This window comes from Paenibacillus sp. FSL P4-0176 (genome assembly GCF_037975265.1).
GTDB classification, from domain to species: domain Bacteria; phylum Bacillota; class Bacilli; order Paenibacillales; family Paenibacillaceae; genus Paenibacillus; species Paenibacillus amylolyticus.
Map to the genome: position 1 here is coordinate 4,902,077 of NZ_CP150242.1, position 57,671 is coordinate 4,959,747.

A 57,671-nucleotide genomic window follows, 5' to 3' on the forward strand; every position below is an offset into this window, starting at 1 on the left:
TGCGGATTTTTACGCATGGATTTTAAGATGACATTTTCCACACTTTGCGGAATCAATGGATTGAATTTGCGTGGTTCATCGAACTCTTCCTGCAAATGCTTCAATGCCACACTGATTGGACTTTCACCCAGAAACGGAAGTTGCCCGGTAAGCATTTGGTAAAGTACGATCCCAAGAGAATATAAGTCCGATTTTTCACCAGTAACGATGCCTTTGGCATGCTCTGGTGAGAAGTAATGTACAGAACCAACTACGGAACCGGTCTGCGTAATCGTTGTAGATGTAACCGCACGGGCAATCCCGAAATCCGTTACTTTCACACGGCCATTCCGGCCAATTAATATATTGTGGGGTTTGATATCCCGATGAATGATTTGATTATGATGTGCATGATCAAGAGCATCTGCAATCTGGGAAGCGATTCGCACCGATTCGTCCACCTGCAGAGGGGCGCGTTCTTTAATAATTTCATTCAGGTTTTTGCCTTCCACATACTCCATGACAATATAATGAACGTCATCTTCCTGCCCCACGTCATAAATGCTGACTACATTCGGATGAGACAGCGATGCTGCCGACTGTGCTTCCCTGCGGAAACGGCGAATAAACTCTTCGTCATGCACAAACTGTTGTCTAAGAACTTTGATCGCTACATTCCGGTTCAACAGAAGATCCTGGGCTTTGTACACAAGAGCCATGCCGCCACCACCGACACGCTCAATCACTTCATAGCGTCCGCCTAGCTGGTGCCCAATCATGACTCACACCCCGTTTCCGTATCCACGGAACCTTCCCTCTGCAACTCGAACAAAGCAAGCGTGATGTTGTCGTCTCCCCCAGCAAGTAAAGCCAACTGAAGCAGTCGGTCTGCACGATCTTCCAATGCCAGTTCCAGATTGCCGGCAACCTGAATAATCTGCTCATTGCTGACCAGGTTACTGAGACCATCACTGCACAGGAGAAGAACTTCGCCTTCCTCCAGCTTGACGGTATCCAGATCTACCTTCACCTCGGCATCTGTTCCAAGCGCACGAGTTAGTACGTTGCGACGTGGATGATGGGACACATCCTCTTTGCTAATCTGACCATTTTTGAACAATTCATTCACCAGTGTATGGTCCTCGGTTAGCTGGATCACAGCTTTGTTCGCAATTTTGTAGGCTCTGCTATCACCGATGTGTCCAATAACACCTTCCGTATCGTTCAATAAAGCCGCAACCACCGTTGTTCCCATGTTGTGATACTTGTCATCTGTTGATGCCGTGCGGAAGATAACTTCGTTGGCATGCAAAATAGCATCGCTGAGAGCCGCAGACAGAGACGCATGTGACAGACCTGGTTCCAGTGTTCCCAGATCTTTCACCAACGTCTCTACTGCCAAGCGGCTTGCCGTATCCCCTGCAAGATGTCCACCCATGCCATCGGCAACAATACCCAGAATATATCCTGTATCGAGATTACGAATCCAGGCTGAATCTTCATTCACCGAACGCACTCGTCCGATATGGCTCACATGAACTGTTTTGATCAAAACGTTCTCACCTCAACTCCATATGCTTTGCACGAAGCTGACCGCAAGCGGCAGCAATATCATGTCCCTGTTCACGACGAATGGTTACATTAACACCCTGTTCCGAGAGAATCTTCTGAAAATTGAAAATGTCGCTTCTCGATGTTCTTACGTATTTGCGTTCAGGTACATGGTTAACCGGAATCAGATTCACGTGGCACAACATGTTCTTAAGCACACTTGCCAGTTCTGCAGCATGCTCTGGCTGATCGTTTACCCCACCAATAAGTGCATACTCGAACGTAATTCTCCGACCTGTTTTGGCCAGATAATAACGAAGGGACTCCATCACGTCTTCAAAAGGAAAACGACGGTTAACCGGCATCAATTTCGAACGCAGTGCATCATTTGGTGCATGGATCGAAATGGCAAGGTTAATCTGTGTATCTTCATCTGCAAACTTGTAGATGTTCGGAACGATTCCGCTCGTGGATACCGTGATGTGACGCTGACCGATGTTCAGCCCTTTTTCATGAATCATAATGCGCAGGAAAGTCATCGTAGCTTCATAGTTTTCGAAAGGTTCACCCGAACCCATGATTACAATGCTGCTGACACGCTCGTTGCGTTCATCCAGAATTTTCTGAGCTTGCACAACCTGGGCAACAATCTCACCAGCCGTAAGGTTACGCTTGAGACCACCCAATGTGGATGCACAGAACGTACAACCAATACGACAACCAACCTGTGTGGTTACACAGATGCTGTTCCCGTAGTTATGCTTCATAATTACTGTCTCAATGGCATGATCATCATGAAGACCAAAGAGGAATTTAACCGTTCCATCCTTGGATTCAAACTTGGTAATTTCCTTAAGCGTTACGAATTCAAATTGCTCTGTCAGTTTTTCACGCAATGGCTTGGACAGATTGGTCATTTCACTGAAATCATTCACGCGTTTTACATAAATCCAGTCAAAGATTTGGCCACCGCGAAACGCCGGCTCCCCATTCTCCACAGCCCATTGCTGCAGTTGTTCCAGAGAATAATCATATATAAAAGGTTTCATTTTGTTGTCAACACCTATTCCTTCTTTTCTTTTCGTTGGCTTCCTTCTTTTCGTTCCATTCGTCCTATTCTATCACAAAGACCACGTTACATCCATGTATACCCTTGATATCTGTACTTCATGCATTATAACATCTCAATGCCGCCATCGCACCCTGTCATCACATTCTCTGACAATTATATCGAAGTCCCATCACAAAGAAATCCGCCGAAGTTCCCCTCGGCGGTCATACTTCCGTGCTCTATTAAACTGTTATTCCACTGTTTTTGTCAACCGTGCGATGAAAAATCCGTCACTGTGAGCGTATTGTGGCAAAATCTGAATACCACCGTTCACAACCTTCAAGTTCGCTGTCTCCGATTCAGACCAGACGGATGCTTCTGCTGGGCTGTATTCCGGATGTCGATTCAAGAAGTCTGCAACCATATCCTCATTCTCAGCAGGCTCAATCGTACACGTGCTATACACCAGAATACCACCTGCTTTTAACAACGGCGCAACATGATCAAGCAATTCACGCTGCAAGCCTGCGATATCTTCGATATCTTTTACGGTTTTGGTCCATTTCACATCAGGCTTGCGGCGAATAACACCCAGACCTGAACATGGTGCATCCAGCAAAATGCGGTCAAACGACGCTTCCGGGTACCGTTCATTCAGGTCTAGCGCATCTCCAGTTACAGCATCGATACAAGTCAGACCGAGACGCTCTGCCTGATCCAGGATCAGCTGGCGCTTGTGAGCATGTACATCATTCGCGACAATACGACCGCGATCCTGCATTTTCTCAGCCATGTGAGCTGTTTTACCACCTGGAGCTGCGCAGCAATCCAATACAAGTTGGTCTACTTCTGGCGCAACTGCTTCAGCGACAAGCATGGAACTTTCGTCCTGTACAGAGAACAACCCGTCCCGATACCAGGACGTTAGAGCCATGTTTCCGCCACTACGTACAAGAATTCCATCGGAACTCAGCTGAGAAGCTTCAACGGCTGCACCTGTACTGGTCATCTCATGCATCAGTTTCTCCCGTGTGGTCATTGTTGTGTTGACCCGGACACTCACCGCTGGCGGCTCATTATTCGCACGACAGATCGCTTCCGCTGTCTCTTCGCCGTACTGGGCAATCCAGCGTTCAACCATCCATAACGGGTGGGAATGCTCCAGTGAAATACGTTCGGCAACGGGCAGATGTTCTGGAATACGAAGTTCATCCCGATTACGGATCATATTGCGGAGCACTCCATTCACCATACCCGAGACTCCCTGATGGCCCAGTTTCTTCGCCAGATTAACCGCTTCGCTCACCACGGCATGCTCAGGAATACGATCCAAGTATATCATCTGATATACGCTAATTCGCAGCAGGCTGCGAACCCATGGTTGCAGTTTGGATACTCCTTTGGCGACGTAACGTTCCAGAAAATAATCAAGTGTATTCAATCTGGCGATTGTTCCATACACCAATTCGGTAGCTAGTCCAGCATCTGCGGGGCTTAGATCCGCCTCTTTCAGACGGCGGTTCAACTCCAGATTACTGTATGCTCCATCTTGCTCAACAGCACTCAGAACCTTGACTGCCAATGTACGAGCAGATGTTTTGGGTTGCTGGGAGCGCGATGCACCACCCGATTTACCCGAATTCGGACGACGGTTTCCTTCACGTCCGGATGAATTTCCATTAGCTTTCTGGCCTTTTCCTGACAAACGACCTGGTATGTTACCGCTCATCGCAGCACCGTTCCAGTTTTCAGTGTACCACCGCGAGCAAAGTCAGCGGCCTGCATCACCTTTTTACCTGCTGGCTGCACTTCAGTCAACCAGAGAGACCCATTGCCTGTGCGGACTTCAATCCCTGCCTTGTTCAATTGCAGCACCGTTCCCGGCTCTGCTTGTCCAGCATCCGAAGAAGTTGCCAGGTCCACCTCATCGGGATTAGCCGCAGCCCAGACTTTGAAGACCTGATCATCCCACATCGTAAATGCACCGGAGAACGGCACAAGACCACGAATCTGATTGAACAGTTCACGTGAAGTACGACTCCAGTCCATTTTCTCGTCATCCCGAGTCAGATTGCGAGCATATGAAGCCTCGGCATCATCCTGAGGGACCGCTGTTGTCTCGCCTGCAATCAATCGTGGCATTTCTGCCTGAAGCAGTTTGGAACCAGCCTCACTTAATTTATCAAACATCGATCCTGATGTATCTTCATCCGTAATTGGCAGTTCCACACGCGAGATCATATCTCCGGTGTCCAAGCCTTCAGCCATATACATCAATGTGACTCCTGTCACGGATTCCCCGTTAATAATGGAACGTTGAATCGGTGCTCCTCCCCGATATTTCGGTAAAAGAGAGCCATGCACGTTCACACAACCGCGAACAGGCATATCCAGCACGGCTTTGGGCAGAATCTGTCCAAAGGCCGCGGTTACGATCAGATCCGGCTTCCATTCAGCCAAGCGGGCTACCGCTTCCGGATCACGCAATTTAACAGGTTGAAACACCGGCAGACCGTGGCGTTCTGCCGCGGCCTTAACCGGTGTTGGCGTAAGTACTTTTTTGCGTCCCTGTGGTTTATCAGGCTGAGTCACCACACCCACCACATTGTATCCCTCTGCCATCAGCATATCGAGAGAAGGAACTGCAAATTCAGGTGTTCCCATAAAAACAATATTCAAATCGATCACTCCTTAATTACGACGCGGTCCCGTTTGATCGGCTGCAATTTCATACACTTTCTCGGCGACATCCGTAAAGAGTACGCCATCCAGATGATCAATCTCATGCTGGAATGCACGGGACAGCAAGCCACTACCCGTAATAATCAGCTCTTTACCTTCACGATCCAGACCTTTAACTGTAACGGTCTCGAAACGGCGAACATCACCATTAATTCCAGGGATACTCAGACAACCTTCAGGTCCAAATTGTTCTCCCTCACTTGCAATGATCTCCGGGTTAATCATCTTGATCAGCCCTTGCTCATCACCTGCGTCGATAACAATCAGACGTTTCAAAATACCAACCTGTGGCGCAGCAAGACCCACACCTTCCGCATCGTACATGGTATCAGCCATATCATCCAGCAATTTTTGTACATTTGGTGTAATTTTGGTTACTTCTTTGGCTCTCTTGTGGAGCACCTCATCTGGTTCTTGCACGATAATGCGAATCGACATGTTGTAAGCACCTTCCTAATCCTCATCATAATTTCAGGACGATATCTGTATTTTTGGGGTATTCATTTTAATCTATGTTTATACCGCTTGTTTACATCCGCATTGCTGCAAAATGCTTACATTAACATTTGCGGGTCTACATCCAGACTAATAAGTAATTTTTGCGCCTGAACATCATCGTCCATGCGCCGGGCCGTAGCCAGAGCGAGTCCTATGGCGTCTACATCCCCCCGCCATTTTATCATACATTGGAATCTGTATCTATTCTTGATCCGAGGAATCGGGGACGCTACCGGCCCCAGTACATCAAAGGCATCATTGCTGAAACGATCCAGACTGCCGAGCCATCCGGCCGCATTAGCCTTCTCTTTCAGTATTCGCGTATAGTTCTCAGCAAGACGAATCAATACCGGAAGTTGCTCATGCGAAAAGGTCACCAGAATCAGGCGACAGTATGGCGGATATTGCAAATTGCGACGATGCAGCAATTCCTCACGTACAAACGACACATAGTCATGCTGACTCGCATGCCCGATTGAGTAGTGTTCCGGCGTATAGGACTGAACAAACACTTCACCAGGCAATTGGTGCCGACCCGCTCGGCCAGCTACCTGTGTTAATAACTGAAACGTTTTTTCCGCAGCACGGAAATCAGGTAAATTCAACGCTGAATCCGCTGTTATCACGCCAACCAGGGTTACATCCGGGAAATCAAGTCCCTTCGCAACCATCTGGGTGCCCAGCAATACATCCGCCTTTTTCTCACGAAACTGTTTCAGTAGCTTCTCGTGAGCCCCTTTTTCCGTTGTTGTATCCACATCCATCCGAATGACCCGAATACCCGGGAAGAGCTTGGCAAGCTCTTCCTCGACTCGCTGTGTACCTGTACCAAAGTATCGAATATGCTCACTTCCACAGTCCGGACACACTTCCGGAGCCGCTTCCGCATACCCGCAGTAATGACAACGAAGATTATTCGAGCGCTGATGATACGTCAATGAAATATCACATTCAGGACAACCTGCCACATATCCACAACTTCGGCACATAACAAAGGTCGAATATCCACGGCGATTCAGCAGAAGCACCGTCTGTTCACCACGTTCCAAGCGTTCCTCCAGCCCTTTGTGCAAAGCCCTGCTGAACATGGAGCGGTTGCCATCCTTCAACTCTTCACGCATATCAACGATACGCACTTCAGGCAGCTTGTTACCCAGTGCCCGCGTTGGCATCTCCAGTAAGAGTGGTGCAAAATCATCATTACTCTGCGAGCGTGCAGCGTAATAACTTTCCAGCGAAGGTGTCGCTGAACCCAGAACAACCACCGCCTGATGCTGCTGTGCTCTTTTTACCGCTACATCACGAGCATGATATTTCGGAGTTTCCTCCTGTTTGTAGGAAGTCTCGTGTTCTTCATCCATAATGATCAACCCAAGCCGACTGAATGGAGCAAATACAGCTGAACGTGCCCCAATTGCAACCTTCACCTGACCCTCACGAATCTTGCGCCATTCATCATAACGTTCACCGCCAGACAGACGACTGTGCATAACAGCAACTTGGTCCCCAAAGCGCCCTTTAAAACGTTCTACCATCTGTGGTGTGAGCGCAATCTCGGGCACCAGTACGATAGCCTGCCGATCCTGTTCGATGCATTGTTGAATGGTTTGAAGATAGACTTCCGTCTTGCCACTTCCCGTAACACCATGTAACAAAAACACCCCATGGCGTTGTTCCTGCAATCGGCCATTGATACTGTCGTAGACAAGTTTTTGCTCATCGGTCAGAACCAGCGGTTCAGTCGCTTTAAACGTCCTGCCCTGGTAAGGGTCACGAAAGACCTCAACGTCCTCGGTGACGATCAGTCCCTTTTCCTCAAGCCCTTTAATCGTTGCAGCCGATACCTGTAGTGTAGATAACACTTCTTTCATCGGCATAGGCAGCAGTTCTTTCATTTCCAGCAAAAAAGCCAGAATCTCCTTCTGCCGCTGTGCTTTCGCCGGGAATGAAGCAAGTGCTTCCTGAGCAGCAGCAATATCTACAGCCAGATCAACGGACTTCATCGTTTTTTTATTTAACTTGTCCTTGATGGCCTGACTTTCCAGCAGCACGCCACCAAGCAATAATTTCTTAATTAGTGCAGCATGATTGGGATATTTTCGACTCAGTTGTTGCAGCGGTACCTGACCCCGACTTTTGACAAAACGGATGATATCCTGCTGTACTTTCTCAGTCGTAGACTCTTCTCCCCAAACAAATAACACCTCATCATCCGGTTGTGCACCCGCCATCTGTCCATCAAGTGCATCTCCCAGCGAGATGTATCGCTCTGCTTTCCCTTTCAATGCCGTCGGCACCATGACCTGCAATGACAAAATCCGGTTGCTGGCATAACGTCCACTCATCCATTCGGCCAACTCAACCAAATCCTTTGACAACGGGGGAACAATGTCCAGTAACTCCTGAATCTGCTTAAGCTTGAATGTTTCCTCTCCGGTACGCGGCACAAGATCAATCACGAATCCCTGCACCGTCCGATGACCAAAAGGTACACCCACCCGGCTGCCAATCTCGATCCATTCCCTCATCGATTCAGGTACCAGGTAATCAAACGGCCGGTCTGTTTCCTTCACGGGAACATCGACTATGACCTTGGCAATCTCCATATCCTAATTCCTCCCGGCAATGCGCTCCGCCGCAATCCGGAGCAACCGATGAGCCACATCGTCCTTGGCCATCACTGGAAGCTCCTCCACCAAACCTTCCCGGTCATAGATATGTACCGCGTTGGTGTCTGTTCCAAATCCTGCACCCGTGCGGGTTACATCATTGGCTACGATCAGATCACAGTTTTTCCGTTCCAATTTCTCACGTGCATACATCTCAACTGACTGAGTCTCCGCAGCAAAACCAATCAAAAACTGATGGGTTTTCTGTTTGCCCAGTGTTTCAAGAATATCTATATTTTTAATAAGTTCGAGCGACAGCGTGTCGCCTTTCTTCTTGATCTTCTCGGTATAAACTTCCTTTGGACGATAATCGGCAACTGCCGCCGCCTTAACCACGATATCAGCATCGTCCCATTCGCGTGTTACCGCTTCATACATATCCTGTGCAGACTGTACAGGGATCAACTCAACATTCTCCGGTGGCTTGGCTTGGGTACTGCCCATAACCAATTTCACATCTGCCCCCAGATCACGCGCAGCTGCGGCTATGGCAAATCCCATTTTGCCAGATGAATCGTTCGTAATGTATCGTACTGGATCAATGCGCTCAATCGTACCTCCAGCCGTAACGACAACCTTCTTGCCTTGTAACAATGAAGCTTGTCCCTGCCGACTAATGTCTGCAGATTCTTGCTGTTCAAAGAAACGTTCTACCACATCCACAATGCTCTCCGGTTCTTCCAGACGTCCCTTGCCCACATATCCACACGCAAGCAAACCTTCACCCGGTTCAATCATCATGGCGCCCCGTTCAACAAGCAGGTTCATATTATGCTTTACAGCTGGATGATCATACATATGTACATTCATCGCTGGTGCAATCATGACAGGGGCTGTCGTGGCAAGCAACGTCGTTGAGAGCATATCATCTGCCATGCCATGCGCCATCTTGGCAATCACATTCGCTGTAGCCGGAGCAACCAGAACAAGATCAGCCAGATCGGCCAGATGAATATGAGATACGACTGCTGGCTCACGCTCATCAAATGTATCGGTATATACGGTGTTTCGGGTCAACGTTTGCAGCGTCAATTCGGTAATAAACTGTGTAGCGGAAGCTGTCATAATCACATGAACATCCGCTCCCTTTTGCACCAGTCTGCTGCATAATGTTGCCGCTTTGTAAGCGGCTATGCCGCCAGTCACACCAAGCACGATTTTTTTACCGTTCAACATGTTTATTTCCCCCGATATTTATACGACGTCTAAGTAAGATTCCGTTAAAATATGCTTATTCGTAAAAAAATAACAACCTCGCGGTTGTCAATTAATCCGGCTTACGCCGTATGCAGTTGAAGAGCAGCCGCAGGCGGCTTACTCTTCTTCTTCGTCCTGTCCTTTGATGACAACGAGCAGGTCTCCATAGATTTCTTCCAGTGCAACGCCAACTTGTTTATGGGATCTCGCACCTCTTAAATCCGTTTTTTCACCTTCACGTAGCTGTCTAGCCCGGCGGGAAGCAGCAACAACAAGGGAATACTTGCTGTCGACTTTGTTCATCATTTCATCAATAGAAGGATACAGCATATTAACAAACACCTCTTCGCATTAGTATAATCGCAAGTTGCCGCCTGACAGAACTGATGTGGCATGTCTTCACACCCGGGCATTCCGAGAAGGAGTGCTTCAGTATATGATATGACAACTGCCCCACTTATATCGCATTCTGCAGCGGCAAAAGGGATTATTTATTGATCTTACAATGTTCGGCGATTATGATGCTTTCTATTCTCTTGCACGCCAAATCAATTTCATCATTAACAACAGCGTAATCATACTGCTCCAGCAGACTGATCTCATCAACCGCCACGGACATCCGGTGATCAATGGTCGCTTGGCTTTCGGTACCACGGCCCTGAATGCGATCTTTCAGCTCGTCCAATGAAGGAGGAAGCAGGAAAACAAAGATGCCTTCCGGGAATTTCTCTTTCACTTTTAACGCGCCTTGAACCTCAATCTCCAGAATGATGTCGCGGCCTTCGTTAATCGTTTTCTCCACAAAATCACGCGGTGTTCCGTAATAATTACCAACATACTCCGCATGTTCCAACAATTGATCTTCAGCAATCATGTTCTGGAACTCTTCATGACTTCTGAAGAAATAGTTCACACCATGTTCTTCACCAAGACGAGGCTGACGGGTTGTTGCCGATACGGAATAGATCAATTCCGGCACCCGTTTGCGCAAAGCGCTGCATACAGTACCCTTCCCGACCCCAGATGGGCCGGACAACACTACCAGTAATCCCTTAGACATATTACACTCCATTTTATTCGTCGTTATCATCATCTTTCGAAGAAAGACGATGGGCGACCGTCTCAGGCTGAACTGCAGACAAAATGACATGATCGCTATCCGTAATAATTACGGCACGAGTACGTCTTCCGTACGTTGCATCAATCAGCATGTGACGATCTCTTGCCTCTTGTATAATTCTCTTGATCGGCGCCGATTCCGGACTCACGATGGATATAATCCGGTTCGCCGATACGATGTTACCGAATCCAATGTTAATGAGTTTGATTGCCATAATCAGGTTCTTCCCCCTATACATGCGACTCTTTTGCCGAAATGTGGCCGTTCATTCGATATTCGCAGCTTGCTCACGAATCTTCTCCAGCTCCGCCTTCATCTCGACAACACGATTCACCAGAGCCAAATGGTTGGCTTTTGATCCAATCGTATTGACTTCCCGATTCATCTCTTGAATTAGAAAGTCCAACTTACGACCTACGGGCTCATCACTCTTCAGCAGTTCCCTGCTCTGTCCAAAGTGACTCTGTAGACGCGTAAGCTCCTCTTCTATGTTAGAACGATCGGCAAACATTGCAATTTCCATACCCAATTTATGCTCATCAAAAGGGAAAGAGCCTTCTTCCTGCATTTCCGTAAGCCTTTGTCTTAGCTTGTTGCGATAATCACTTACCACAGTCGGTGCAAGATCAAGCATTTCGGTATGCAGTGACTCCAGACGGGTAATCCGCCGTTCCAGATCACTGGCCAGATGAAGACCCTCGCGAGCGCGCATCTGTTCAAGGCTGGACAGAGCCTCTTTCAATCCTTCCTGCAGAACTCGCTCCCATTCGTCCTTCTGCTCTTCGGGAATGGAACTTGTCCCATCCGAATGAACCATGACGTCCGGCAGCCCAAGCATATCCACAATACTTGGTTTGCCCTGCAATCCATATTGGGTCTCCAGTTGCTCTGCAGCCTGCAGATAGGCCCTGACCGTCTGTTCATTCAGAACAGCGGGAAGAGCCTGGTCTTCCTCTTTTTCTTTCATTACATAAACATCAATCCGCCCACGTTTCAAACGACTCTGTACGATCTTCCTCAAACCGTCTTCATAATACGTCCACTCTCTTGGCAGACGCATCATCACTTCGCAATAACGATGATTAACAGATTTGATCTCTAATTGTACCTTATAGCCGCCAAAATGAAAGGCGGATTGACCGTATCCGGTCATACTGAATGACATCGGCATCACATCCGTTTTACTATTGTAATTGATTATTAGGGTTGAAACAAGTAGGACATTGATGCTCCGACTTCTCCCATACGTATTGAGTCAGTTCGGCCGTCATGCCGTAGAACATAAACGGTGTCATGAGATAGATGCCTTTGAAATGCGCTGTTGCTACGTCCAGCAGTTCTTTGGCAATTTTTACTCCCATCGCACGGCCTTCTTCGCCTTCCAGACCGGCCATACGGGAACGCACTTCATCCGAGAGCTGAATTCCGGGAACCTCGTTGTGCAGATACTCTGCATTCCGTCCACTCGCCAGCGGCATTACACCTACAAAAATGGGCACATCCAGATGTTTGGTCGCTTCGTGCATCGCTACAATCAACTCAGGATCATAGATCGGTTGTGTCATGATGTAATCAGCGCCAGAGGCAATTTTCTTCTCCAGACGTTGTACAGCTTTCTCCAAATATTTCACATTAGGATTAAATGCCGCTCCAATTACAAAACCAGCTCTTTGCTTCAGCGGTTTACCTGAGAAAGCCACTCCATCGTTCAACTGTTTGATCATGCGTATGATTTCAAAAGAAGTCAGATCGTATACCGAGCTTGAACCCGGCAGATCACCAAATCTTGCAGGATCTCCTGTAACAGCCAATACATGATTAATGCCCAGAGCATCAAAACCCATCATGTGGGACTGTGTTCCAATTAGGTTCCGGTCACGGCAGGCAATGTGCACAAGTGGACGAAGGCCCGTGCGATCCTGAACGAGGTGACCCAGCGCCATGTTGCTCATGCGTGTAACCGCGAGTGAATTATCGGCCAGTGTCAGGGCATCGGCTCCGGCTGCTTTTAATGTCTCGGCACCTTTCATGAACTTGGCAATGTCCAAGTCCCGCGGCGGGTCAAGTTCAACAATAACGGTGTGACGATGCTTGACCAGGTCAACGATCGTAGGCTGTCCGCCACGTCCGGAACGCTCATCCACATTTTCATGCAACACAATACGCGGTTTGGATTCTGACGGATCAGGCTCCAGAATAGGCGAAGGCACATAGTCAGCAAGCGCCTCTTTCATAGCGGTGATATGATCAGGTGTCGTACCACAGCAACCACCGATAATACGAGCGCCCAGTTCAGCAAATTGCACTGCCGTCTGACCAAAGTACTCCGGAGTCGCACCATAACGGAACTCACCATCTACATAATCTGCTGCACCCGCGTTCGGGTAGACGGACATTGGAATACCAATTCGTCCCGAGACGGTTTCCATGGCACGCATAATCCCGTTTGGACCTGAGCGACAGTTAAAACCAATGACATCCGCGCCCTGCTCCCGCATAATCCGGAAGGCTTCAGGCATTGTATATCCGTCCAGTGTGTGTCCTACATCCTCTACCGCGAACTGTCCAATTACGGGCAGATCACTTAGCTTGCGCGCTTGCAAAAGGGCAATATCCATTTCCTCGATATCATAGAAGGTCTCAAGCAAAATGCCATCCACGCCTTCATCTAGCAGTGCAGAGATCTGTTGTTGATAAAAGCGTTTCAGTTCACTCGTTGACACGTTCGTCCGCTTGCCACCTCGAATGGAACCAACTGCACCAAGCACATAACCGGTATCTCCAGCTACCTCTTTGGCGATGCGTACGCCGGCACGGTTCACGTCCTCCACCTTGGACTCCAGACCGAACTTGGACAACTTGTCGTAATTGGCAGAATACGTATTTGTTTCAAATATTTCTGTACCTGCATCCCGATAACGGCGATGTACATCCGCCACTACTTCAGGTGAAATCAAGTTTAATTCTTCATATGAAATCCCCACCGGGAACCCCATTTGGTACAGAAATGTTCCCATGGCCCCATCTCCAACGAGAACCCGTTCCTGCATAACTTTGCGCAAATCCGCCTTCATCCCATTTCCCCCCGCCTAGCTGTGATCATTTACATACTAATGTAACACAAAAAACGCTAAAAAACGAAGAAAAACACAGGTTTTTGATGAGTATCCAGCTCATATGGACTTTCTTGCCATACAGCCCCCAATATGTCTCTGTACAGGAGACACGACCTATCCTTTTTGACAAAAAAAGAGGCCCGCAGGCCCCTTTGGTTAAACCTTTCACTTTTTATGAAGTGATTCCTTTAAAAACAACTTCAGCAGGTCCAGTCATGTACACATGATTGTCAGCTTCATTCCACTCAATGTGGAGATCCCCACCCTTGAGGCTGATGACTGCTGTACGATCTGTATGTCCATTCAGGACAGAGGATACCAGTGTCGCACAAGCTCCGGTTCCACAAGCTAGTGTTGGACCCGCTCCGCGTTCCCATACACGCATGTCCACATATCCACGGTCACGAACTGTGGCGAATTCCACATTGATTTTTTTTGGGAACATCGGATGCACTTCAAGAAGTGGTCCCCAAGTCGTGAGGTCAAAATTCACAGCGTCATCTACATAGATAACCGCATGCGGGTTACCCATGGATACGGCAGTGAATTTGAACGCATGTCCATTCGCTTCAATGTAGTGATCAACCACTGGGTTGGCATCCACCGTTGTAGGCACTTGAAGACCGTTCAGGATCGGCTCACCCATGTCGACACGTACCGTTTCCACTTTACCATCACGAATGTTGAGACTCACAGGTTGTACCCCTGCACCAATCGTTTCAATGGTGATCTGCTCCTGGCTCACGTGACCATGATCGTATACGTATTTGGATACACAGCGAATGGCATTACCGCACTGTTCTGCTTCCGAACCGTCCGAATTCATGATACGCATCTGAAAGTCCGCCTTCTCCGAAGGCAGTATATAAACCAGACCGTCCGCACCGATGCCAAAGAAACGGTTGCACCATTTCACAGCCAACTCTGCCGCATCTGCCGGAAGCTCCTTTTCACCAAATACAACGATAAAATCGTTACCAAGTCCATGCATTTTCGTAAATTCCATAATCTTGCCCACTCCTTTTGGCAGTCTGCTGCCAAAGCTATATTCTTGCTCTTCTACAGGATTACCATAGAAATTCATATTCAACATTTACAGAAAAAAGCTATCCTGCAAAATGCCAAAGCTTCCGCTTTGAATCATTTTGAGGATAGCATACCGAAATAGGTAAGAAAAAGGTATTGATTTTATGCTGAAAACTTTGTACTTTTCGGTACGAAGCGGCCAGTACCACCCATACGGCGGCGGTTACGACGACCACCCCAGACGCTGCCTGCGCCCATAAGGAACGTTGGAATGCCTGCAGCAACGATACAGAGCGCCCATTCACGCAATCCCAGAGGTACGGTTTTGAAGATCGGCTGCAATGGTTCAACGTACATGACAACCAGCATCAGTACAACCGATGAAATCACCGCAAGAACCAGATATTTGTTCTGTAAAGGATTCCGATGGAAGATGGACCGCGAACTACGGCAATCAAAGACATGAATAAGCTGCGCCAAAACGAGTGTAGCAAAAGCCACAGACTGTGCCTTGATCAGTTGACCCGGATTATCCGGCGCAGCCTGAAGGGTAAGCCAGAACGCTCCGAGTGTGCATAATCCAATCAAAACACCACGACTGACGATTTTCCAACCCAGTCTGCGGGCAAAAATGTTTTCCTTGGCGCCACGGGGTTTGTGTTCCATCAAATCTTTCTCAGGCTGATCTACCCCCAGTGCCATTGCAGGCAAACCATCCGTAACGAGGTTAACCCACAGAATCTGAATAGGCACGAGTGGCAGCGGCAGGCCCATCATCATTGCAAAGAACATTGTCAATATTTCGCCCACGTTTGATGCCAGCAAATAACGGATAAACTTGCGAATGTTCTCATAAATATTACGGCCTTCTTCAATGGCAGCCACAATGGTTGAAAAGTTATCATCACTCAGAATCAGCGCCGAAGCTTCCTTCGTGACATCTGTACCCGTAATGCCCATCGCGATCCCGATGTCTGCCGCTTTAATAGCTGGAGCATCATTGACTCCATCACCCGTCATGGCGACGACATGCCCTTTGCGCTGTAACGATTTTACGATCCGAAGCTTGTGTTCAGGACTTACCCTTGAGAAAACATATATGCCCTCTACCTGTTTATCCAGTTGATCGTCTGTCATGCCTGCCAGCTGCTGACCACTTAAGGAGGCACCTCCACGAGGAAGAATCCCGAGTTGATGAGCAATGGCTTCTGCCGTTGTTCCATGATCACCTGTGATCATGACAGTTCGTATCCCCGCCTTGCGGCATGTGGCAATCGCATCTCGCACTTCACGACGCGGCGGATCAATCATACCTGCAAGTCCTACGAAAACTAGCTGACTTTCGGCGGCGTGTTCGTCAGCCACTTTTTCTTCCGGCCGCACTTCACGGTAGGCCATTCCGAGGACACGTAGTGCTGCTCCGGCCATGCTCTCATTTGCTGCCATTACTTTCTGTCGCAGTGTTCCAGTGAAAGGTACAACCTTGCCTTCCCACAAAATATAACTACAGTGTCCGATCAACACATCCGGTGCACCTTTGGTATAGATCATTCGGCCCCCCTGATGATGAACCAGGACCGACATGCGTTTTCGCTCCGAATCAAACGGGAATTCCTGCTGGCGGGCATACAACTCTTTGAGTCCGGCAGGAGTAAGCCCCATTTTGGAGGCCAGTGTGACGAGTGCCCCTTCCGTCGGATCGCCTTTCAGCTCCCAGAATACATTATCTCGTTGAACGGTTTCTTCTTGGAGGTCACCTTTTTTTGTGTTTTTCTTGCTTTCCTTTTTGGTATCCTTGCCCTTTTTCTTGCTCCCCACCTCGCTTGCAGCACTTTCCACAATACTCGCATTGTTGCAAAGCGCGCTGATCTGAAGCATTCTGCGCAGGGACTGGTCGCTCTTCAGTTCCACCGTACGACCGTTCTCCAGCATCTGCCCTTCAGGTGCATAACCATCCCCGGTAACCTTGATGTTACGTCCCTCCAACCACACATCCGTTACCGTCATCTTGTTCTGGGTGAGCGTGCCAGTCTTATCCGAACAGATTACGGATGCACAGCCCAGAGTTTCGACAGAAGGCAGTTTGCGTACAATGGCTTTACGTTTGATCATACGCTGCACGCCTAGTGCGAGTGCAATGGTTACAATGGCCGGCAGGCCCTCCGGTATGGCAGCCACCGCGAGGCTGACCCCTGCCAGAAACATGCCAACGGCTGGTTGTCCGTGCAATATACCTGCGACGACAACCATAACAGTTAATCCCAATGCGACAAAAATCAGAATTTTGCCCAGTTGTTCCAGCCTGTGCTGTAACGGTGTTTCCTGCTCCTCCGTATTCTGGATCAGATCGGCGATTTTGCCCATCTCCGTCTCCATCCCCGTACGGATAACCACACCTTTGGCTGTACCACGAGTGACCATGGTACCCATAAAACCAATATTCTTCTGATCACCCAGCGGAACGTCCTCGTCCGCAATCGGAAGGCAATGTTTGCTTACAGGAACCGATTCCCCGGTAAGTGCCGACTCCTCGACATCCAGACTGTTCGTTTGCAGCCAGCGCACATCAGCGGGTATGCGGTCCCCACTCTCCACCATAATAATATCCCCGGGGACAAGTTGTTTGGCGGCAAGGTGTACTTCCTGGCCTGAACGAAGCACTTTGGCAAGAGGTGCAGACAACTGTTTCAATGCACGAAGAGATCGTTCAGCCCGGAATTCCTGTACAAACCCCAGAATTGCATTCAGTACGATAATAGCCACAATCGTTACCGCATCCAGATACTCACCCAGTAATCCGGATACCAACGTTGCTCCCATCAACACCAGCACCATAAAATCCTTGAACTGATTCAAGAGCAATGTAATTGGAGAAATGCGTTTCCCCTCGCTCAGCTCATTCGAACCGACCACTTTCCTCTTCTCTGCTACAGCTTCATCCGTCAATCCTTCCTGCGGGCTGACGCCAAGAGTGTTACGAAGCTCTTCATCACTAAGTTGATGCCACTTGGTATGTTCCATGCTTCAAGTTTCCCTCCCAGTCTGTATTTCATCTGCAAAATAAGCTCACATGACTCACCGGCGCGCTGGTCGACAGGCTGTACACTATGCCGGACAAACTACCTGCTCTATATGTATTCGGACAGGTCTGTGATTAGCACCCGGAAGGTGAATCCTTTCCCTGATGGACAGAATAGGCTAAAATAAAAGTCTGCGATGTTCTGCGCAGTACCAATTCCAGCGTTAAACAGGCAAGCAACGAAGAATCTGTAGCCAGTCCTTGTTTTTTTACATACCTGGTTGCACGTTTCAGTTATATAGATGAAGCATTTGGCATGATAAATGCAGATGCTCGATAGAGAGAGGAAGTGGAAAAAATGGCATTGGACGGCATCGTAACACGGGCCATTGTTCATGAAATGCAAGGCTGCATTGGTGGACGTATCAGCAAAATCCATCAGCCGAATGGCCATGACGTAGTTCTCACCCTGCGTGCTCAGCGCGGAAATAGTAAATTGCTTGTTTCGGCAAGCCCAACCTATCCTCGTGTGCATTATACGGAAAAGACATTTCTTAACCCTACGGAAGCACCCATGTTCTGCATGTTGCTCCGTAAGCACTGTGAAGGTGCAATCATTGAGGAGATCCGTCAGATTGGCATGGAGCGTATTATCCACATCAATGTGCGCCAGCGCGACGAACTGGGGGATGTTTCGGTTAAACGGATCATCATTGAATTGATGGGGCGTCACAGTAATATTATTTTGCTTGATCCCGTTACAGGAACGATTCTGGATGGCATTCATCATGTGACTCCGTCCATCAGTAGCTACCGGGTAATCATGCCTGGATTCGCGTATACTGCCCCACCCGAGCAACATAAAAGTAATCCGCTCGAAGTGAGTCGTACAGCATTCGAGGACAGCTATCATGCCGCTGAAGAAGAGGCATCACGCTGGCTTGTGAACTCCTTTAGCGGTCTTAGCCCGTTAATTGCGGGAGAGATTGCTACCCGTGGGATTGCTGCTGAAGGCACCGTGAGCACTCAGACTGTGGTGGAGGGTGAGAGCCGAGTTGAGGCTGGTGCACTCTGGAACGCTTTTGAAGCCGTGATGGGACCTGTCAGAGATCATATCTACACACCTGTAACCGGAATGAACTCCAAAGGCAAAATGATTTTCTCAGCCGTTCATCTTCAGAGCATTCAGGATTTGGAGAAAACCTATGACACGATGAGCAAGTGCATGGAAGATTATTACGGAGATAAGGCTGAACGAGACACGGTTAAACAGAGAGTAAGTGATCTGCTCCGTTTTCTGCAGAATGAGCGAAGCAAAAACATCAAAAAGCTGGACAACCTGAACAAGGATCTACTGGAAGCGGATGATGCGGACAAGTTCAGACTATGGGGTGAGTTGCTGTTTGCCTCCCTGCATCTGGTTCACAAAGGGGACAAGAGCGTGGAGCTTGTGAACTTCTACGATGAAGACCAAGCCAACATTACCATTCAGCTTGATCCACTGCTTACACCATCTGACAACGCACAACGTTATTTCAAGCGGTATAACAAATACAAGAACAGTCTGGCTGTCATTCATGAGCAACTTGGCAAAACTAAAGACGAGATCGACTATCTCGATAACCTGTTACAGCAGCTCTCCATTGCATCGATGAACGATATTGAGGAAATACGGGACGAGCTTGTACAGCAAGGATACCTTCGTGACCGTAATAAAAAGGGTAAAAAGAAGAAGAAAAGTGACCGTCCAACCGTACACCAGTTCACCTCCTCGGAGGGAATTGATATTCTTGTGGGCAAAAACAACCTGCAGAATGAGTACGTGACCAACCGTCTCGCTTCTTCCAACGACACCTGGTTGCATACCAAAGACATTCCAGGTTCACATGTCGTTATTCGCAGTACGGACTTTGGTGAAGCTACATTGGAAGAAGCAGCACAGCTTGCTGCCTACTTCAGCCAAGCCAAGGAGTCCAGCAGTGTACCTGTGGATTACACGTTTATCCGTCATGTGCGCAAACCAAGTGGTGCGAAGCCTGGTTTTGTGATCTATGATCATCAGAAGACGTTGTTTGTCACGCCAAATGATGAATTGATCAAAAGTCTGCCATCCACCATTAAAAATGGATAGTAAGTTGAACTAAAGATTATTTACACTGACACTACGATGACAGAACAACCTTCCAATCGCTGTTATCCCCAGATTTTTTCGATCCCTTTTCTCAAGGGAAAATCCGGTGATAAAGGCGCACGCTTCGCTTTTTCAGGTTTTTTCTGTCCTCTCCGTTATCGTGTAAATGATTAGTTCAACTTATATAGATGTAACAGTAACATTAGAAAAATCCCCTGACCATTATCGGTTCAGGGGATTTTTCTTTGAATATTAATTCACTTATAAGTATAATAATTCAATTGTGATTAATAAAATTTGTAGTTAAAGGAAGTGTACCGTGACCATACATATCAGAGAAACTCAACCTGATGATCTGAAACCCCTGATGGCATTAATGCATGACTATGTGGTGGGATTCTACAACAACCCCTGGCCTGGTGATCAATCCATCCAGCTTTTGATCAACAACCTGCTTAATCAGAAGATCGGTGCTCAATTTGTGGCAGTAGAGGACGGGAAGCTTATCGGATTTTCCACCCTGTTCTTTACCTACAGCACGATGAAAGCAGAGCGTGTCGCCATTATGAACGACCTATTTGTTACGGAAACATTTAGAGAGGGCGAAGCAGAAGCTAAATTATTCGCACACTGTCAGCAATATACGCGTGACCATGGATGTGCATATATGTCTTGGATCACAGCAGTGACCAATGAGCGAGCCCAGCAATTATTCGAACGTCTCGGGGCTACACGTGGCGCTTGGGTAAACTATTCCATTACATAGACTCTTTTTAACACAAAAAAGGACATGGAAACATGAAGGTTCAGCCCTATCATGCTTGCATGTCCTTTACTCCTTCGATCTTAAATGTATCCAGTAATACAGAATTTATTATAGTCAGATAGAGCGTTGCGACGTCTCGCTTACTCTCCCTTTTGCTGTGAAGCAGCTGCCTTCAGCCTTTCCAACACATCAACCGTTACGGTCTTGCTACCAAGATCCCCGTGGAAAACAACACCTTGCCGTTTGCCATGATAATCCGATCCACCAGTCTCAATAAGATCATACTCCCTGGCCATCTCAGCATACCTGCGTTCCTCTTCCGGGCCATGGTCCGAATGAAACACCTCAATGCCATCTGGATGAGAGTCTTCGATGATACGTCGCACCAATTCATCATCGTTATAGAGACCCGGATGGGCAATCACAGCGGCTCCACCTGCGGCTCTGATCCACTCGCAAGCATCCTCTGGTGCAACGCGGGGTACAGACACGAAGCCAGGCTTGCCTTCAGCAAGATATCGATCGAATGCATCCCGCATGTCGACAGCATATCCCTTCTTCACCAGCACATCGGCCATATGAGGTCTTCCAATACTCTCATCCGGCTCTAACGGTCGTCCTAGCTCATCCAGTACCTCCTGCCAGCTTATATCAAGCCCGAGTTCTTGCAGCTTGGCGATAATCAGAAGATTCCGCTCATCTCGCGCTTCTCGTAATCCGCGCAACCGTTGCAGGAACTGCTCATCCTCTGTATTCACATAATACCCAAGCACATGAATATCTTTCCCACCAGCCCGGGTGCTGATCTCCACTCCGGCAACAACATCAATATCGTACTCTTTTCCCGCTTGCTGTGCTTCCGCTACACCAGCTACTGTATCATGGTCCGTCAGGGCAACCGCAGATAGCCCTTTTTGTTTGGCAAGCTTCACATTATCAGCAGGTGGCTGCATTCCATCGGAAGCCTGACTATGCGTATGAAGATCACAGCGTCCTTGGCGCTGATCCATGATCAACAGCTCCTTTGTTTAAAATTGATTATGATTCAATCTTATCTACCATTGATGTTGCCAACGATTATGCCTTCCCCGTCTTATGTACCGACTTAGGCTGCTCCTGCTGACGCAGATAATTCAGGAAAGCGACTGCTGACAGGGGCAACAAGGACGATTTTAGATGGATGGCATAGAACTGCCTTTTGAATTCGAGTCCGCGGATATCCACAATATGAACAAGTCCCAGAGCCAGTTCATGCTGCACCGAAGAAGGAGATAACATCGTAATACCTACCCCTGCCTCCACGGCCGATTTTACCGCTCCTGTACTGCCAAGTTCCATCACTACATTCATATCCTGTGGATCAATCTTTTTCTTTTGCAATTGGTCTTCCATCACCTGACGAGTACCCGAGCCCTTCTCACGCAGCACAAAAGGATAATTCATTACATCCTCAATATTCACTTTGCTACGCTTAGCCAAATCATGTCCGGCAGGTACAATCAGTTTCAGCTCGTCCTGCATGACAGGCTCCACAATCATGTCCGGGTGGTGCACTGGCGCTTCAATCAGACCAAAATTAAGCTGGTGCTTCAATATATCATCCATAATTTGCGTTGTATTCATCACTTTCATGACAATTGAAATATCCGGATATTGAAGTGCAAATGGTCCGAGCATGCGTGGAAGCACATATTCCCCGATCGTTAAGCTGGCTCCCAGCTGGAGTCTGCCCTGTAACATCTGAGTAAACGCCGACATCGCTTCGTCCGTCTGTCTGACCAACTCTACACTCCGTTTTGCATGAGGTAATAAAGTTCGGCCAGCCTCGGATAATTCTATTTTTTTGGTGGAACGATGCAATAACTTGGTGCCAAAATAGTCCTCCAATGATTGAATCTGCATCGTTACTGCCGGTTGAGTCATATGTAATGCTTGTGCAGCCGCCGAGAAACTCCCCTTCTCTGCTACCGTATAAAAAATATGCAATTGGTGAAAATTCATATCTTCGCCCCTCTTCGATTACACTCTCTACATTGTAGCCGATTTCCCGCTTGGCAACAAAAAAAGCATGCAGCTTGTCTGCATGCGATAATCTTTGAATCTATGATTTCAACATATTGAATCTACTCAACCTACTTATGCTTGCGGCTATTTTTGACCAGCGTCATTCTTCTTGAATGTCTTAACCATGAATAATATGACTTCAGGTCCCTTAATTCAATGGTCTCCGACATACGTCCCAGAAACGTAACTACAATCATTTTGTGCAGCGGGTTGCCCGCAATATCATATTCTCCTTCAAGTTCGGAAAATTCGGCGACCACCACCAGATCCTCATCAATCAGGTAGACGTCCTGTTCATTACGGTAGTATGGTGTTATACGGTCCTGCTTCAGACACTCCCATAACCACGCCGCAATATGGTCATCATCACTACGTGCAGGCTCAATACGGTCTGCATACCGCATCTTGGCATGATGGGTAATGACGATGTCGGCCACTTTCTTGTCTCCAAGAGCCACGAAAAACGGCTCGTAGGTGCTCCAACGTTGCATCACCTTATCACGCATGGGAATCACTCTCCACCAGATAGGACTTTCTATCTATTTATTACCAAATATATTACAACATTAGTCCCGCAACCTCAAGGCGTAAGTTTAACTTTTTTTCACAATAGCCAATTTGTGTATAATTCAAGAAAAGAGCGACCCCAAAGGGTCCCTCCAGTTTCTCGTCTATATTCCGTAAAAGCTCGTTTTGTCCATCGTTTTGCTGGCATACTCGGTTTTGATCTCATTACGATACGAGCGTTCGATCTTGCGCACATAGGAAAGTCGCTTCACATTTTTCATCGTATCATCTGCCCGTTCTGCATTAACATACATGACTACATAATGCATACGGCGGGAGATATAATGCACGGTGCCATATTTTTCGAGATTACGGGCAGCTTTCAAATCACTGACCCAAATAATGAATCCTGTCCTTTCCGCAAACATCATCGTTCCCCGCCCTTCTATAATGATTACTTAACTGCAACCACACTTGCCGCCACTACCGCAGCCGCCCTTCGGATTCGGATCATTGCTCGGTACCTTAATGGTCGTTGACACTGCAAATGCAATGGTCTCTGACATCTGGAATAACATATCATCCAGGGACTTCTCTGCCTGTTTGAAGCGGATTACCGCCTCGAAATTTTCCAACTCCTGTTCCAGAGCCTTCACCTGGTCTTTTGCTGCATGATAATCCGGGTGAAAATGACCGAAACGCTGTGTTTCTTCAAACAATTCCTTCTTGGCATTCAGCTTCCGAATCCCCATCTGAATCTCAGGGGTAGTCTCGACTTGCTGCTTCCAATATAAATAATCCGATACTTCGGCAGATTGGTTAATCATGTCGCCCAGTTCATATGCGCCCGTTAACACTTGGGCCATATCGACCGTGTTCATTTCCGCTACGCTCATGAAATATTCATCCTATCTATATATAAAGTTCTACTTAACGTAGACTACCTCATCATAGCATATCCATGAATAGTTAAGAAGAGTTTTTCCTGCAATTAGAAATAGGGGGAACTCGAAAATTCGCCTTTCAACCTGATATTCACGTGAAATAGTCAGGTTATGACATCATCTGGCAGGATAAGACGCATTGTATCCCACTCTGACGGGGAGAATGTACGCCATTCCGTCTCTGATGTATTTTCACTTGAATCCAACATGCACCAACCGCTTAAAGTCCATTGTTCATGACCCTCTACCTGATGTGGAATGAGGTATTGCGTACGATTTTCCTGTTGTATCCCCAGCTTGGTCTGCCACTCAATGGCTTTGGCAGCAATCTGTCGGGCGGTTGAACTATGATATCGACGCCACTCCTTGTACCAGGTCTCCGGTATCTCCTCAAATCCCAACAGAGAGAACTTCTTCTCAATGACAGAATGATCACGCTCCAACCCATGCAGAGATGCAGGGACATCAACCAGACCTTGATTATCGGGTGTGTAGAAAGAAGAATATACACCGCTCAACACATCTTTTTCTAATAACTTCGGATCATCTGCGGAGCCTGTACTTTCCTCCATTACCTCCATACTTCTATCTACAGTCAATGGTGCAACATCCGTCTCCTTGCCCCAATCTGCTAACGCAATACGTACATTCTCTGGTATGCCTGTCAGCGCATATTGATCCAGAAGCTCTATCACTTCATGTAATGCATACCCTCTGGCTATGGCCGAAATGAATCGTTCTCTTGTCAAACGGTAGATGGACATTCGATCACGCGTCACCCGTTCTGCGTATTGCTCCAGCATCCAGATTACATCAGGCCCTGCTTCCGGCGGTACCAACACTTCGAAATCAGGCTGCATGTAAAATCCACACGGCTCCGCCTCACTTACCATCTCTTGTTCTCGATATAACAGGCTATGCGGTTCGATCAGCCAACGGAATGCCAGCGCTCCCGACTGATCTTCTCCTACTTCACCATAACCCCAGCCAGCCAGTGCGTATAGCCAGCCCCTGATCCGTGGTTTCAATTCCGAATTCTCTATATGGCACCATATGTTTTTTTCTGGAGCAAACAATGCCAATTGATAACGGAAATGCTGCAACGCGGGTTCAGCTTCTCCGTATCTTTCCATACACGCTTGATATATTTCCCGATGCATCTGTCTCCACGAGAGCTTCAACCATGTTTGTAATCGATGATCTACAATCTGAATTCGTCCATCTGACTTCTGAGCCAGATTCAGACTGAGCAGTAGATCGAGAAGGATCGCTACGTGGGTCGGATACAAATCCGAATGTTCATATCGGATACCCAGACCTTCAAAGTCTGTCGAAGATAATACCGTGATCGCACTTAATTTTTGAACACTTTTCTTATGTATAGTGCCCTTCCCTGTCAAAGGAAGTCCTTCTCTTTCGATCCACGCGATCAGATGAAGCAGCTCTGCAGCAATATCCGGCTTTCCCTCCTGTAGTACTTGAGCATGCTGTGCCATCTGTTCAACGGTTATGCCCACTCTTTGTGCGTAAGCAATCGTCAATGTCTCCATCAGCGAAGCAGGAATATAGAATAATCGCTCCCCCCAACTCTTATATACAGATTCAATCCATTTTTGCTGCCTAAGGCTGGCGAATGAAGAATTGGCTTCTGCGACACTTAGTCCTTCGATGGCCCACTGTTCTCGCGGCAGGAGGGAGGAAAAAGGCTGACCGGCATGTTTGTGAAAAATTGCACCAAGCACTTTTTGTTCCACCAAAGCAAGCTTTGACCATGAATTAAGGTTCAGTACCACAGGCTCATCTATTGGTTCAAATGAAGACATATCCCAATCCCTCCTCTTTTCGCGAGTATAAATGGACTATTCGTTCTCGTGCACAATGGCATATTCATATCCCTGCTCCACCAAGAACATCTGACGGTTTAATGCAAACTCCTGTTCCTTACTATCCTCTGATACCAACGCATAGAAATATGCTTTGTTTTCTCCAGCTTTTGGTCTCAGAATTCTCCCCAAACGCTGTGCCTCTTCCTGCCTTGACCCGAAGCTCCCCGATATCTCAAGCGCAACAGCAGCATCAGGCAAATCCACAGCAAAATTGGCAACCTTGGATACCACAATTGTTTTAATATCTCCACGTCGAAAAGCGGCAAACCACTTGATTCGCTCTTGTTGTGACATGGTACCCGAGATCAAAGGTGCTTCAATTTCCCGGGCAATCAACTCAAGTTGATCCAGATATTGTCCAATCACTAGCGCAGGCAAATCCCGATGACGTTCCAGCAAACGCTTAACTACATGTACCTTCGCCGGATTCTCGGCAGCCAATCGAAATTGATGTTTAACCTCGGCTTGCAGATAATTTGATCTTAGTTCCGGGGAAAACGGGATACGTATCTCCTGACATTGTACATCAGCAATCCACCCTTGCTGCTCCAGTTGTTTCCACGGCATATCATAGAGCTTTGGACCAATCAACGAAAACACATCCTGTTCACAGCCATCCTCTCGAACCAAGGTGGCCGTCAATCCCAGCCTTCGCGTAGCTTGAATATCCGCAGTTGCACGAAACACTGGTGCTGGCAGCAAATGTACTTCATCATATATGATCAGCCCCCATTGCCGCTCACTGAGCAGTTTGATGTGGGTAAAATCAGCATCCTTTGATTTCCGGTGTGTAAGAATCTGATATGTAGCTACAGTCACAGGCTTCACCTGTTTTTTCTGACCGGAATACTCACCGATCTGTTCGCTGGTAATCGTGGTTTTGTCTTGAATTTCCTGAATCCACTGTCGCACAGACGTTGTATTGGACGTCAAAATAAGGCATTCACATTGAAGCCGCTCCAGCACGGCCATGCCAATGACCGTTTTTCCTGCCCCGCAAGGAAGTACGAGTAAACCGCTTCCTCCCATGCCCTCACTGCCTTCGAATGCATCCACAGCCTCTCTCTGGTAAGAACGCAGCGCAAACCGCTCAGAGTGGTCCCCCGGATCATTAGACCGCCAATCAAATGAAAGCTTGGTTCCCTCCCGATATCCTACGTAATCAAGTACGGGGTAACCCAATCGTGTTAATTCCCTTTTTAATAACCCTCGCTGTTCTCCTGGGAGCAGAAGTTCATGAGCGTCCTTACGTTCCATGCGAAAGGCAGCTATCGATTTCAATCCACTTAATTCATCCAGCAACCGCTCATCCTCACTGTAAAGACGCATTCTAGTGTGATCTGCTTCGGAATGCAGTTTTAATTTGCCATACTGATCCATGATTCTCCGAACATCCTGTATAAGTGCAGCAGGCACGTTCCAGCGGGATACCAGCTCCAAACTTGCGATGACCTGATCTGCATTCCATCCCAGCGCAGCCGCATTCCAGAGCGATAACGGAGTGATTCGGTAAGTATGGAACGCTGCCGGTGTCTTAACTAGTTCTGAATACATCCCAAGCTGCTCTCTTGCTCTTTCGAATCCGGGGTGGCCAACTTCCAGCAAAACTGTAAAATCTCGCTGAACTATACAAGCATCTGTGCTTACCATATGTTCTGTTCCTTCCATTTGGTGCCTTCCTCCTATCACAAAAAAGTCCAGTTCCGGCAGCTTCCGAAAATGAACCACTTTAAGTGCACGTTCCAAAAGTCTAGTTTTCAGTACCGAAAAGTGGACTTTTGGACAACATCTATAAAATCCACAAAAAAACATCCTGCCCATACCTCGGTATGAACAGGATGCCCAACTGCATCTAAAGTCATTCGGCTGTGTAACCCTTAGCCATAGCTATGAACAATCTAACGGCCGTCTGCATTGCGTCTTCATCAAAATCAAACATCGGATGATGATGCGGATAGATCGCATTTTTATCCGGGTTGCCTGCTCCAACAAACATAAAGCACCCTGGAACCTTCTGCAGATAATACGCAAAATCTTCCGCTGGCATCAGCATCGGGGAAGCTTGCACTCGTTCTGCCCCAAATAATTCTGTAGCTTCTCTGAAGAAACGTTCTGTCTCCTGTTCATCGTTCACCACAGGCGGATATCCCATAATATATTTCACTTGCGTCTCTGCGCCATAAGCTGCCCCTGTCTGGGCTACCATGGTAAGCACACGCTCTTTCATCCCGTTTCGGGTCTCTTCATCAAATGTTCTTACCGTACCGCTCATTTTGCATTGCTCTGCAATTACGTTCTGAGCCGAGCCCGCCTGCATTGTACCAATGGTCAGCACTGCGGGTTGCAATGGATCAACCGAACGACTGACAACGGTCTGAAGCTGCATCACAAGCGCAGAACCGGCGATAAGACTATCTATCGTGGATTGTGGCATCCCGCCATGTCCACCTTTGCCTTTGATCTCAATGTAAAAATCGTCCGCCGCCGCCATCATCGGTCCTGCTTTACTGGCAACAATACCTACAGGCAGCGGGGTCCACAGATGAATGCCATATATGACATCCACGCCTTCAAGCGCACCATCCGCAATGACCTGAACTGCACCACCCGGAAGCAGTTCTTCTGCTGGCTGGAACAAAAAGCGAATCTCGCCTTGGATCTCCTGCTTGTGACGGCTGAAATACAATGCCGTACCGAGCAAGATCGAGATATGACCATCGTGGCCGCATGCATGCATCGCTCCTGCTTGTTGTGACGCATACTCGATATTCTTCTCATCCTGAATCGGCAGTGCGTCCATATCAGCTCGCAGCATGACGACAGGACCCGGCTTGTCCCCACGAATGGTACCGATGACCCCGTGACCACCAACATGACGCCTCACGTCCACGCCAAAACTCTCCAACATATCCGCTACAAAAGAGGATGTCTTCTCCTCATGAAAGGAAACCTCTGGATTGCGATGAAGGTGACGCCGCCATTCCACCATGTGGATCTGCAGATCTTCCCACCATATATTATTAGTCATGTCTCTCCACCCTTTCAATCTTAAACGGGACTTATATCAAGCCCGAACCTTCCTCTTCAAACCTATTGCTGTATATTGTAGCAGAATTGGAAGAAAACCGATACGAAACGCCTTTGGAAAGCTTGCACGGGAAGGGGAAACATACTATCATGAACTAGAGAAATACTCGAGAAATTATACTCGGAAGCTTATGAGGAGGATCAAACGCTTATGATTTTTGAGAATACAGGCTTGGATGGCTTGAAGAGCGACTTGGCATACCTGGATGAGAGCGCCGAGAAAGTCGGATTTGTCCGGTGGCAATGGGAATATTACCGTGCTACATATGACTACAAAATTGAAGATGAACAAACCAACTCAGAATACTTTGTACGCATTAATACCCGCGCTGTGGAAGGCAAATTGGAAAAACCGGATACCGTTCTTGCTGTTGAAGCAGTATACCTTGGCAAAGCCACTTTCCCTCACGGCCTGGATTATGACTCTTCCGTTCCGCAACCAGTCGTGAAGCTGGCAGCCCAAAAATTACAGCAGCTTAAAGAACTGCTGGAAGCATAGGCTGGGCCAAACGATGAATCAACAAACGGCCCAAACGAAAACGAAGAGAGGCACGCCGGATTTTCAACTGCTAATCCTCACTTTATTGTTGGTGGGCTTTGGACTGGTGATGGTATTCAGCTCCAGTTCCAGCATTGCAATCGCAAGCGATAAATTTAACAATGATGCCCTTTACTTCACGAAAAAACAACTTATGTGGGCGATTATCGGTCTATTTGGCATGTTTTTTGCCATGAATATCCGCTTCAACAAGTACAAAAAGCTCTATGCACCCTTTTTCCTGCTCACTACGGTCATGCTGGTGATTGTTTTGATCTCAGGTGCAGTATTGAACGGTGCACGAAGCTGGATTCACATTTTTGGTTTCAGTCTTCAGCCTGCAGAGTTCGCGAAAATTGCTATCATTCTCTATCTCTCTGCTCTTATTACCAAAAAAGGTGAGAAATTCAGGGTTTTCAAGACAGGGTACGTTCCCGTCTTGTTCATCGTTGGATTCATCGCAGGGCTGATTATGCTGCAACCAGACTTCGGTACCACCTTCATTCTGGTGTCCACCTGTGGTCTCTTGATCTATGCCGGTGGAGCCAGTATGAAACATATCCTGGGTTCGATTCTCCTGGTTGTACTCGGTGGGGCACTGGCGTTCGGAGCGAATTCCCTGTTTTCTTCCATGTCTCCTTCCGACACAACGACTGCTACAACAGCAGTCACTGCGGAGCAGAACTACAAGATCGGACGTATTCAGGCTTTCCTTGATCCAATGTCCGATATTAATGGCGGAAGTCTTAACCTCTACCGTTCTCTTGTTGCCATTGGTGATGGCGGCATAACAGGTTCCGGGATTGGACAAGGTACGATGAAGTTGCATTATTTGCCAAACGCGTATAATGACTTTATTTTCTCCGTAATTGGGGAAGAACTCGGATTCATCGGAAGTGCATTATTCCTGCTGGTTTACCTGTACTTCATCTGGCGAGGAATTATTGTCTCTCTCCGCTGTCCCGATCCATTCGGAACATTGGTCGGCATAGGTATCATGGGACTAATCGCGATTCAGGCATTTATCAACATCGGTGGTGTAACTCAGACCATTCCGGTGACGGGGGTCACGCTTCCGTTTATCAGTTATGGGGGTACCTCACTCTTTGTGATGATGGTTGCCATGGGCATTCTGCTCAGTATCTCACGCACCAACAATCTGGACGTGATCAAGGAAGAGAAAACGAAGTCCGTAACTGTACAGACACAGACTCGTACCTCTCCTGCTCTTCGTTCACGGGAGTCCATCCGTCGGATTCGATAAAAAACAACACAAAAAAGGCTGTGCACCTAATGGATGCGCAGCCTTTTTCTGTGTACTCGGTACAATTCTGTCTATCAAGATGAAGAACAGGTCAATATCGTTCTGTCCTCCATTGCGGATTGCGATTTCTACAGATCGTCGCCTTTGAAAGATACGCCTTCTACCTTTACATTGACTTCAACCACGCGTAATCCGGTCATGGTCTCTACCGCTTCTCTTACATTCTGCTGAAGCATACGGGAAACTTCATGAATCGGAGTTTCGTACAGGACGATGATGCGCAGGTCAATGGCTGCTTCCAGCTGGCCGACCTCAACGCTCACGCCTTTCTGTACGTTTTTACCGCTGAGTCGCTTCGCCCAGCCCTCTGACAATCCTCCAGACATTGCGGCAATTCCGGGTGTTTCCATTGCAGCCATTCCGGCAATTTTTGCAACCACGTCATCGGCAATCCGGATGTTTCCGCTCTCCAGTTGAAGTTGTTCTGCCATGCCACATCCTCCTTCACTTCGTTACTCGTATTTTAAATCCTTTCCACCCCAAAAAGCAAATTAAACTCAAAAAGATGCGTTTACAACCTACCACCATTTGGTTATATTGAAATATGAAAATAATCTCATAAGCGATTTACAGTGTAATTCAAAAACAAAATAATTTATAACCGAGGTGTTTGTTGTGAGAAACCGGATTTCATCCATTTTGCTGATTGCGTTCTTTGCACTCAGTGCCATCGCCCACTACTTGAAATGGGATTCGATTCTACAGTTCGTGATATCAGCCATTTCGGTTATTTTTGTGGCCGGTTTTTTAGGCAAAGCCACCGAAAATGTAGCCCACTACGCCGGACAGCGACTGGGTGGATTCTTGAATGCCACCTTCGGCAATGCTGCCGAATTGATCATCGCCATTTTCCTCGTCAAAGAGGGACTCTTCGACATGGTCAAAGCTAGTCTGACAGGTTCTATCATCGGAAATCTGCTATTAGTGCTCGGGTTAAGTATTTTTGCCGGAGGACTCAAGTTCAAAATTCAGAATTATAATGTTTCACTTGCAGGTCTGAATGGTTCCCTGATGATTGTTGCCATTATTGCCCTGTTTATTCCGGCAGTCTTTCTCAATACACATTCCATTACACAGAAAGACACCAATACACTTAGTCTCATCGTGGCCGGATTGCTCATCCTCGCGTATATTGCGTGGTTGCTATTCTCCATGGTGACACATAAGAACTACCTCGCAGACGTCACTGAGGATCGCGATGAAGAGCTACCTCATGAGCATGCTCCAGCATGGTCCAAGAAAAAATCTATTCTCTACCTGGTGCTCGCAACAGTCATGGTTGCTTTCGTCAGTGAATGGCTGGTGGGCACGCTTGAAGTCTTCACTTCGGAATTTGGACTTAGCGAACTGTTTGTCGGTGCATTCCTTGTGGCCATCATCGGTAATGCGGCCGAACACAGTGCAGCCATCATGCTTGCCATGAAAAATAAAATTGGAGCCGCCGTTGAAATTGCGGTTGGCAGCAGCTTGCAGATCGCACTCTTCGTTGCTCCTGTACTGATTTTTGTCAGCTACTTCACAGGCAGAACCATGGATATCGTATTTACAACGATTGAACTGGTCGCCATCGGCGTATCCGTATTTATTGCAAAGTCCATTACCCAAGATGGTTCAACGAATTGGTACGAAGGTTTACTCCTGCTCGTGGTATATATCATACTCGGTGTATCCTTCTTCCTGGTGTAACTAGGCCCTCACGTAGCCATGATTAAAATATACAAGCCACAAGAGGCAGCCCGAATTTACATTCGGTGCTGTCTCTTTGTTTGTATACGCCTTCCGGCTGGCTTGCATCCCCACCCCGTTCAGACGCACAAAAAAAGCATGCATAAACGCCTGCATGCCTTCTATTCTGACCCGCGCATTTGCAGGCTATTGCTCATTCTTCTTGTTCAAGGCTTCATATAAAATTGCCAAATTCCGCTCAAGCGCGCTAACCAGCTGCTTACCTGCACCTTCTGGAAGGAGCCCTGCACGAACAGCAAAATCAACTTCTTTGGAGAACCCATACATCTGTGTATCCAATACTTCCTCATAGAGAGGGCAGTAGCGGGTAGCCAGATTCTCCATCTGTACTTCAATAAGCTTCTGTATTTTATCTGCATCTTCTTGAAGAAGACTGATCGCTTTCAAACTCAGCTGGTCCTGCAGATCAGATGAAGTCATGCATTTTTCCCCCCTATGTCCCAAAAATCGCGTAAAGACGTTCTACCTCTAATATTAGACGAAATGAAGAGCTAATACAAGAACCTGACCAAAATAAGCCCGCAAAGTTAAGCCTTTTGTTGAAGCTTAATCCTCCTGTTCCAGTCACCTCCAAATGTGCATTCAGCGCATTCCATGCCAAAAAACACCCCTGCCAAAAAAGGCAAAGGTGCTTCTTGAGAGCTATTACTCAGATGCGATGCTTACATTCAGTCCATGCTTGGCAAATACTTCTGACATGGCTGCTTTCGCTTCAACTGCATCTGGACCATGAACATGCAGTTCATAGCTGTGCGTGCTGATCAGCGTTGTAAACAATCCGAGAATACTTTTCACATCGATATACTTGTTCTCCGAATGAAGCACGATTGAAGAAGTAAACTTGCCTGCTGTTTGAGCAATTTCTACTACAGCCGCGTTATTACTCGACATAGGAATCCCTCCGTCTTTTTACTATTGGTATCATCTATTAATTACCACTACATGATACCGTGAATCCGCTTTCCTAGCAACAGCAAAATCCTGTTCCTACTTCAAACGGTCCGGATTCAGGCATTCCAGCTCAGGAATGACAAAGATACCGTCTTTACGAATCAGCACATCGTCAAAATAAATCTCCCCGCCGCCATAATCCGGACGCTGGATCAATACGAGATCCCAGTGGATGGACGAGCGGTTGCCATTGTCGGTTTCTTCATACGCCTGACCTGGCGTAAAGTGCAAGCTGCCTGCGATTTTTTCATCGAACAGGATATCTTTCATCGGATGAAGAATATGCGGGTTAAATCCAATCGCGAATTCACCAATATGACGAGCACCCTCATCCGAATTCAGGATTTCATTCAAACGCTCTGTATCGTTACTTGTCGCTTCAACAATTTTGCCATCCTTGAACGTGAACTTGATATTTTCAAAAGTCACTCCATTGTACAAGGTTGGCGAGTTATAACTAATCGTTCCGTTCACGGAATTACGCACAGGGGCGCTGTACACTTCGCCATCCGGGATATTTTTTTGGCCAGAACATTTCTCTGCACCGATATCTTTAATGGAGAAGCTCAGCTCTGTTCCTGGTCCGGTGATACGAACTTTGTCCGTCCGCTTCATCAGGTTAGCAAGCGAGTCCTGCGCTTTGTCCATTTTGGCGTAATCCAGGTTACATACGTCGAAGTAGAAATCTTCGAACGCTTCTGTACTTGTATTGGCGAGTTGCGCCATACTTGCGTTAGGGTAACGCAGTACAACCCATTTCGTATGTTTGACACGTTGTTCACTATGTACCGGGTGGGAGTACAATGAATTGTACATTTTCATTTTTTCTTCCGGCACATCGGACAGATCATTCACATTTTCTCCCGCACGAATACCGATATAACAATCCATCTGTTTCATACGGTTCAGATCAATCTCTGCCCATGTTTTCATCATTTCTTCTGTGGCATTTTTCAGCATCGCACGCTGTACGGTTTTATCAGTCAACTGTACAAAGACGTTACCACCTTTTTTGCCTACCTCTTCAATAATGGCGTTAATCAGATCACGTTCCGATCCAATCATCTCAACCAATACATTTTCACCAGGCTGTACATCTACTGAATAGCCCACCAGGTTTGCTGCAAGCTTTTGAATTCTTGGGTCTTTCATCTTGGTAAAATCCTCCTGTCATCTGCCATACTTGAATTGAACAACGGTAAATTACGATACTATTGTAGCACGCGAACAGTCATCCCGTCAGCAGGCAGTCCCTCACTTCGTTTATTGATATGACTTGAAGTTCACATCGGTGACAAGGGCTTCTTTGTTACTTTTACGGTTGTTGTCCGTGTAACTCATCTGACTTTCAGAGGATAAGCGAAGAGGCAGACTGCTCTTCCGATCTACCGTGAGATGATATACCGTCTGCACGCTCGCTTGTTTCATCATCTGTTGCATCGTTGTTTCGCCCTGTTTCCAAACTTTCTCCAGATCCTTCTCAAGCTTCTCCTTACGCGCCCCTTTCACCGTAGCTGCCTTATGCATATATTCTGCCCGAATGGCGTTCATCTCGTCGTTTAGCTGGGCTACAGCCCATGATTTGGCGTCTTCCGGTGCAAGTTCAATCCGTAATGTTCTGGTTCGACGACCAGCGCCATACTCCGATTGAATGGTTTTGTGCATCCCATCGATCTTCTCCAATTGGGCAATTGGGTTAAAACGAGAAAGAGACCCACGCAGCGGCTCATGCTGCGCTGACAATGCCATCCATTGCCCTTGTTTCCGCTCGAAAGAGGCGCTAAACCCACTGGGCTGTCCATTATTTTTTACGGCAGTTGTTTGAATGCCTGTCCCCACAGCAGTTACTTCTCCAGGTAATCGGGTCTGAAGGGTCAGACGATCATGATTCTCCAGCTTGCCTTCAAACTTGAACTGATTCTCGAACAGCCCACTGTTCTCCCTTCGAAGTCCTGCCTCTCCTTCAAAACTCAACGTTTCTTTTCCCGCTATCCCCGATAAAGCCAAGGAAAAAACCTCCTCAGGCGTTTGATCTCGCTGCATTAATCCACAACCCGGAACACCAATAATCACGATGCTCACAAATAACCATAATGTACGTACCGAATGGCGGTTAAACATGTCTATCTTCACCCTTCCGTGAACTTTCTCCATAGATTGCCCCGCCCGTATATGCTTATACTTCCTTCTATACACATCTTGATCTGCGATGCACAAAAAAAAGAGAACGACTCCGCTTGGAATTGTTCTCTCTTAACGTGTTACTTCCTGTTCCTCTACAACGATTCTGTTCCGACCACCATTCTTGGCGCTGTACAAAGCCATATCAGCCCGATAAAACAAGGACTCTACACTGACCTTTTCATCCATCCAATTCCACTCTGCGATGCCACTGGATACCGTAACGGGCGGTCTGGTCTCTTCTGCGACTCTCTTTCGAATCACTTCCGCATAATCTAACGCCTGCCTTACACTCACCTGTGGCATATAGATCGCCAGTTCTTCTCCACCCCATCTGGCACATACATCCTCCGAGCGAACAGAGCTGGTGACGATCTCACTCACTTGCTTCAATACTTGATCCCCCGTCTGGTGTCCGAACGTGTCATTCACCTGTTTGAACTGATCAATATCCACCACAATGAGGGAGCCACAGAATTCATGAGCCTGTCGCTCGTGAATCACACTGTCCAGATAATGCCTCACGTACAGACCTGTCAACATATCCAGATTAGCCAAGCGCCGAACCTCGGCATGCAGCGTGGCATTTGACAGGGCAAGCCCGATATGAATGGATAACATCTGCAAGAGCCTATAGTTATCATATGAAAAGTAGTGCTCTCTACTGTGTCCCAGCAAAATGGCACCCTTCACTTCACCATTGACTCTGATCGGTGATGCAATCAGTGACATGGATCCCGTATCTTCCATGAAAAAGGAGGACACTTTATCAAATTGCGCATAATTGGCTATAATGAGCGGTTCCTCTGTTCGATAGACCAAACCTGCGATACCGTAGTCTACAGAAAAGGATTGGTGAAAAACATCTTTCACGTTAGATGACATGACTTCGAAGTCATTGGTACTGTCATTGAGTTGAAGAATGCAACACGTTTCAGCCTGGAATATTTCCTTTAACTCTTGCTCGGATAGTTGATAGATCTCGGAAAGATGCAGGCTTTTGTTCAACCGCTGTGTAAGATCATTAATTAAACGAAGTTCCTGAATTAACATATTGGATTGTTCATGCAGCTTGGCGTTCTCAAAGGCCGTTCCTGCAGTGTCTACCATCATCGTAATCAATTGCAAGTCCGATTCTTCCATAATCTCTTCATTCATTTCGATATGGAACACACCGTATATGCCTTGTTTGCCTTTCAGCGGAATCCCTATATCTACAATGCGGTTCTCTGCATCATCTGAGCGAGCAACGATCAGCTTACCTTCCATAAATGAACGCACACAAATATCTTCTCCTCGCTCGTGGACAAGCAACGGTTTAATCCGTGGATCAGAGTTGTTCTGATCCTGAGACATATACAATTTGATATAAGTGGCCGGGTACAAGTAGTCCATACTGTCAAATACCTCATCCAATATGGCCTCGACATCCATTTTGTCATGCATTCGCTGAACAATCTGAAAGAGAATGGACCTCCGGTGTTCCTCACGAGCTGTTTGTTCATGAGCATGTAACAGGTCCGTCATAAATATGTATTCGAATCTTCGGTAAAAGCAGGTGTGATAATGCAATGCCTCAGATTGAACCACAGCTTCAGACGTTTCATATCCATTGGATTCATAGATCACAGCGGTGAATACGGCAAACATATCCTTGTTAGTTCTGGAGAATAAGGGATGTGTTATTATAAGATATTGTCCGTGTTCGCTTGTCCCTTTAAGGGACAGGGCCTGTCTCTTATCCAAACATTCCAATACCAGCCTGCGTGCATTTACGCCCGGATCAGCTTCATGATCGCTATCGTATCCTATGCAATCACCTTCCGTGTTCCACACGCTGTAAAAGGTTGATGTTCTGGCCAGCCTTGAACCCACTTTGGAGTTCCAGTCACTGTATGCCTGCTCTAGCAAGCTACCTAAATATGAAAAATCAAAAGGTGTGATATCCATTTTTTGCATCCACAACACATGCTCTTCATGAGAATGAGGAGCGGCAAAAGATGCGGAATCGCCCGAACTTCGTGAATTCAAGCTGGCAGGTAAACTTCTTAGATGTTCTAACATGTCAGGCGCTCCTTTGCACCGTTTTTGCATCCACCAGGATGCATTAATCTGCAGACGTTATCGCAAACCTGCAAATTTGTTGCGATAACCTTGTTACATAAAGATGATTTAAAGTTAAGATACAATCTATTTTACTCTGTTTAAAGCTTTTTTGCATCCATATTTCAGAAAATTGTCCCATTATTTTAGGCCCAATGACCTATCGACAAATTTAGACGTTTTTTTGCTTTTATTCTACGCTTGACTTTGTTTCTCTTAAACTGTAATATAAATTGTTGATGAAGACTACTAATGGGTCTTTAAATTTGGGCATTACCGGTTGTGTCACCCTCATTCTTTTTGTTGCTTTCAGGACAGCGGCTGAACTTTCCTGATCGTTCTATGCGAGGCCAAGCCCGCATCAACAAATTGGAGCGCAAACAGAGCCCTAATATGAACTTTAACTAAAAAGGAGCTACTTTAAACATGGCACGTTACACTGGTCCTAAATTTAAATTGAGCCGTCGCCTCGGCATTTCCCTTAGCGGAACAGGCAAAGAATTGAAACGCCCTTTCCCTCCAGGTCAGCACGGAGCTAACCAACGCAGAAAAATCAGCAACTACGGTATGCAATTGCAAGAAAAACAAAAATTGCGCCACATGTACGGTTTGGGCGAGAAGCAATTCCGCACACTGTTCTCTAAAGCTCAAAAAATGCAAGGTATTGCCGGTGAGAACTTCATGTTCTTGCTTGAGTGCCGCCTTGACAACCTCGTTTACCGCCTTGGGTTTGCTAACTCCCGCGCTGGAGCGCGTCAGTTGGTAGCACACGGTCACGTAACTGTAAACGGCAAAAAAGTCGATATCGCTTCTTACCAAGTAAGCACTGGTGATGTAATCGGCTTGCGTGAGAAGAGCCGCGCTCTTTCTTCCATTAAAGAAGCTTTGGAAGGCCGTTCGCATCTTCCAGCATACGTTGAATACAACGAAGCAGCTGTAGAAGGTAAATTCATCCGCTTGCCTGAGCGTGCTGAATTGTCCCAAGACATCGATGAAAAACAAATCGTCGAGTTCTACAACCGTTAATCGTTGCAATCACATTAAAGTTTCAACCCAAACAGCTGTCGAGATTTTCTCGACAGCTGTTTTTCTATGCTTTTTTTTAATTATCTTCATTATAGGAACGTAAATAACGATATAAAATATAGACTCCCTTCAGGAGAAGCACACATCCATATATACATCACAAGAATGACATCGAGGGGGATTAAAACATGCATTTTTTTCGCAATCGCAAGCTCGCTGTTAAGCTTGGACTTTTACTCGGGATCGTATTACTCTGTTGTATTGGAGCCCTGATTGCATTTAATACCAAATCCATTTACGACAAAAGCCTCCAGTACGGCGAAACCGTTGCTGGACAGGCAGCAAACCGGGCTACGAATGAATTTATGACTGACATTAATCAGGTGAAAAACACGTTGGACACCATGAGTACCACGTTATTGGATGCAGCTCAGAACGGATCACTCAACCGTGAAGAAGTCGTCAGACTCCTTGAACAATATCTGAAGAAGGACGAGAAAGTTTTTGGCTTTTATACGGGCTGGGAACCAAATGCCTTTGATGGAAACGATGCGGAGCACATCAACAAAAAAGAATATGATGATGCTACGGGTCGATTCGTTCCATACGTTATACGTGATGGCAACTCCCTGCATTTTGAACCTATGCCTACTTATGAGGGAAGCGGTGAAACTAGTACTTACTATCAGCAACCAAAGAAAACCAAATCCATCTATTGGTCCGAGCCTGTGACCTACACGGTTGGCGGAAAAGAAACACTGCTCGTTTCGATTGTCCTCCCTCTATTAGATGAAAACAAAACTTTTCTGGGCATTGTGGGGGCCGACTTTACCATTGATCGTTTTCAGCAAAATATAGCATCACTTAATCCGGATCAGGGTTATGCCATGCTTATTACTAGCGAAGGACAGATTGCTGCACACGGCTCCAAACCGGAGCTGGCTCATGAAGGAGCCGTAATTCCATCTGAAATGAAGACAGTCATTCAGCGTATACAGTCTGGCGAGTCTCAGTTTTACGCTACAGACCCTGAAGTAGGTGAAGAACTATTTATTGCCGAGCCTGCCAGGTTACAAGGAACAGATTCAAACTGGTACCTTGTATCGGCGCTGCCAAAGAGCCATATCCTTCAACCCTTCTATGACAGCTTGAACTGGTCCATACTGATTGCCGCAATGGCAGTACTTCTGCTTGCAAGTGTGGTTACCTACACCATCATCTCCATTGTTAAACAGTTGAATCAAGTTAATATCGTCGCTGGACAGCTGGCTGGCGGGGATTTAACACAAAAGTTACCTGTACGATCCAAAGATGAATTTGGCATCATGGCGGGTCATATGAATCAGATGATGGATACCCTACGTCATACCATATCGGTTATATCCGAACATGCTTTATCTGTCGGCTCCACCTCTCAACAATTGACCGCAGGTGCCGAAGAAACAGGTAAAGCAGCCGAACTGATTGCATTAACAGGAGTCGAACTTGCAGATAAAGCAGGTAAACAGGTGCAGGAGCTGCAAGAGTCCTCCTGTTCCATGAATGAAATATCTGCAGGGATCGGAAGAATTGCAAAGGCCGCCTCCGATGTATCCGATTCATCGCGAACTGTGGCCGAACGAACAACCATCGGAACCGATAAGATTCAGTCCGCTATGCGTATGGTCGATAGTGCCACTTCTTCTGTGCAGACGTCGATGACCGCACTGGAGAATTTCCGCCAACGTTCGGAAGAGATTGGCCATATTACAGGCATGATCACGGAAGTTAGCCGTCAAACCAACCTACTTGCACTTAATGCTTCCATTGAAGCATCGCGAGCAGGTGAACACGGGCGCGGGTTCGGTGTTGTTGCTTCCGAGATTCGTAATCTGGCTGAACAATCCAGAGTATCAGCAGCGCAGATTGCAGCGTTAATTCATAGCGTTCAGCAAGAGGTCCTTTCTCTCGTTGAAAATATGGAACAAGGGAATGCCGAGGTGAGCCATATAGCGGAAGTGATTAATGAGAGTGGTGAACTATTCCTCTCGATTTCATCACAGATTTCAGATGTTAATGAGCAGATTGAGCATGTCTCAGCCATTGCCCAGCAGATGTCGGCTGGATCACAGCAGGTTGATGCCACGTTAGTGCAACTCAAAACCATTGGTCATGAGACAGCAGATCATGCAACTCGTGTTGCCTCTGCCTCTGAGGAACAACTCGCATCCATGGAAGAGATTACGGCGGCGTCTGCCTCACTGGCTAATCTTACCCAGGAATTATTAGAGCTGATTCAACGCTTCAAAACCTAATGTAGAAGCTCCAATACGACTAATCATTCAGGTCACCCTATGCACCTCAGCATGGAGGTGGCCTGCTTATTTTGGCTTACAACTCATGAAATGTGCTTCAATATCGTATGATATATAGCATAATGCATGGCAGAATGGCAAATTTCGACCATTACTTGTATTTCTCAGGCATGCAAACCCGCCTTTTTATGCTATAATAAGTGCTGTTAAAAGGAGGAAGACACTGAATGGTTGATGTTAATAAGAAAAAGCCCGATGAACAGCCTGTACGCAAACGCAGCTTTGCCCGCAGACTGGGAAGTTTCGTCAAATGGATGGTTGTCCTTGGATTTATGGGGGCACTATTTGTAGGCGGTGCTTTGATGGGATACGTCAGTTCCATTGTGAAAGACGAGCCTGTCCGTTCAAGGGCCCTGATTGAACAAAAAGTCAGCGAAAACTCCATCACAGGCTTTGCTTACTTTGCCGACGGCAGTCCGATCGGTCAATTACGTACGGAAGAAGACAGGCGTCCGGTCACTACGGACCAGATCCCACAGAAGGTTATTGATGCTGTCATTTCGATTGAAGACAATCATTTTTACGAACATAAAGGTGTAGACATGAGCGGAACCCTACGTGCCGTGAAACAGAAAGTGCTGAAAGAATCAGTACAAACCGGCGGTAGTACACTGACTCAACAATTGGCGCGTCGTGTGTTTTTGAATCTGGATCGCACGGAAGATCGGAAAGTGAAAGAAATTTTGCTCTCACTCCGACTCGAACGTTTCCTGACCAAAGACGAGATCATGACTGCCTATCTGAACAAAGTTCCTTTTGGTAATGGTTCCAGCGGATACAACGTTTACGGAATCAAAGCGGCAGCCAAAGGATTGTTCAATATTAACGATCTGGAAAAAATCAACATCGCTCAAGCTGCTTATCTTGCTGGATTGCCACAACTCCCCTCCTCTTACTCCGCTTTTAACGGTAAAGGTGATTTTGTAGAGGAGAATTTTGACCGCGCAATCAACCGTCAGCATCTGGTACTACGCCGTATGCTTGAACTGGGCAAAATCAATCAGACCGAGTATGACAAAGCTCTTGCTTTTGATATCAAAAGCTCTCTCGCTCCGAAGACCATCAAGGCTTACAACACTTATCCATATCTTATGATGGAAACAGAACGACAAGCTGCACAGATTTTGATGAAACAGTTGAATTCCGACACAGCTGAATCTACAGACAAAGCTACGGATGCAGACACACCTCAGAAGGAAAGCAGTGCATTATTAGAGGAAGCTCAGACGCAACTGCGGACAGGTGGATATCGTATATACACGACCATCAACAAAAGTATCTACAAAACGATGCGTACCATTGCGGAAGATGACAGCAATTTCTCAGCAGATGATCCTGTCAAAGGAAAAGAACAAACTGCTGCTATGCTGATTAATCACAAAACCGGTGCAATTCTAGGGATGATTGAGGGACGGGATTTCCAGGATGAACAGATGAACTACGCAACGCAGATGATACGCCAGCCAGGTTCAACGATGAAACCTATAGCCGCTTATCTTCCTGCGCTAGATGAAGGTCTTGTTCAGCCAGCTTCAATTATTGATGACTCACCGATCATTCTCAAAAATGGTCCGAGCGGATACCACATTGCCAAGAATGCCAACAACCGGTATCAGGGACTCGTCACTGCCCGCAGAGCACTGAATTATTCTCTTAATATACCGGCTCTGAAGTTGTTTAATGAAGAAGTAGGGATCGAGAAGGCTTGGACCTTCGCCAAGAAACTGGGGATTACCACCATTCAGAAGGAAGACTATCAGGCTCAGACCGGTGTTCTCGGTGGTCTCCAATACGGTGTAACCGTTGAAGAATTAACCAGTGCCTATGGTGCTATCGCCAATAATGGTGTATATAACGATTCTTACATGATTAGCAAAATTGTAGATTCCAAAGGAAACATCGTTTATAAACACGATACTGAACCTGTCCAAGCCTTCTCGGAGCAGACAGCATACCTGATGACCGATATGCTGCGGACCGTTATTACAGAAGGAACGGCAGATAAAGTACGTGAAAATTACAAATATTCCAAGAGTGTGCCAATCGTAGGTAAAACGGGTTCCACTCAAAACTACGCAGATGTGTGGTTTGAAGGTTATACACCAGATGTCACACTTGGCGTGTGGGTTGGATACAAACAGCCCGTGAATACGCTGGAAAGTAAATCACAGAGAAAACGTGCGCAGCAACTATGGTCGAAAATCCTGAACGAAGTGATCGATACGCAAAAAGATCTGTTCGTTACGGATTCGTTCAAAAAACCGTCTGGCATCGAAACGCGCACGGTGTCTGCATACAGTGGCAAGTTGCCAACATCCATGACTGATAAATTTGTTACGGATATTTTCAACAGCAAGTTTGTTCCGAAGGATAGCGATGACGGTGTAGCCAAAGCCAAGTACATTACTTACAATGGTGTAAACTATATTCCGCGTGACGGAACACCTTCGGACATGTTGAAGGAAAAAACAGTAATCAAGCGTAAAAAACCAATCTCGGATCTCATCAAAGAATTGCAAAATGCATTCTCACGTATGAGTCGACATGAGTCACTTGCTTATTATCTTCCTGAAGATGCTGGTGCAGACATGCCAACACAGATTGATCCAAGGACAGATAACGGAAAAGCTCCTGATGCACCAAGCAACGTACGCATCTCAACCTCAGGTGACAGAGCTGTCATTACATTTAATGCCACACCTGAAAATGATGTCGTGGGTTATCGTCTGTACCGTTCTGTAAACGGTGGAGGATTCCAGAACCAGGGTCAGGTTGTCCTGACTGGTGAATCCAGATCATTCTCTGCATATGCAGCGCAAGGCGGTAACTTCGCCTTCTATGTAACGGCAGTGGATGTTGCCGGCAGAGAATCTGCTCCTAGCGCTACAGTAAATAGTGCTGGTGTAGCTCCTCCTGTGGAAGAAGAGATTGATGAACCGATTGAAGTTCCAGGTACAGTCGTTACGCCGGGAGAAACGCAGACCGATAATACAACAACGACAGCCCCAGGCACACCTGGTCAAGTCAGCGTATCTGCCCTCACGCAAGGACTGCGTATTCAATGGGCGTCCAGTCCAAACGCAGATAGTTATACTGTATATTACAGTGAAACAGGCTCGGCTCCTTACACCAAAATTGGAACAACAGCGGGAAATACCATGGATTATGGAGTACCCGCATCGACCAGTGGATGGTTCAAGGTATCTGCCAGCAACAGTGCGGGTGAATCCGAGCCTTCTGCAGCCCTACATTTTCAACCCTGATTCAGGCATAGCGTTCCAAAACAAGCCGCATCCTCAGACTGTATCTGAGTGTGCGGCTTTTTATTTGTATTTACAGCAGCCAAAAAGCCTGCTTCATGCCATTGGCATAAAGCAGGCTTTTACAATCCATTTTAATGGGTAGAGTCACTGTATTTGGCTTCGTAGAGTATTAACTTCTCCCCACTACTCAATGTATCGGTATCGATAGCACCACATTGATGATCCTAGCATTATCGCGTTAGTCTTCAATGGTGGATAGATCTCCTGTTGGCAGATCAAGCTCCCAGGCCTTCAGCACACGGCGCATGATCTTGCCGGAACGTGTCTTGGGCAGTTTATCCTTGAACTCAATCTCACGCGGAGCAGCGTGGGCAGACAGGCCCTCTTTGACAAAACGATAGATCTCTTCTTTCAGCTCCGGTGTCGCCTCATATCCTTCACGAAGCGCCACAAAGGCCTTGATGATCTCCCCACGTGTCACATCCGGCTTACCGATTACACCCGCCTCTGCTACCGCAGGATGCTCCACGAGCTTGCTCTCGACCTCAAAGGGGCCAATACGCTCGCCTGACGAATTAATCACATCATCAATACGTCCCTGGAACCAGAAATATCCTTCTTCATCCATATAAGCGGAATCACCGGATACATACCAACCCGTAAGCCTGAAATACTCCTCGTATTTCACCGGGTTATTCCAGATCTTCGCCATCATGGATGGCCAAGGTGCCCGTATGGCCAGATTACCCATACTGTACGGCGGTAATTCCTGCCCGCGATCATCAATAATCGCTGCTTCGATTCCAGGCAACGGACGTCCCATGGAGCCAGGCTTAATCGGCATTCCGGGATAGTTACAGATTAGCTGTGCACCTGTTTCCGTCATCCACCATGTATCATGAATCCGCTGACCATAGGCTTTCCATCCCCAACGAACAACCTCCGGATTGAGCGGTTCACCAACAGACATGACATGACGCAGACTGCTCAGATCATGCTGGGCAATGGTCTCTTCTCCCGCTCCCATCAGCATACGAAAGGCCGTTGGTGCACTGTACCAGATCGTGACTTTGTTCTTCTGGATGGTGCTGTACCAATCTTGAGGACTGAAACGACCACCCCGTATCACATTGGTCACTCCGTTGAGCCATGGAGCAAAGATACCGTAAGAAGTGCCTGTCACCCAACCAGGGTCAGCAGTGCACCAGTATACATCATCCTCGCGTAAATCCAAGACAACCTTACCTGTATAATAGTGCTGAATCATAGCATTTTGAACATGGTACACCCCTTTGGGTTTACCCGTAGAGCCTGAGGTATAGTGAATAAGCAAACCATCCTCACGATTCAGCCACTCTACTTCCATCTCATCCGAAGCGGCTGACATCTCTGCATCAAAATCGATGAGTCCTTCCTCAGTCTGCGCGCCCCCACCCACAATAAATATATGTTTGAGCTCGGGCAATTCGGAACGTTTGATGCGTTTTAGCAATTCCGGAGTGGTGACGAGCGCTACTGCTCCGCTATCCTCCAGCCGATCCTTCACAGCCGTTTCCATAAAAGCTTCGAACAACGGGCCCGCGATGGCTCCAGCTTTCAATATGCCCAGGAGACTAAAATACAGCTCAGGACTTCGAGGCATAAAAATAAACACCCGTTCCCCTTTGACTATGCCATATTTGCGGAGAACGTTCCCGAACCGACTCGACTGTTCACTCAGATCAGCAAAAGTATAGGACTCTTCGCGTGAAGCATCGCTATACAATAAAGCGGTTTTCCCGCCCCTTCCTTCCAGTACATGACGATCAATCGCTTCATGCGCCATGTTTACTTTTCCGCTGGCGTGCCACGTAAAGTGCCTTTCCACCGATTCCCAATCGAACCGGCTTCTCGCCTCCGTGTAATCGCCCAGATTAGATTCAGACACAACCGTTTGCAGCATCTCACCATGTGCTTGACTCATGCTTGCCAGCCTCCTTCAACTCGACATTTCGATTCCCGTTAGGGGTCACTTCTCATTGCCTTTGTGTTGACTGAACTTCCAGTTAGCGCTTACATTAGTAGAGAGAACTTCTCATCATGTACTTGCTCGGCCAAACAGATGTTAACTATACTGTATTGAATTGTGAACATTTTTTGTCTACGCAATTATAGCAAATCTTTTCAATTGTCGTCTATGGCTTTTCAATTTTTTGGATTTTTGCTATAGCGTTCTTTTTGAAGAACAACCTCTAAAAGTAGGAAAGAGAGGAGCATGAACCATGGAACATATCAAAGAACATCATATGCGTTCCATCTTCAAGTCCGGCCACCGAATTACTGTTGAAGGCCCCGTGCAAGCCGAGGAGATAACCCGTCTTGCCTTCCATCCAGATCTGGATGCCTTTCGGCGCCCAACGGAGCAGCAGGAAGCTCTGGCCGAGATCGCAGCATTGCCTGAAGGGCGAATTATCATTGCACACGAAAATGAAACCATTATCGGCTATGTAACCTTTCACTATGCGGATGAGTGTGAACGCTGGTCCGAGGGCAACATGACTGATCTGATTGAGCTTGGGGCAATTGAGGTTGCGGACAACTATCGCTCGCTTGGCATTGGACGTGAGATGTTGCTCACAGCTCTGGAAGATAAACACATGGAGAACTACATTATTTTCACGACAGAATATTATTGGCATTGGGATCTGAAGGGCAGCGGACTAAACGTATGGGATTATCGCAAAATGATGGAGAGGCTGATGCAAACGATCGACATGACCTGGTATGCAACAGACGACCCCGAAATCTGTTCACATCCTGCGAACTGTTTGATGGTACGAATCGGAAGTCATGTACCCATAACATCGGAAGAACAGTTTGATCGTGTGCGTTTCCGCCACCGGTTTATGTACTAATGCAATGATCTGTTCCAAACGATATACATAACAAAAACCGCCTCTCGCAGCGTTGCTCCATACTTCATGGAACAGCTAATCAAAAGGCGGTTTTTCATTGATTTTGGGTTGGCATTGCAATCGTAATTTATGCCATTACATATTTTCTAACATATGCTCCACAATACGGTGTGAACGCTGAGAAGATTCCACGGTAAATTCAGCAAAGTTAACATGCGCAGAACCATCCGCTTTATCTGACATCCCACGCAGGACAACAAACGGTACTCGATTCATGTAACAGACCTGGGCAACTGCTGCCCCTTCCATCTCGGCACATGCACCGTCCATTTCAGTATATAACATGTTAACCGTATCTTTATTCGCAATAAATTGGTCTCCAGATAACACTTTACCGACCAGATAATTGGCTCCCTGAGCTTTACACGCTTCTTCAGCCAGTGTAATAAGCGAAGCCTCGGCAGGGAATGCAGATGTCTCCTGGTAAGGAATAACCCCGCGTGCAAACCCCAGTGGCGTTACATCCATGTCGTGCTGAACACATACAGACGATATAACCATATCTCCAATGTTCAACTCCGGGTTAACTGCACCCGCAACACCTGTGAAGATAATCCGATTAACCTGAAAACGATCAATCAAGATCTGCGTTGTAACCGCTGCATTTACTTTACCTACGCCGGATTTGCACACAACAATTTGCTTGCCCAGCCACTCGCCTGCAATGTATGTAATCCCGGTTTGTTTGACCGTCTCAAGCTGCTTCATGCCTGCCAGCAGAAGCTCGACTTCCTCATCCATCGCTCCGATAATCCCAATCGTTTCACGCATCTTCCGAATACCTCCTGTTTTCACTTTTAACCTCATTCAGCACAAAAGCTCCGTCTCCGGAGCTTTCGCATATCCACTATGTAGAGAGAACAATGACTTCTCCCTTACTGTATATAATCCCGATTAAACTACATCTGCATGACTTACAGACAGACGAAGAATCGTTTCATGCGGCAAAATAACCCGTGGGTTCTCCACATTTTCTTTCTTCATCAACTTGGTCAGCAAACGCATCGCTACTGCGCCAAGGTCGTACATTGGCTGAGCCACTGTTGTCAACTGAGGACGCACCATGGAAGCCATACGGATGTTATCCACACTAATAATGGAGAAGTCATCCGGTACTTTCAGACCGTCATCCTGAATGCTGTGAATGGCACCAATGGCCATTTCATCGGTAGCAGCAAAGATAGCTGATGGTTTTTTCTTGAGTCCAAGGAAATATTTCATTGCTTCCACACCGGATTCATATCGATAGTTACCGATTCGAACAAGATCCTCCTGGTATTCAATCCCCGCTGCTTCCAGTGCTTTTTTGTAACCTTGGAAACGGGCATATCCATTCGCCGGATCTTGCAGTGTACCACTGATCATCGCAATTTCCTTGTGTCCATGACGAATCAGGGTGTTTACCGCATCAAACGCAGCCGACTCATGGTCAATATCCACCGAAGGGAATGTGCCCTTCTCATCACTTGTTGCACAAAGTACAATCGGCACAGCCGCAGACTGGAACGCCTGAATGTGTTCGTCCGTTACTGTTCCGCCCATGAAGAGCAGTCCGTCTACTTGTTTTTCGAGCAACGTGTTGATAACACGAATTTCTTTTTCTTTCTTCTTATCTGCATTACACAAAATAATATTGTAGTGATACATATTCGCAATATCTTCAATTCCGCGGGCAATCTCCGCGAAGGTTGAGTTCGAAATATCCGGAATAACAACCCCGACCGTGGTTGTCTTCTTGCTTGCCAGACCTCTGGCTACCGCATTCGGACGATATCCCAACCGCTCGATGGCTTCATATACTTTTTTCCGCGTTTGCGGTTTGACATTAGGGTTATTATTAACTACCCGTGATACCGTTGCCATAGACACTCCAGCTTCACGTGCCACATCATAAATGGTTACCGTCACAGTACTTCTCTCCATTACCAGTAAATTTTCATACCATTTTCATTAAGATTTATATTACGACAAATTTTTGCATTAATCAATTAAAATAGGCTTTAGGACTCACTCAAAACATTCGTAAGTGTGGTTCTAGTAATATCTGAATGGGAAGTATGCCATACAGGAATTCCCTTTTTAATCAGGATCGCCTGTGGAGATTCGTGCTTAACACCCAGCTTGTCTGCTGCTTCATTGGATACCGGGCGATCTTCCACAACATAGATAATGCCATATTTCACTTGTTCATTGGCATTGTTAAGCAAATAATCGTTCATCTCCTGATAAGCGTTTGAGCTGATCGGACAGCGCGTGCTATGCTTAAACAGAAGCAAGGGTTGATCCTTGGTAGCCTCCACTGCGGAGTTTAGCTGTTCAATACTTGTCATTTTAGTCATGTCAGCCATTAGATATACATCCCCCTTTACCAGGAATACCGCTATGTTGAGCGTTTTCACTCTTCGATATCTTAACAAAAAGTGCGCGAAAAAGCCAATTTTCATGAAAACAAGCATTTTACACGTCAAAATTAGACAGCATTTGAGAAGTACTCCTGCCACACAAATCCGGATAATTGACTTAATCTACGCTCCGTGGTCTCCATCCACGCTGCATCACCAGACTTCGTTGCGTAACCCATAATGTCCAGCAGCAGATTGATACGCTCCTCCACTGCTTGCTGCATACGATGTTCCATCTCCCGATCGGTCGCATCCGGCCAGGCCAGCAGTAACTCATGAAACAGGTCTGCCAGTTCATTACGTTCACCAAAAGATACGTCTTGCTTCACGGGCTGTTCACCCAATGTGTTAATGCATTCTGTTAAGTCCGGCTTGACCGGCGGAAGCACTTCATATGATACACAGTCTGTACACGCAAATACGGGTACGTTTCGAATCTCCACTTTTTTGGCGTACACCACTGTTCTTAATTCCAACTCCATTACATGTCCACATCTGCACGACTTGCGCACCACCATCACCTCATTCGTTCTATACTCTATATAAGTACCATTCGACCTATTTCTGCTCAAATCCTGCTATAAACGAAAGGTTGCACAAATTACCACTCCCTCCAGATGAAGGTTGTCGAATGCAGGCAGTTACTGACTTGTAATCGCTTCCTCCAAACTGAATATGCACTTCCATGAAGTCCCTTGGAGAATCTGTTACAATTAAAGACGCAACAGACCTAATCACCACAAAAAGGAGAGATGGACATGAGATTAACCGGCAAAAAAGTCATCGCTCTGGTCGATGAAGAATTCGAGGATTTGGAATTGTGGTACCCTGTACATCGGGTTCGTGAAGAAGGTGCAGAAGTGCATCTTGCTGGAGAGAAAAAAGGAAAAACCTATATTGGCAAATATGGTGTGCCTGCTGAAGCCGAATACAGTTTCGATGAACTCGACAGTTCAGATTACGATGGCATTCTCGTGCCAGGCGGCTGGGCACCAGACAAGCTGCGTCGTTATCCCAAAATACTGGAGCTTGTAAAGGAAATGAATGCAGACCGGAAACCGATTGGACAGATCTGTCATGCGGGCTGGGTGCTGATTTCTGCCAAAATTCTGGACGGGGTTACAGTAACCTCTACACCAGGCATTCGGGATGACATGGAAAATGCAGGTGCTATCTGGAAAGATGAAGCCGTTGTTGTTGATGGACATATCATCTCAGCTCGTCGCCCGCCTGACCTTCCCCCTTATGGCAAGGCATTCTGTGATGCACTCGCTGACAAGTAAAAATAACCCCATTGTGCTCTCATGCACAGTGGGGTTATTTTATATAACAAGGTTTCCAACAAATAATTATCACAAATGTAAATATATTAACTTAAAGGTATTTATATCCAGTTATCCTAATTACGATGCGTTCGAACCACTTTGTTCATCCGGACTTCCCGTGGAGTCATTAAAGACTTGCAGTCGCTCCTCAATATCTCCGCTGGTCCGTAAGGCGAAGCACTTTCGCGCTTCTTCTTTGGCGGTCGATGCTGTTGTGTTCAGCACTCTGTGCTTCACACGTAACAAGGATTGTGGAGACATACTCAAGTGGCGAATGCCAAGCTCCAACCAAAGCGGAATGGCACGTTCGTCCCCTGCCATCTCTCCGCACACACTGACATCAATTCCAGCCGTATGAGCCGCATCTGCTGTCGCACGAAGCATCCGCAGAACAGCCGGATGATAGGGGTGATACATATGAGCAATCTGCTCATTCATTCGATCTACTGCAAGTACATATTGAACCAGATCGTTCGTACCAATACTGAAGAAATCAGCTTCCTCTGCGAGCAGATCAGCAATCATCACCGCTGCAGGAACTTCGATCATAATTCCCACCTGAATGTGAGGATCGTATGATAATCCCCGCTCGTCCAGATCAGACATCGCCTCACGGAGAATCTCATTGGCCTGTTGAAGTTCTTCCACCGAAGAGATCATCGGGTACATGATTTTGACATTTCCGGCCGCACTGGCACGCAAGATGGCTGTAAGCTGTGTTTTGAACAGATCCTTGCGGTCGAGACTAATCCGAATGGCACGGTACCCCAGAAACGGATTGTCTTCCTCCGGCAATTCAAAATAATCGAGTTGCTTGTCACCACCGATATCCAGTGTACGAATAACAACAGATTGTCCTGCTGTTTTCTCTGCCACAAGACGATATACCTCATACTGTTCTTGCTCACCCGGGAACGTAGCACGGTCCATATACAAAAACTCTGTTCGGAACAAGCCCACACCTTTGGCTCCTTGTTTCAAAGCAAGGTCCAATTCCTTCACCGAACTGATATTGGAAGCCAAGTGCAAAACGGCCCCATCTTTGGTTACAGCATCCACGGTAGCAAGGACTTGAAGTTGTTCCTTTTTCTTCAGTTGCTTGCTGCGAAGCATGGTATACCGTTCAATGGTCTTGCGATCCGGGTCCGTAAATACCAAGCCATTGTCACCATCCACCACAAGCATATCCCCTGTCTCTACCGGCATGCCAAGACTCGCTTCCAGACCGGAAACGAGAGGAATGCCAAGGGCACGAGCCATAATCGCAGAATGTGATGTTTTCCCACCAATCAAGGTCACGATCCCTAACACATGGGTCGGATTCAGATGCGCTAGTTGAGATGGCGACAGTTCTTTGGCAACGAGTACATACGGCTGGGTATCCGAAGGAAGTGTAATCTCCGGTGCACCGAGCAAATGCTTGAGCAGACGGTTACCCACATCCTTGATGTCAATGGCCCGCTCCTTCATATACTCGTCTTCCAGCAAATCAAACATCGTGACAAAATGGTCTATGGCTTCTTTGACCGCCACTTCTGCTGCCTTATATTGACGCTCAATAATGCCGCGAATTTCGTTCATGAATACCGGATCTTCCAGGATTGCCAGATGTGCATCAAAGATACTGGACTCCTCTGGACCAACAACTTCCTTGAACTCATTTTTAATATATTCGATCTCATCCTTTGATGTCCGTATGCCCTCATACAGCCGTTCGAACTCTTGGGCGAGATCCACCGAATCCATCTTCTGATCCGGCAGATCCCATTCCCAACTGGGCAGGACAAATGCTTTGCCGATGGCTATGCCTGCAGCTCCGTTGATGCCTTGTATCTTCATTCTACCCCTCCAACGTTCCTGTCATAGAGCACCACGGACATAACGGATGCCTGACCTTTCTTAATTTGCTTAAATGGAGCAAAACTCCACGATTTTACACGATCTGGATTCGTAATTACCATTGGTGTTGTTAGTGACGCCGCTTGCTCGCGGAGTACTGCCAGATCAAACTTGATCAACAACTGCCCCGGCTCCACCGTATCGCCCTCCTGAACAAAAGCTTCAAAATGGCCTTTCAACTGAGAGGTATCGATGCCGATATGCAGCAACACTTCAAGCCCCTCACGGGTAGATATACCCAAGGCATGCATGGTCGGGTACAAGTGCATAATCGTTCCGTACACGGGTGAGACCAGCTCTCCCTTTTCCGGGACAAAGGCTACACCATCACCGACAAGCTTGGCTGCAAAGATCTGATCCGGCACCTCTTCAATCGGGAGCATTTTGCCCTGAACGGGGGCACAGAACAGAACCTGTTGCAGATCTCTTTCCAGCAGCTTCGCGATTTCTTCCCGAATCAATTCCGAGTAGGTCCCGAATACCACCTGTACGTTACCGCCACCCAGCTTGATCAGTCCAGCGGACCCCATACTCTTCATGGCACCCGTGTCGATCAGGCGGTCATCATGCACAGTCAGACGAAGACGTGTAATACATGCTTCAACCTGTACAATGTTACTCTTCCCACCCAATGCTTCGAGGATTAAAGGTGCCTGATAAGGAATGTTACCTACCCAATCTTCCAGCATGGAGCCCTCTTCACGTCCTGGTGTTGGAATCTTGAACGTACGAATCGCCCATCGGAACAGAAAGTAGTAAACCAGCCCATATAGTATGCCAATCGGAATGAGCTTCCAAGCATTCTCCGATAGATGGAAATTGAGTATGTAATCAATAATACCTGCGGAGTAAGAAAATCCATGCCGGATATCAAGCCAGTAACTAATCCACATGGCAACGCCGGACATCACTGCATGCACGATGAACAGATATGGTGCCGCGAACAAAAAAGCAAACTCAATCTGTTCCGATACCCCGGTTAGAAAACAAACGAGTGCCGATGTCAGAAAAGTTTTCTTGATCTTTGGTTTCAGATCTTCCCTGGCTTCCTGAATAATAGCAAAGGCTATTGCCGGAATGGCAAACATCATGATGGGAAACAAACCTGCCATAAAGAATCCTGCTGTTGGATCACCTGCAAAAAATCGGGGCAAATCCCCTTGCACAATGTTACCATCAGGCGTTTCAAACGTCCCTAACTGGAACCAAAACACATTGTTAAGCAGGTGATGAAGCCCAAAAGCAACCAGCACCCTGTATAACACCCCGTAGATGAATAGTCCAAAACCCCCGAGACTGTATTCCCAGGTAGCAATGCCGTTCAATCCATGCTGTAGGATCGGAGCGAGCCATAACATAAAACAGGAGAACAATGCCGAACAGAGTCCGACAATGAGCAAAACAAACCTTGAACCTCCAAAAAATTGTAAAATTTCAGGCAGTTTAATGCTTTTAAACCGATTATGCATCCCACCGGCAAGCGCGCCGAGTATGATTCCGATTAAGGAAGCGGGCTGAACGGTGCCATCCCCGAAGTTCCGAGTCACCTGATCATATATCACGATACCAGCCAGAGCAGCAAGTCCCGCTTGTCCGGCCTGGTTGGAGAGTCCCAGTGCTACACCGACAGCGAACAGATACGGTAAGAAATAAAAAATACCGTGTCCGGCCACGGTAGACACTTCACCGACAATATCCAATCCCCAGGCGTCCCAAGGCAGACTGCCAACACTGAGCAAAATTGCGGCGGCGGGCAGGACCATTGTAGGCAGCATTACCGCTCGTCCGAGCTGCTGCAAGGATCCGAGCCAATTCATGGCGACCTCTCCTTTCTATCCTAGATGGTAAGCTTTACGCAACGTTTTGTCAAAGCAAAACAGTAACCAATTGGTAATTAATACGGCAAAAATAGAACAGAAAAAATCCCGTCAACTTCAAGTTAACGGGATTCATCCTATAATCATTCAATTGGTTCAGATCAAGAGATCATTCGATCACAGGTGAACGAGCCTCTCAGCCGCGTCCAGCGCCGCGCAGAACGATGGAATCCTCTACCTTGATACAACGATTCGTTACCGCTGTCATGCCGTTCTCTGCAGCAATCTGGACCGCTTCATCACTATGGATGCCAAGCTGCAGCCACAGCACATTTGCTTTGATGGCAGCGGCGTCACGAGCGACATCCGCGCAAAACTCTTCGCGACGAAACACATTGACAATGTCTACCGGCTCTGGAATATCCGCGAGTGTGGCATATACCGTCTCGCCAAGGATTTCACCTTGCACCTGTGGATTAACCGGGATGATGCGATAACCTCTGCTCTGCATGGCTTCTGCCACCATATAGGAAGTGCGATCTGATTTGTCTGATAAGCCGACGACTGCGATGTTGCCTGCCTTGCGCAAAAGTTGTCCAATTTCTTCACGAGTAGGGTTGTTAAATTCCATGTTCAAGCACCATCCTTTTCTGATTAAAGTGCGTGTTCAAAAAATAGGTTTTCAGTTATTTACTCTTTTACCCATTGAACCGAGGCGCCAAGCGCCTGCAAATGATCGAAATATTGCGGATAAGACTTGGCTACATGGTGTGCATCCCGAATACGAAGCGGCTCCTTGGAACGCAGACCAACAACAGTGAGCGCCATAATTACGCGATGATCGTAATGAGCGTTAATCTCAACGCCGCCTTCAACGCCTTCTGGACGTCCATGTACGATAATCTCAGCTTGACGCTCTTCAACGTTCGCTCCTGCCTTCCGCAGTTCGTTCAAGTAATCGGTGATTCGGTCACATTCCTTGTAACGCAGGTTCTCTACATTATAGAACCGTGACGTGCCTTCCGCAAACACAGCTGCGGCTACCATAGCCAAAACGGCGTCCGTGGCGGCATCCCCGTCGAATTCGATCGCTTTCAGTCTGCCATTACCTTGAACGTGTACAACATCGTTCTCATGTGTCAATGGCACTTCCATCATGCGCAGCACGTCAACGATGGCACGTTCACCCTGTTTGCTCTGCTCCATCAGGCGCAGAATTTTCACATCAGACTGTGTAACCGCTGCTGCGGCAAGAACCGCTGCTGAACCCGGGTAGTCCCCTTGAACCGTGTAGGTCGTCGGCTGGTAAGCCTGTCCACCTGGTACACGGAAGGACATGTAATCATCACTTGCATGGATAACGATACCTGCCTGCTCCAGCACTTCCAGGGTCTGTCCGATAACGACCTTGGACTTCAGGTCATTCAGTACTTCAATGGTGCTGTCTTCTGCAAGCAACGGAGTTACAAACAACAACGCACTCAGATATTGGGAGCTGACGGAGCCGGATACACGAATGTGTCCACCCTTGGCATTGCCACCCTTGATTGTAATCGGCAGGCGTCCTTGTTCATGCTGTACATCTACACCCAATTGACTAAGCGCATCGATCAGGTCATCATGTGGACGTTTGCCCAGCGAATCCGGGTACGTATTCACAAAAGTAACTTCAGGGCAGAGGGCTGTAACGCCCATCAGGAAACGAAGTACAGCACCCGCATTCCCAACATTCAATTCACGCACATCACGGGGATGACTGCCAAAACCCTGGATCACAATCTTGCTGTCGTCTTCTTCAAGTACTGCCCCCAGATCGCGAATACATCTGCGCATGGCGTCACTGTCTTCACTGTGTGCCGGGAAATGAATAGTACTTGTGCCTTCTGCCAGCGCAGCAGCCAGCAAATAGCGAGTCGTGTAGTTTTTAGAGGACAGAGCCCCGATTTCCCCGTTCAGAGTGGGGGTTGGTTTAACAATAACGTCCATGGATGAAATTCTCCTTCATTGATTATATTGTGGCCAAATTGACATTCCGTGCATCGCTTGGGTATCATTATAGCGTTAAGTCCATACAGAAAAGAGGACCTGAATATGACACAAATAGCTGAAATTGAAACGTCTGAGCTGCGCCGCCGTTTACAGGCGGGAGAGAAGTTGCAGATGATAGACGTCCGTGAGGACGATGAAGTCGCGCAAGGCATGATCGAAGGAGCCAAGCATATTCCGCTTGGACAGATTCCGGACCGTCTGTCTGAGATTGAGAAATCAGGCGAGATCGTGATCATCTGTCGTAGCGGTTACCGCAGTGAGCGTGCATGTGAATATCTGCAGCAACTGGGATATGAAGGCTGTACAAACATGGTCGGCGGTATGCTTCAGTGGCAACAGGAAGACTAGAGAAGCTCGGAGAGAAGCGAAGTCATTTGTAACCTTGT

At 47.1% G+C, this 57,671-nt stretch carries 49 protein-coding genes (1 of these 49 cut by a window edge); 11 read left to right on the forward strand and 38 right to left on the reverse strand.

The window, feature by feature from the left end; genetic code table 11:
• The 15 genes from pknB to MKY95_RS22815 all read right to left on the reverse strand — a co-directional run.
• Positions 1-758, reverse strand: the beginning of a protein-coding gene (gene pknB, locus MKY95_RS22745; protein WP_076328025.1) for a Stk1 family PASTA domain-containing Ser/Thr kinase. Its footprint begins 1,459 nt before the window's first position; 758 of the gene's 2,217 nt are visible here — the first part of the coding sequence; its start codon is at positions 756-758; the stop codon falls past the left edge of the window.
• Positions 755-1,531 (reverse strand): Stp1/IreP family PP2C-type Ser/Thr phosphatase, encoded by a 777-nt coding sequence (locus MKY95_RS22750; protein ID WP_017687453.1) that lies wholly within the window; start codon positions 1,529-1,531, stop codon positions 755-757. The genes pknB and MKY95_RS22750 overlap by 4 nt, the downstream gene beginning before the upstream one ends.
• A gap of 7 nt (positions 1,532-1,538) precedes the next feature.
• Positions 1,539-2,579 carry a 23S rRNA (adenine(2503)-C(2))-methyltransferase RlmN gene (rlmN, locus tag MKY95_RS22755; protein ID WP_017687452.1) on the reverse strand — a complete coding sequence of 347 codons (1,041 nt, stop codon included), beginning with the start codon at positions 2,577-2,579 and terminating at the stop codon, positions 1,539-1,541.
• A 252-nt stretch (positions 2,580-2,831) separates the two neighbouring features.
• Positions 2,832-4,310: a 16S rRNA (cytosine(967)-C(5))-methyltransferase RsmB gene (gene rsmB / locus MKY95_RS22760; RefSeq protein WP_076328026.1), complete on the reverse strand. Its 1,479-nt coding sequence runs from the start codon at positions 4,308-4,310 to the stop codon at positions 2,832-2,834.
• Positions 4,307-5,260 (reverse strand): methionyl-tRNA formyltransferase, encoded by a 954-nt coding sequence (fmt, locus tag MKY95_RS22765; protein ID WP_076328027.1) that lies wholly within the window; start codon positions 5,258-5,260, stop codon positions 4,307-4,309. The genes rsmB and fmt overlap by 4 nt, the downstream gene beginning before the upstream one ends.
• Positions 5,261-5,272: 12 nt before the next feature.
• Positions 5,273-5,761: a peptide deformylase gene (gene def, locus MKY95_RS22770; protein ID WP_017687449.1), complete on the reverse strand. Its 489-nt coding sequence runs from the start codon at positions 5,759-5,761 to the stop codon at positions 5,273-5,275.
• A 116-nt stretch (positions 5,762-5,877) separates the two neighbouring features.
• Positions 5,878-8,427: a primosomal protein N' gene (gene priA, locus MKY95_RS22775; RefSeq protein WP_076328028.1), complete on the reverse strand. Its 2,550-nt coding sequence runs from the start codon at positions 8,425-8,427 to the stop codon at positions 5,878-5,880.
• A gap of 3 nt (positions 8,428-8,430) precedes the next feature.
• Positions 8,431-9,666 carry a bifunctional phosphopantothenoylcysteine decarboxylase/phosphopantothenate--cysteine ligase CoaBC gene (coaBC, locus tag MKY95_RS22780; RefSeq protein WP_076328029.1) on the reverse strand — a complete coding sequence of 412 codons (1,236 nt, stop codon included), beginning with the start codon at positions 9,664-9,666 and terminating at the stop codon, positions 8,431-8,433.
• Between the two features lie 138 nt (positions 9,667-9,804).
• Positions 9,805-10,017, reverse strand: a complete 213-nt coding sequence (gene rpoZ / locus MKY95_RS22785) for a DNA-directed RNA polymerase subunit omega (protein WP_036614619.1) — start codon at positions 10,015-10,017, stop codon at positions 9,805-9,807.
• Between the two features lie 157 nt (positions 10,018-10,174).
• Complete coding sequence (gene gmk, locus MKY95_RS22790; RefSeq protein WP_017687445.1) at positions 10,175-10,747, reverse strand: guanylate kinase; 573 nt, start codon at positions 10,745-10,747, stop codon at positions 10,175-10,177.
• Positions 10,748-10,760: 13 nt separating this feature from the next.
• Positions 10,761-11,021: a DUF370 domain-containing protein gene (locus tag MKY95_RS22795; RefSeq protein WP_006209218.1), complete on the reverse strand. Its 261-nt coding sequence runs from the start codon at positions 11,019-11,021 to the stop codon at positions 10,761-10,763.
• A gap of 51 nt (positions 11,022-11,072) precedes the next feature.
• Positions 11,073-11,972 (reverse strand): YicC/YloC family endoribonuclease, encoded by a 900-nt coding sequence (locus MKY95_RS22800; protein ID WP_036614623.1) that lies wholly within the window; start codon positions 11,970-11,972, stop codon positions 11,073-11,075.
• 19 nt (positions 11,973-11,991) lie between these two features.
• Entirely contained in the window at positions 11,992-13,881 is a 1,890-nt protein-coding gene (locus MKY95_RS22805; RefSeq protein WP_076328030.1) for a bifunctional homocysteine S-methyltransferase/methylenetetrahydrofolate reductase, read from the reverse strand.
• 214 nt (positions 13,882-14,095) lie between these two features.
• Positions 14,096-14,929 carry a diaminopimelate epimerase gene (dapF, locus tag MKY95_RS22810; RefSeq protein WP_076251213.1) on the reverse strand — a complete coding sequence of 278 codons (834 nt, stop codon included), beginning with the start codon at positions 14,927-14,929 and terminating at the stop codon, positions 14,096-14,098.
• A 182-nt stretch (positions 14,930-15,111) separates the two neighbouring features.
• Complete coding sequence (locus MKY95_RS22815; RefSeq protein WP_076328031.1) at positions 15,112-17,970, reverse strand: calcium-translocating P-type ATPase, SERCA-type; 2,859 nt, start codon at positions 17,968-17,970, stop codon at positions 15,112-15,114.
• Positions 17,971-18,326: 356 nt separating this feature from the next.
• Between MKY95_RS22815 and MKY95_RS22820 the strand changes: the two genes are divergently transcribed.
• The gene (locus MKY95_RS22820) at positions 18,327-20,099 is read left to right on the forward strand and encodes an NFACT RNA binding domain-containing protein (protein ID WP_076328032.1); all 1,773 of its coding nucleotides are present in this window, start codon (positions 18,327-18,329) and stop codon (positions 20,097-20,099) included.
• Between the two features lie 319 nt (positions 20,100-20,418).
• On the forward strand, positions 20,419-20,865 hold the full coding sequence (locus MKY95_RS22825) for a GNAT family N-acetyltransferase (protein WP_076328033.1): 447 nt from the start codon (positions 20,419-20,421) through the stop codon (positions 20,863-20,865).
• Between the two features lie 140 nt (positions 20,866-21,005).
• Here the strand turns inward: MKY95_RS22825 and MKY95_RS22830 are convergent, their stop codons facing one another.
• From MKY95_RS22830 to MKY95_RS22865, 8 genes are all read right to left on the reverse strand, one after another.
• Positions 21,006-21,875, reverse strand: a complete 870-nt coding sequence (locus MKY95_RS22830; protein WP_076328034.1) for a PHP domain-containing protein — start codon at positions 21,873-21,875, stop codon at positions 21,006-21,008.
• A 67-nt stretch (positions 21,876-21,942) separates the two neighbouring features.
• Positions 21,943-22,866 carry a selenium metabolism-associated LysR family transcriptional regulator gene (locus MKY95_RS22835; RefSeq protein ID WP_036614641.1) on the reverse strand — a complete coding sequence of 308 codons (924 nt, stop codon included), beginning with the start codon at positions 22,864-22,866 and terminating at the stop codon, positions 21,943-21,945.
• Between the two features lie 131 nt (positions 22,867-22,997).
• Positions 22,998-23,435 (reverse strand): hypothetical protein, encoded by a 438-nt coding sequence (locus MKY95_RS22840; RefSeq protein WP_017687436.1) that lies wholly within the window; start codon positions 23,433-23,435, stop codon positions 22,998-23,000.
• Between the two features lie 165 nt (positions 23,436-23,600).
• On the reverse strand, positions 23,601-23,864 hold the full coding sequence (locus MKY95_RS22845; protein ID WP_026080981.1) for a YlbG family protein: 264 nt from the start codon (positions 23,862-23,864) through the stop codon (positions 23,601-23,603).
• Positions 23,865-23,894: 30 nt separating this feature from the next.
• The gene (locus MKY95_RS22850; protein ID WP_036614642.1) at positions 23,895-24,332 is read right to left on the reverse strand and encodes a YlbF family regulator; all 438 of its coding nucleotides are present in this window, start codon (positions 24,330-24,332) and stop codon (positions 23,895-23,897) included.
• 152 nt (positions 24,333-24,484) lie between these two features.
• On the reverse strand, positions 24,485-26,203 hold the full coding sequence (locus tag MKY95_RS22855) for a helicase-associated domain-containing protein (protein WP_076328035.1): 1,719 nt from the start codon (positions 26,201-26,203) through the stop codon (positions 24,485-24,487).
• A gap of 36 nt (positions 26,204-26,239) precedes the next feature.
• Positions 26,240-27,934: a DNA repair helicase XPB gene (locus MKY95_RS22860; RefSeq protein ID WP_083677401.1), complete on the reverse strand. Its 1,695-nt coding sequence runs from the start codon at positions 27,932-27,934 to the stop codon at positions 26,240-26,242.
• Between the two features lie 190 nt (positions 27,935-28,124).
• Positions 28,125-29,294: a M20 family metallopeptidase gene (locus tag MKY95_RS22865; RefSeq protein WP_076328036.1), complete on the reverse strand. Its 1,170-nt coding sequence runs from the start codon at positions 29,292-29,294 to the stop codon at positions 28,125-28,127.
• 210 nt (positions 29,295-29,504) lie between these two features.
• Between MKY95_RS22865 and MKY95_RS22870 the strand changes: the two genes are divergently transcribed.
• Positions 29,505-29,852, forward strand: a complete 348-nt coding sequence (locus MKY95_RS22870; RefSeq protein ID WP_017687430.1) for a YugN family protein — start codon at positions 29,505-29,507, stop codon at positions 29,850-29,852.
• Positions 29,853-29,865: 13 nt separating this feature from the next.
• Complete coding sequence (ftsW, locus tag MKY95_RS22875; RefSeq protein WP_076328037.1) at positions 29,866-31,155, forward strand: putative lipid II flippase FtsW; 1,290 nt, start codon at positions 29,866-29,868, stop codon at positions 31,153-31,155.
• 128 nt (positions 31,156-31,283) lie between these two features.
• Here ftsW and MKY95_RS22880 read toward each other — a convergent pair whose 3' ends face one another.
• Positions 31,284-31,646 carry an Asp23/Gls24 family envelope stress response protein gene (locus MKY95_RS22880; RefSeq protein WP_017687428.1) on the reverse strand — a complete coding sequence of 121 codons (363 nt, stop codon included), beginning with the start codon at positions 31,644-31,646 and terminating at the stop codon, positions 31,284-31,286.
• Between the two features lie 184 nt (positions 31,647-31,830).
• Here MKY95_RS22880 and cax point away from each other — a divergent pair, with 184 nt between their 5' ends.
• Positions 31,831-32,901, forward strand: coding sequence for a calcium/proton exchanger (gene cax, locus MKY95_RS22885; RefSeq protein WP_036674882.1), 1,071 nt, complete (start codon positions 31,831-31,833; stop codon positions 32,899-32,901).
• 186 nt (positions 32,902-33,087) lie between these two features.
• Here cax and MKY95_RS22890 read toward each other — a convergent pair whose 3' ends face one another.
• The 5 genes from MKY95_RS22890 to MKY95_RS22910 form a co-directional block, all read right to left on the reverse strand.
• Positions 33,088-33,381 carry a YlaN family protein gene (locus MKY95_RS22890; protein WP_036614657.1) on the reverse strand — a complete coding sequence of 98 codons (294 nt, stop codon included), beginning with the start codon at positions 33,379-33,381 and terminating at the stop codon, positions 33,088-33,090.
• 225 nt (positions 33,382-33,606) lie between these two features.
• Positions 33,607-33,852, reverse strand: coding sequence for an HPr family phosphocarrier protein (locus tag MKY95_RS22895; RefSeq protein WP_036614658.1), 246 nt, complete (start codon positions 33,850-33,852; stop codon positions 33,607-33,609).
• Between the two features lie 96 nt (positions 33,853-33,948).
• The gene (locus tag MKY95_RS22900) at positions 33,949-35,064 is read right to left on the reverse strand and encodes an aminopeptidase (RefSeq protein WP_076328038.1); all 1,116 of its coding nucleotides are present in this window, start codon (positions 35,062-35,064) and stop codon (positions 33,949-33,951) included.
• A 111-nt stretch (positions 35,065-35,175) separates the two neighbouring features.
• Positions 35,176-36,066: a hypothetical protein gene (locus MKY95_RS22905; protein ID WP_076328039.1), complete on the reverse strand. Its 891-nt coding sequence runs from the start codon at positions 36,064-36,066 to the stop codon at positions 35,176-35,178.
• A gap of 99 nt (positions 36,067-36,165) precedes the next feature.
• Positions 36,166-38,157 carry a sensor domain-containing diguanylate cyclase gene (locus MKY95_RS22910; protein ID WP_076328040.1) on the reverse strand — a complete coding sequence of 664 codons (1,992 nt, stop codon included), beginning with the start codon at positions 38,155-38,157 and terminating at the stop codon, positions 36,166-36,168.
• Positions 38,158-38,622: 465 nt separating this feature from the next.
• Between MKY95_RS22910 and rpsD the strand changes: the two genes are divergently transcribed.
• The 3 genes from rpsD (at position 38,623) to MKY95_RS22925 (ending at position 44,839) form a co-directional block, all read left to right on the forward strand.
• Positions 38,623-39,222: a 30S ribosomal protein S4 gene (rpsD, locus tag MKY95_RS22915; RefSeq protein WP_017687421.1), complete on the forward strand. Its 600-nt coding sequence runs from the start codon at positions 38,623-38,625 to the stop codon at positions 39,220-39,222.
• 188 nt (positions 39,223-39,410) lie between these two features.
• Positions 39,411-41,516, forward strand: coding sequence for a methyl-accepting chemotaxis protein (locus MKY95_RS22920; RefSeq protein ID WP_076328041.1), 2,106 nt, complete (start codon positions 39,411-39,413; stop codon positions 41,514-41,516).
• Between the two features lie 227 nt (positions 41,517-41,743).
• Entirely contained in the window at positions 41,744-44,839 is a 3,096-nt protein-coding gene (locus MKY95_RS22925) for a transglycosylase domain-containing protein (protein ID WP_076328042.1), read from the forward strand.
• Between the two features lie 238 nt (positions 44,840-45,077).
• Here MKY95_RS22925 and acsA read toward each other — a convergent pair whose 3' ends face one another.
• The gene (acsA, locus tag MKY95_RS22930; RefSeq protein ID WP_076328043.1) at positions 45,078-46,802 is read right to left on the reverse strand and encodes an acetate--CoA ligase; all 1,725 of its coding nucleotides are present in this window, start codon (positions 46,800-46,802) and stop codon (positions 45,078-45,080) included.
• Positions 46,803-47,100: 298 nt separating this feature from the next.
• On the opposite strand from acsA, the gene MKY95_RS22935 reads away from it, so the two are divergent.
• Positions 47,101-47,733, forward strand: a complete 633-nt coding sequence (locus MKY95_RS22935; protein WP_076328044.1) for a GNAT family N-acetyltransferase — start codon at positions 47,101-47,103, stop codon at positions 47,731-47,733.
• Positions 47,734-47,868: 135 nt separating this feature from the next.
• Here MKY95_RS22935 and MKY95_RS22940 read toward each other — a convergent pair whose 3' ends face one another.
• From MKY95_RS22940 to MKY95_RS22955, 4 genes are all read right to left on the reverse strand, one after another.
• Complete coding sequence (locus MKY95_RS22940) at positions 47,869-48,564, reverse strand: 5'-methylthioadenosine/adenosylhomocysteine nucleosidase (RefSeq protein ID WP_076328045.1); 696 nt, start codon at positions 48,562-48,564, stop codon at positions 47,869-47,871.
• A gap of 123 nt (positions 48,565-48,687) precedes the next feature.
• Positions 48,688-49,701, reverse strand: coding sequence for a catabolite control protein A (gene ccpA, locus MKY95_RS22945; RefSeq protein WP_036674877.1), 1,014 nt, complete (start codon positions 49,699-49,701; stop codon positions 48,688-48,690).
• 92 nt (positions 49,702-49,793) lie between these two features.
• Positions 49,794-50,141 (reverse strand): bacillithiol system redox-active protein YtxJ, encoded by a 348-nt coding sequence (gene ytxJ / locus MKY95_RS22950; RefSeq protein WP_036674876.1) that lies wholly within the window; start codon positions 50,139-50,141, stop codon positions 49,794-49,796.
• Between the two features lie 122 nt (positions 50,142-50,263).
• A complete protein-coding gene (locus MKY95_RS22955; protein WP_179086481.1) occupies positions 50,264-50,767 on the reverse strand; it encodes a hypothetical protein in 504 nt (167 codons plus the stop codon).
• 186 nt (positions 50,768-50,953) lie between these two features.
• On the opposite strand from MKY95_RS22955, the gene MKY95_RS22960 reads away from it, so the two are divergent.
• Positions 50,954-51,478 carry a type 1 glutamine amidotransferase domain-containing protein gene (locus MKY95_RS22960; RefSeq protein WP_076328047.1) on the forward strand — a complete coding sequence of 175 codons (525 nt, stop codon included), beginning with the start codon at positions 50,954-50,956 and terminating at the stop codon, positions 51,476-51,478.
• Between the two features lie 120 nt (positions 51,479-51,598).
• On the opposite strand, the gene ptsP is transcribed toward MKY95_RS22960, so the two are convergent.
• The 4 genes from ptsP to aroA form a co-directional block, all read right to left on the reverse strand.
• On the reverse strand, positions 51,599-53,359 hold the full coding sequence (gene ptsP, locus MKY95_RS22965; RefSeq protein WP_036674873.1) for a phosphoenolpyruvate--protein phosphotransferase: 1,761 nt from the start codon (positions 53,357-53,359) through the stop codon (positions 51,599-51,601).
• Complete coding sequence (locus MKY95_RS22970) at positions 53,356-55,236, reverse strand: glucose PTS transporter subunit IIA (protein WP_339194519.1); 1,881 nt, start codon at positions 55,234-55,236, stop codon at positions 53,356-53,358. Before MKY95_RS22970 ends, ptsP begins: the two co-directional genes overlap by 4 nt.
• Positions 55,237-55,432: 196 nt before the next feature.
• A complete protein-coding gene (locus MKY95_RS22975; protein WP_017687409.1) occupies positions 55,433-55,867 on the reverse strand; it encodes a CoA-binding protein in 435 nt (144 codons plus the stop codon).
• A 59-nt stretch (positions 55,868-55,926) separates the two neighbouring features.
• Positions 55,927-57,222, reverse strand: a complete 1,296-nt coding sequence (gene aroA / locus MKY95_RS22980) for a 3-phosphoshikimate 1-carboxyvinyltransferase (protein ID WP_076328048.1) — start codon at positions 57,220-57,222, stop codon at positions 55,927-55,929.
• A 105-nt stretch (positions 57,223-57,327) separates the two neighbouring features.
• Between aroA and MKY95_RS22985 the strand changes: the two genes are divergently transcribed.
• Entirely contained in the window at positions 57,328-57,633 is a 306-nt protein-coding gene (locus MKY95_RS22985) for a rhodanese-like domain-containing protein (protein ID WP_017687407.1), read from the forward strand.
• The last annotated feature ends 38 nt before the right edge of the window (positions 57,634-57,671 follow it).

What these genes read in the sequence shown, in the direction of transcription:
- MKY95_RS22905 (WP_076328039.1), bottom strand. Translation starts at nt 36,066, where the DNA reads ATGGAGAAAGTTCACGGAAGGGTGAAGATAGACATGTTTAACCGCCAT.
- MKY95_RS22960 (WP_076328047.1), top strand. Translation starts at nt 50,954, where the DNA reads ATGAGATTAACCGGCAAAAAAGTCATCGCTCTGGTCGATGAAGAATTC.
- MKY95_RS22880 (WP_017687428.1), bottom strand. Translation starts at nt 31,646, where the DNA reads ATGGCAGAACAACTTCAACTGGAGAGCGGAAACATCCGGATTGCCGAT.
- MKY95_RS22815 (WP_076328031.1), bottom strand. Translation starts at nt 17,970, where the DNA reads ATGGAACATACCAAGTGGCATCAACTTAGTGATGAAGAGCTTCGTAAC.
- coaBC (WP_076328029.1), bottom strand. Translation starts at nt 9,666, where the DNA reads ATGTTGAACGGTAAAAAAATCGTGCTTGGTGTGACTGGCGGCATAGCC.
- MKY95_RS22895 (WP_036614658.1), bottom strand. Translation starts at nt 33,852, where the DNA reads ATGTCGAGTAATAACGCGGCTGTAGTAGAAATTGCTCAAACAGCAGGC.
- MKY95_RS22900 (WP_076328038.1), bottom strand. Translation starts at nt 35,064, where the DNA reads ATGAAAGACCCAAGAATTCAAAAGCTTGCAGCAAACCTGGTGGGCTAT.
- MKY95_RS22920 (WP_076328041.1), top strand. Translation starts at nt 39,411, where the DNA reads ATGCATTTTTTTCGCAATCGCAAGCTCGCTGTTAAGCTTGGACTTTTA.
- acsA (WP_076328043.1), bottom strand. Translation starts at nt 46,802, where the DNA reads ATGAGTCAAGCACATGGTGAGATGCTGCAAACGGTTGTGTCTGAATCT.
- MKY95_RS22870 (WP_017687430.1), top strand. Translation starts at nt 29,505, where the DNA reads ATGATTTTTGAGAATACAGGCTTGGATGGCTTGAAGAGCGACTTGGCA.
- rsmB (WP_076328026.1), bottom strand. Translation starts at nt 4,310, where the DNA reads ATGAGCGGTAACATACCAGGTCGTTTGTCAGGAAAAGGCCAGAAAGCT.
- priA (WP_076328028.1), bottom strand. Translation starts at nt 8,427, where the DNA reads ATGGAGATTGCCAAGGTCATAGTCGATGTTCCCGTGAAGGAAACAGAC.
- MKY95_RS22975 (WP_017687409.1), bottom strand. Translation starts at nt 55,867, where the DNA reads ATGGAATTTAACAACCCTACTCGTGAAGAAATTGGACAACTTTTGCGC.
- gmk (WP_017687445.1), bottom strand. Translation starts at nt 10,747, where the DNA reads ATGTCTAAGGGATTACTGGTAGTGTTGTCCGGCCCATCTGGGGTCGGG.
- ftsW (WP_076328037.1), top strand. Translation starts at nt 29,866, where the DNA reads ATGAATCAACAAACGGCCCAAACGAAAACGAAGAGAGGCACGCCGGAT.
- MKY95_RS22890 (WP_036614657.1), bottom strand. Translation starts at nt 33,381, where the DNA reads ATGACTTCATCTGATCTGCAGGACCAGCTGAGTTTGAAAGCGATCAGT.
- MKY95_RS22985 (WP_017687407.1), top strand. Translation starts at nt 57,328, where the DNA reads ATGACACAAATAGCTGAAATTGAAACGTCTGAGCTGCGCCGCCGTTTA.
- MKY95_RS22800 (WP_036614623.1), bottom strand. Translation starts at nt 11,972, where the DNA reads ATGTCATTCAGTATGACCGGATACGGTCAATCCGCCTTTCATTTTGGC.
- MKY95_RS22925 (WP_076328042.1), top strand. Translation starts at nt 41,744, where the DNA reads ATGGTTGATGTTAATAAGAAAAAGCCCGATGAACAGCCTGTACGCAAA.
- MKY95_RS22910 (WP_076328040.1), bottom strand. Translation starts at nt 38,157, where the DNA reads ATGTTAGAACATCTAAGAAGTTTACCTGCCAGCTTGAATTCACGAAGT.
- rlmN (WP_017687452.1), bottom strand. Translation starts at nt 2,579, where the DNA reads ATGAAACCTTTTATATATGATTATTCTCTGGAACAACTGCAGCAATGG.
- MKY95_RS22835 (WP_036614641.1), bottom strand. Translation starts at nt 22,866, where the DNA reads ATGAATTTTCACCAATTGCATATTTTTTATACGGTAGCAGAGAAGGGG.
- rpoZ (WP_036614619.1), bottom strand. Translation starts at nt 10,017, where the DNA reads ATGCTGTATCCTTCTATTGATGAAATGATGAACAAAGTCGACAGCAAG.
- MKY95_RS22850 (WP_036614642.1), bottom strand. Translation starts at nt 24,332, where the DNA reads ATGAGCGTAGCGGAAATGAACACGGTCGATATGGCCCAAGTGTTAACG.
- MKY95_RS22845 (WP_026080981.1), bottom strand. Translation starts at nt 23,864, where the DNA reads ATGTTTGCGGAAAGGACAGGATTCATTATTTGGGTCAGTGATTTGAAA.
- MKY95_RS22935 (WP_076328044.1), top strand. Translation starts at nt 47,101, where the DNA reads ATGGAACATATCAAAGAACATCATATGCGTTCCATCTTCAAGTCCGGC.
- dapF (WP_076251213.1), bottom strand. Translation starts at nt 14,929, where the DNA reads ATGGAATTTACGAAAATGCATGGACTTGGTAACGATTTTATCGTTGTA.
- MKY95_RS22865 (WP_076328036.1), bottom strand. Translation starts at nt 29,294, where the DNA reads ATGACTAATAATATATGGTGGGAAGATCTGCAGATCCACATGGTGGAA.
- rpsD (WP_017687421.1), top strand. Translation starts at nt 38,623, where the DNA reads ATGGCACGTTACACTGGTCCTAAATTTAAATTGAGCCGTCGCCTCGGC.
- MKY95_RS22805 (WP_076328030.1), bottom strand. Translation starts at nt 13,881, where the DNA reads ATGAAGGCGGATTTGCGCAAAGTTATGCAGGAACGGGTTCTCGTTGGA.
- def (WP_017687449.1), bottom strand. Translation starts at nt 5,761, where the DNA reads ATGTCGATTCGCATTATCGTGCAAGAACCAGATGAGGTGCTCCACAAG.
- ytxJ (WP_036674876.1), bottom strand. Translation starts at nt 50,141, where the DNA reads ATGGCTGACATGACTAAAATGACAAGTATTGAACAGCTAAACTCCGCA.
- MKY95_RS22970 (WP_339194519.1), bottom strand. Translation starts at nt 55,236, where the DNA reads ATGAATTGGCTCGGATCCTTGCAGCAGCTCGGACGAGCGGTAATGCTG.
- aroA (WP_076328048.1), bottom strand. Translation starts at nt 57,222, where the DNA reads ATGGACGTTATTGTTAAACCAACCCCCACTCTGAACGGGGAAATCGGG.
- MKY95_RS22820 (WP_076328032.1), top strand. Translation starts at nt 18,327, where the DNA reads ATGGCATTGGACGGCATCGTAACACGGGCCATTGTTCATGAAATGCAA.
- MKY95_RS22840 (WP_017687436.1), bottom strand. Translation starts at nt 23,435, where the DNA reads ATGCGTGATAAGGTGATGCAACGTTGGAGCACCTACGAGCCGTTTTTC.
- MKY95_RS22860 (WP_083677401.1), bottom strand. Translation starts at nt 27,934, where the DNA reads ATGGAAGGAACAGAACATATGGTAAGCACAGATGCTTGTATAGTTCAG.
- MKY95_RS22795 (WP_006209218.1), bottom strand. Translation starts at nt 11,021, where the DNA reads ATGGCAATCAAACTCATTAACATTGGATTCGGTAACATCGTATCGGCG.
- ptsP (WP_036674873.1), bottom strand. Translation starts at nt 53,359, where the DNA reads ATGAAGATACAAGGCATCAACGGAGCTGCAGGCATAGCCATCGGCAAA.
- MKY95_RS22855 (WP_076328035.1), bottom strand. Translation starts at nt 26,203, where the DNA reads ATGTCTTCATTTGAACCAATAGATGAGCCTGTGGTACTGAACCTTAAT.
- MKY95_RS22830 (WP_076328034.1), bottom strand. Translation starts at nt 21,875, where the DNA reads ATGGATCAGCGCCAAGGACGCTGTGATCTTCATACGCATAGTCAGGCT.
- MKY95_RS22940 (WP_076328045.1), bottom strand. Translation starts at nt 48,564, where the DNA reads ATGCGTGAAACGATTGGGATTATCGGAGCGATGGATGAGGAAGTCGAG.